Below are 50,807 nucleotides of genomic sequence, written 5' to 3' on the forward strand. Positions count from 1 at the left end.
CGCGGGCGCCGCGGCCGGTCAACCCTGCCGCGGCGCCCGCCGCCTGTTCACCCCGCGCCGGCCCGCCGTACTTCTCACTCTCCGCCAAGGGAAGGCAAAGCGCGCTCAAAGGGAAGTCCTCGACTGTCTGTGGTCATGGACCAGTTCATTCTCGTGGGCGCCGATCTGGCCGCCATCTCCGTGCTGACTTTCGGCGTCTACTTCCCGCGCCACCACCGTCGCGACCTCGTCACCGCCACGCCGGTTACCTCGCCGTCGACGGCGGCACCGTGAAGGTGACCAGCGAAGGCGACGGCGTCGACGCGGCCACCGATCTCGTGGTCACCGGTGGTGAGTTGAGTGTCAGCAGCACGGCCGCCGACGACTCCTCCGCGCACGGGCTGACGTCGGGAGTCATCACCGTCCTCGAGGGCGGCACCGTCGACGTCGACTCGTCTGCCGACGCCGTCCACAGCGATGCGGCCGTGCACGTCAGCGGTGCCGTCGTCACCGTCTCCGCCGGCGACGACGGCGTGCACGCCGAGGGCGATCTGGTCATCAGCAAGGGCTCGTTGAAGGTCACGAAGTCGAACGAGGGCCTGGAAGGGAAGGACATCCTCGTCAGCGGCGGCTCGGTGACGGTCACCGCCGGCGACGACGGCGTCAACGCGTCCGGCAGTACGACGTCGTCGAGTGACCAGGGCGGACAGGGCGGCGGTGGCGGTGGCGGCGGTGGTGGCGGGGAGTCGGTCGGCGACTACACGGCCAAGGTCACCGGCGGCACCCTCGTCATCAACGCCGACGGCGACGGCTTCGACTCCAATGGCACCGCTGAGATCACCGGCGGCACGGTCGTCGTCAACGGACCGGGGCGGAACGGCAACGGCGCCCTCGACGTCAACGGCAGCTTTACGATCAGCGGCGGCACCCTGCTGGCCGCCGGCAGCGCGGGCATGGCCGTTGCCCCGGACACCGAGTCCGGGCAGGGCTGGGTCTCGGCCACGCTCGACTCGGCCGTCGAGGCCGGCACGACCCTGCATGTCGTCGATTCCGACGGGAAGGTCGTGGCGTCGTTCGTCACCTCGAAGACGATCCAGAACGTCGTCTACTCCGGTGACGGCATCAAGAGCGGCGAGAAGTACGCGATCTACGTGGGCGGCGGCACCGGTTCGGGTTCGGGTTCCGACACCGGAGGCCTGGCGGCGGAGGCGGGCGACCTCGGGTCGGCGGAGGAGGTCGCCACGGTGACCGCCGGGGACGCGCCGGAGGGTGGCTTCGGCGGCGGGATGCGTTGAGGGGGATGCGGTAGGGACGGCCGGCCAACCCCCGTTCAGCTAGCCCAAGTTGTCGGCAACCTTTCCGATCTCCGCGACCACAGATGAGTCGGAAGCCCGGCCCGCACCGGGCTTCCGCGAACCACGTGCACTTTCCGCATCAGGTGCACCCGAACCCGTAAGGACTCATCCGTGGCAACCGTCACCCACCGTCGGTCCCTCCGCCGGCGGCGCACCATCCTCGTCTCCACCGCCGCTGTGGCGGCCGCGGGCCTCGGCGCCGTCCCCCTCGTCATGAACGCGAACGCAGCCGTCGACCTGTCGCGTCAGGCCCTGCCCGCCAAGGACGGCTGGGCGGCCTCCGGCTCCGGTACGACGGGCGGCGCGAAGGCGGACTCCGCGCACGTCTACACCGTCAGCACCCGCGCCCAGCTGGCGAAAGCGCTGGGCTCCGGCACCGACTCCACCCCGAAGATCGTCAAGATCAAGGGCACGATCGACGTCAACACCGACGACGCGGGCAAGAGGATGACCTGCGCCGACTACGCCTCCGGCACGGGTTACTCGCTGGCCGCCTACCTCAAGGCGTACGACCCGGCCACCTGGGGCAAGAAGGAGCCCTCGGGCGCGCAGGAGAAGGCCCGGGAAGCCGCCGCGAACAAGCAGAAGAAGAACATCGTCTTCAAGGTGCCGTCCAACACCAGCATCGTGGGCGTCCCGGGCACCAAAGCCGGGATCAAGGGCGGCAGTCTGCAGGTGCAGGACGTGAAGAACGTCATCATCCGCAACCTCACCTTCTCCGCCACCGAGGACTGCTTCCCGCAGTGGGACCCGACGGACGGCTCGAAGGGCGAGTGGAACTCGAACTACGACTCCGTCACCCTGCGCGGGGCGACCAACGTCTGGGCCGACCACAACACCTTCACCGACGCGCCGTTCTTCGACAGCGCGGAGAAGACGTACTTCGGCCGCAAGTACCAGATCCACGACGGCGCCCTCGACATCACCAACGGCTCCGACCTGGTGACCGTCGAGCGCAACCAGTTCACCAACCACGACAAGACGATGCTGATCGGCAGCAGCGACACCGACAGCGTCGGCAAGCTGCGGGTCTCCATCCACCACAACGTGTGGAAGGGCATCACCCAGCGCGCCCCGCTGGCCCGGATCGGCCAGATCCACCTCTACAACAACTACTACGACACGACGACCCTCAACGGGTACGGGCTCAAGTACAGCCTGGACTCGCGCGCCAAGGCCCAGGTGGTCGCCGAGCACAACTCCTGGAAGCTGCCGGCCGGTGCGAAGGTCGCGCAGCTGCTGAGCGGCGACGGCACGGGTTCGGTCGCGGGCGGCGGCAACTTCGTCAACGACAAGGCGACGGACATCGTCGCCGCGTACAACTCCGCGAACTCCAAGAAGCTGAAGACGACGGTGAACTGGAAGCCGACGCTCACCGCCGGCCTCCAGACCTCCGCGAAGAGCCTGGCGACGGAGCTGCTGAACACGACGGGCGCCGGGGTTCTGACCTCGTCCTGATCCCGAACAGAACTGAGTGGGGCCCGGGACTTCGCGTCCCGGGCCCCACTCGTGTGATCAGATCGCGTGATCAGACCGCGTGATCAGACGAGGTCGAACCGGTCGAGGTTCGCCACCTTGACCCACGCCGCGACGAAGTCGTTCACGAACTTCTCCTTCGCGTCATCGCTCGCGTAGACCTCCGCGAGCGCGCGCAGCTCGGAGTTCGAGCCGAAGACGAGGTCGGCACGGGTGCCGGTCCACTTGACCTCGCCGGTGGCGTCGTCGCGGCCCTCGAACGTGGTCTGGTCCTCGGACGTCGCCTTCCACGTCATGCCCAGGTCGAGCAGGTTGACGAAGAAGTCGTTGGTCAGCACCCCGGGGGTCGTGGTGAGGACGCCGAGCTTCGACTGCTGGTAGTTCGCGCCCAGGACGCGGAGGCCACCGACGAGAACCGTCAGCTCCGGGGCGCTCAGGGTCAGCAGGTTCGCCTTGTCGAGCAGCAGGTACTCGGCCGGCAGGCGGTTGCCCTTGCCGAGGTAGTTGCGGAACCCGTCGGCGGTCGGCTCGAGCGCGGCGAACGACTCCACGTCCGTCTGGTCCTGCGCGGCGTCCACACGGCCCGGCGTGAAGGGGACCTCGACGTCGAAGCCGGCGTCCTTGGCGGCCTGCTCGACGGCCGCGGCACCCGCGAGCACGATCACGTCGGCGAGCGAGATCTGCTTGCCGCCGGACTGGGCGGAGTTGAAGGACTGCTGGATGCCCTCCAGGGTGCGCAGCACCGTCGCCAGCTGGTCGGGCTCGTTGACCTCCCAGCCGCTCTGCGGCTCGAGGCGGATGCGGGCACCGTTGGCGCCGCCGCGCTTGTCGCTGCCGCGGAAGGACGAGGCCGACGCCCACGCGGTGGACACGAGCTGGGACACGGACAGGTCCGAGGCGAGGATCTGGCTCTTGAGGGAGGCGATGTCCCCGGCGTCGACGAGCTCGTGCGTCACCTCGGGCAGCGGGTCCTGCCACAGCAGGGTCTCGGACGGGACCTCCGAGCCGAGGTAGCGCACGATCGGGCCCATGTCGCGGTGGGTCAGCTTGTACCACGCGCGGGCGAAGGCGTCGGCGAACTCGTCGGGGTTCTCGAGGAAGCGTCGCGAGATCTGCTCGTAGGCCGGGTCGAACCGGAGCGAGAGGTCGGTGGTCAGCATCATCGGGGGCTTGCTCTTCGACGCGTCGTGGGCGTCGGGGATGGTGCCCGCCCCGGCACCGTCCTTCGCGACCCACTGGTTTGCGCCGGCGGGGCTCTGCGTCAGCTCCCACTCGTAGCCGAACAGGTTCTTGAAGAACTCGTTGCCCCACTGGGTCGGCGTGCTGGTCCAGGTGACCTCGAGGCCACTGGTGATCGCGTCGCCGCCCTTGCCGGTGCCGTACGTGCTCTTCCAGCCGAAGCCCTGGTCCTCGATCGGGGCGGCCTCGGGGTCGGCGCCGACGTGGTCCGCGGGGCCCGCGCCGTGGGTCTTGCCGAAGGTGTGGCCGCCCGCGATCAGGGCGACGGTCTCCTCGTCGTTCATCGCCATCCGGCGGAAGGTCTCACGGATGTCGCGGGCCGCGGCGATCGGGTCCGGGTTGCCGTTCGGGCCCTCCGGGTTGACGTAGATGAGGCCCATCTGCACCGCGCCGAGGGGGTTCTCCAGCTCACGGTCGCCGGTGTAGCGCTCGTCGCCGAGCCAGGTGGTCTCGGGACCCCAGTAGACGTCCTCCTCGGACTCCCAGACGTCCTCACGGCCGCCGGCGAAGCCGAAGGTCTTGAAGCCCATCGACTCCAGGGCGACGTTGCCGGCGAGGATCATGAGGTCGGCCCACGAGAGGCTCTGGCCGTACTTCTTCTTGACCGGCCACAGCAGACGGCGGGCCTTGTCGAGGTTGCCGTTGTCCGGCCAGCTGTTGAGGGGGGCGAAGCGCTGCTGTCCGGCGCCGGCGCCGCCGCGGCCGTCGCTGATCCGGTAGGTGCCGGCGCTGTGCCACGCCATCCGGATCATGAACGGGCCGTAGTGACCGAAGTCGGCCGGCCACCAGTCCTTCGAGTCCGTCAGCACCTCGGCGATGTCCCGCTTCACTGCCGGAAGGTCGAGGGACTTGAACGCGTCCGCGTAGTCGAACTCCTCGCCGAGCGGGTTGGCCACGGCGGGGTTCTTGGCGAGGATCTTCAGGTTCAGCCGCTCCGGCCACCACTGGCGGTTTCCGCCGCCCTGGGTCGGGTGAGGGGCGCGCCCATGCACGACCGGGCAGCCACCTCCGGCCTCCGTCTTCGCGTCTGTGACGATTGCTTCATGGTTCTCAGACATGGGAACCCTTCCGGACTAGGTGGATCACGGTGCTCAGGAAAAGCGGGCGGTGGAACGGCCGGGGCGCGGGCCCCGAGTGGATGACCTCGGCCTCGTCGGTCGAGAAGCTGTGGGCGTCGGACGCGGTCAGGCCCGGGGCCGTGCCGGCCGGGGCCTCGTGCACGGCTTGAACGGGGTGATGACCTTGCGATCGCGTATCCCCCGGAGGCGATCGCCTCGACGGCGTCACGTCTCTGTCTCCTGCCGTGCTGGTGTCTTGCTGTCCCTTGGCTATCGCCGGAAGCGATCCTACAATGGACAGAGTCCAAGTCAAGAAGGGCGTCAAACCCATATTCAATCGGAACCCGGACGCCCACTGATAAACTCGAGTATCCACCGAACCTGAATAGGTGAACCGACATGAGCGACCTGCTGGAGCGACTGCGCGGACGTGGCTGGCGAATGACCTCCCAGCGGCGCGTCGTTGCGGAGGTCCTCGACGGTGACCACGTCCATCTCACGGCCGACGACGTGCATGCCCGCGCGGCACAGCGGCTGCCCGAGATCTCCCGGGCGACCGTCTACAACACCCTGGGTGAGCTGGTCTCCCTCGGCGAGGTCATAGAGGTCTCCACCGACGGCCGTGCCAAGCGCTACGACCCCAACGCACACCGCCCGCACCAGCACCTGGTGTGCTCCAACTGCGGCACCATCCGCGATGTCCACCCGGCCGGCAACCCGCTGGCCGACCTCCCGGCGGAGGAACGGTTCGGCTTCGCGGTGTCCGAGGTCACGGTCACCTACCGCGGACTGTGCCCGTCCTGCGCCTAGCAGCCCTTCGGGCAAGGTCTCAGTGCCCCAGCCCGGCGCCTCCGTCGACCGGGATCACGGCACCGCGCACATAACCGGCCCGGACCAGGAACGCCACCGCGTCGGCGACCTCCTCGGGCCGGCCCGGGCGGCCGGCCGGGGTCTGCCGCAGGAGGTCCCGGCGCTGCTCGGCCGTCAGCCCGCGGCTCATGTCCGTCTCCGTCAGGCCGGGCGCGACCACGTTGCAGGTGATGTCCCGAGGACCGAGCTCGCGGGTCAGCGACCGTGCGAAGCCGACCAGCCCCGCCTTCGCCGCCGCGTAGTTGGTCTGCCCGGGGGCACCGTGCAGCGCCGAAGTGGAGGATATGAGCACGATCCGGCCGTGGCCTTCCCGGAGCATCCCGCGCAGCGCGCGCTGGGCGACCCGGAAGGCCCCGGTGAGGTTGGTGTCGATCACGGAGGTGAAGTCCGCCTCGCTCATCCGCACCAGCAGACGGTCGTGGACGGTGCCCGCGTTGGCGATCAGGACGGTGACCGGACCGTGGGCCGACTCCGCCTCCTTGAAGGCCTGGTCCACCTGCTGACTGTCGGTGACATCGCACCGTACGGCGAGAAAGCCCTCTGAGTCGGGCGGCTCCTCACCGCGGTAGGTCACCGCGACCCGGTCCCCCGCCGCCGCGAAGCTGCGGGCAATGGCCAGCCCGATCCCCCTGTTCCCTCCGGTCACGAACACCGACCGGGCCGTCGCCTGTGCCATCGTGCCTGCCCCCTCCTGTTCCTCTGCTCTTCTATGTCCTACGTGTCGCACGCCTTACGTGTCTCACGTCTTCCACTGGTTACGCGGTTTCCACATGGCCGTCCCGCGCCTCTCGAAGTTCTCCCGGCCCTTCCGGATCTTCCCGGAGGGGCTGCGGCCGTGCTCCCCGTGCACGCAGGCCCACCGCACACACGGCGAACCCGGCCAAGGCCAGTACGGCGGTCCAGAGCGTGGCCGCGTACATGGCGTCGAGGAAGGCGCGGTCGGCCGTGGCCGCCAGTTCCGGCAGGCGGAGCGAACCGGCCAGCGCGCGTGCCGCCTCCGCCGAGGTCCTGGCCTGTTCCTCGGCGCCGGGCGGCAGTTCCCGCGGACCGCCGGGCAGCGCGGCATCCGCCATCCGCTCCCGGTACACCCCGGAGAGGATCGAGCCGATCACCGCCACCCCGAGCGTCCCGCCCACCTGCCGGGTGACACTGTTGACGGCCGATCCGGCGCCCGCGAGATGCTGCGGCACCCCGCTCATCATCACGGCCGTGACCGGCGTACCGACCAGGCCCATGCCGAAGCCCTGGATCCACAGCAGTGCGGCGATGACCACGACGCTCGTCGCGCCGTCGAACCACAGATAGCCGACGTAAGTGGCCGCTGTGGCCAGAATTCCGGCCGCGACCGTCCACCGGGCCGACAGCAGCCGGCTCATCGCCGGAGAAGCCTGACTGCCCAGGACGATGCCGACCGCGGCGGCGATCATCACGGTTCCGGCGTCGGCGGGGGACAGCCCACGGGGCCCCTGGAGGTAGAAGGCCGCGTAGAAGAGGTGCCCGGCCAGCGCCATGAACGACAGCAGCAGCACCACACTCCCGGCCGCGAACCCGGGCTGCCGGAAGAGCCGCAGGTCCAGGCTGGGGGCGGAGGACCTGCGCTGACCCGCCACAAAGGCTGCGAGCAGTGCGCCGCCCAGCAGGAGCGGGAGCAGGACGTGCGGCCCGTACCAGGCCCGTCCGCTGCCGAGCTCGATGATCCCGTAGACCATGCCGCCCAGCCCGAGCACCGACAGGGCCAGCCCCGGCAGGTCGAGCTTCCGGCCGCGCGCACCGCCCAGTCCGGGTACGACGGCCGCCACTCCGGCCAGGCACAGGGCGACGATCGGCACATTGACCAGGAACACCGAACCCCACCAGAAGTGGCTGAGCAGCGCCCCGCCCACGACGGGGCCGACGGCCACGCCCAGACCGCTGGACGAGCTCCAGATCGCGATCGCCCGGGTGCGCTTCTCCTCCGGAGTGCTCCGCACGATGACGGACAGCGTCGCGGGCATCAGCAGCGCGCTGCCCGCGCCCATGAAGGCGCGCGCCACGATCAGCCAGGCCGGGTCAGCCGCGAACGCGCCGAGGCCGGACGCGGCGCCGAACAGCGCCAGACCGGCGAGCAGGGTGGTGCGGGGGCCGAACCGGTCGGCCAGCGCGCCGCCCGCGAAGAGAGCGCCGGCGAAGACCAGGGTGTAGGCGCCGGCCACCCACTCCAGTTCGGCGGGGCTCGCGCCCAGGCCCTGGGACGGGTCGGCCAGGGTGGTGACGGCGACGTTGAGGATCGAGGTGTCCAGCCAGATCAGCATCTGGGCACAGACCACGACCAGGATGACGGCCCACGGCCGGGACGGGGCGGCTCCCGCTGCCGCCCCGCTCGCTTTCGCGCCCTGCGAGCCGGGCCCGGTCATTCCTCGCCCAGCCCGTCGCGCCAGCTCGGCCGCAGCGGCTTCCAGCCCAGCGCCGTACGCGCCCGGTCGTTGGCCGCGCCGTGCGCCGCGGTGAGCTGATGGGCCATGAACCATCCGAGCAGCCGGGGCGCGAGCGCCGCCGGAATCGTTCGAGGGGACGGTCCGGCCAGCGTACGGGCGTAGTGCGGCAGCCACTGCGCGGCCGGGGCCGGGTCGTCGTCCGTCACGTGGAACACGCCGGTGACGTCGGACTCGACGGCCGCCACCGTCGCCCCCACGGCATCCTCCACATGCAGGAACGACGTGATCCCGGACCCGCCCTCGGGAAGCGGGAGCCGCCCGGCCAGCACCGCCTGTGTGGTCCCGCCGTTACGGGCGTACGCGGTCCGGGGGCCGTACAGCGTGCCGTACCGCAGCGCCACGCCCGCGAGATCCTCGCTGCCCAGGACCAGCCGCTCCAGCTCGGCGACGGCCCGTACGGTGGCGGCCCAGCCGGGGTCCGGGGCGTCCACGTACAGCGGCGCGTCCTCGTCGACGACCGGATTCCCGGCCGGATCCCCGGCCGGGGCGGCGGCGAAGGCGATGCTCTGCGCGACCAGCCGCCGTGCCCCCGCCGCACGGGCCGCCGCGACCAGGTTGGCCGTGCCCTCGGTGCGCAGGCGCGCGGTCAGCGCGAAGGCCCCCGCGGGGTCGTCGCGCAGCAGCCGCAACGCCGACATCTGATGGACGACCACCTCGGGCCGGGCGGCCGACACCGCCGACAACAGGGCCTGGCGGTCGAGGGCGTCGGCGACCATGACGTCATCCGCCTCCGGCGCACGGGCCCGGGACCCCTGACGTACCAGAGCGCTCACCTGGTGGCCCCGCGCCCGCAGCGCGCCCACCAGGGGATGTCCGACCACTCCGGTGGCTCCGGCGACAAGTACCCGCACGGCTCAGCCCTCCGCTTCCGCAGTGCCGACCCGCATCAGCAGACGGCAGGCCTTGTCGCCGTCCCGCAGACAGCTGGTGGCCCGGTTCTCCGACAGGGTCACGCCGAGCCCCTCGGACCAGCCCGCGTGGACGTCGGTGCACGGGCACTGGTAGCCCTCCAGCGAACCGGCCATCCGCACCATGGTGATGGCGAAGTTCCGCCGCAGCGTGAGCACGATCAGATCGTCTTCCTCCACCTCGGTGGAGGCGTTGCGCAGTTCCCGCGGGAACATCCGTTCGCCGCACTCGTCGTACCGGCGGCGCAGCTCCTCCAGGTCCTTGCCGGTGTCACCGGTGTCGGGGAGCGGGCCGAAGCGGCGGGCGACGCGCTGTCCGACCTGGAGGGCGACCTTGCGCATCGCCTCGGCGTTGATCTCGTTCGCGACCTGCTGCCCGAACCGGGCGGCCACGCCCTGGTACCAGTTGGCGTCGTGCTGCCACCACAGCCGGTACGCCTCCACCGTCTGGGCGCGGTGGTTGACGTCGTCGGCACCCGTTCCTGTGCCCGTGCCCGTACTCATGCCTGCTCCTTGGCCGCGAACCGGTCGCGCATCACTCGTTTGAGAACCTTGCCGGTGGCGCCCTTGGCCACGTCGTCGGGCTTCATCCGCAGGGCCCGGGCCACCGGGGGGAATCCGGCACCCGCCAGGGCGGCGTTGACGCGTCGGGTCCATGCCTCGTCGCCGTCGCCGTCACCGTCGCCGTCGCCGCTCTCCTCGTCGGCGAGCTGCAACAGCGCGTACGCCTCGGCTTCCCCGTCGCCGTCCCAGTCCGCCCGTACGCCCTCCGCGGCGACCCCCACGAGGGTGCAGTCGGCCAGTTCGGGCAGCTCCCGCAGCAGCAGTTCTTCGGTACGGGTGCTGAACAGGATCCCGTCGCGGGTCCGGATGGCGTCCGGCGCGCGGTCGAGGTGGTAGAAGTTGCCCTGCTCGTCCTGGTGGGCGAGGTCCCCGGTGAGCCAGTAGCCGCCCAGCCGCAGACGGTGGAAGGTCAGCGAGTCGTTCCAGTAACCGGGGGTGAGCGTCGGCGACTTCAGCCCCAGGCGGCCGATCTCGCCGGGCGGCAGCGGGGTGCCGTCCTCGGAGAGCACGGCGGCCTCGGCGAAGCTGATCGGCTTGCCGATGCAGCGCGAGTAGGCCGAGGTGTCCTTGGTGTGCCGGTTGTGGAAGACCGAGTAGCCGGCTTCCGAGGAGCCGAGCCCGTCCACGAAGACGGAGCCCTCGACCCGTCTGCGGCGCAGGTCACCGCCGTCCCTGGCGATCTCCTCGTGACCGCCGTGCCGCACCAGGGCCCGGATGTGCGCCTCGTGCGCGGCGTCACCGGTGTTGAACCACACCTGCACGCTGGACAGGTCACGGGCCGCCAGGTCCTCGGCTGCCATCTCGCCGAAGGTGGAGGCGAAGGCCAGCACCGTGGTGGGCCGGTACTCCTCGATGGCGTCGAGCACATCGGTGCCGCGCCGGCTGGAGAGCAGCTTGATGTCCGCGCGCAGCAGCAGGCAGTACAGCAGCGTCGCCACGGCCGCGTTGTGCGCGCCCGGCAGGCCCACCAGCGTGCGCTCCATGTCGGCGCCGGTGGAGTAGCGGAGCCGGTGCAGCTGCGCGTACATCAGCGTCCGGTGGGTGTGCGGCACCCCCTTGGGCATGCCGGTCGTGCCGGAGGAGTGGGAGATGATCACCGGGTCGGTCGGGTCGTGCCGGTACGGGTACGCCTTCGGCAGCAGCTCGCGGTGCTCGGGCCGGATCTCGGCCGCGGTCACACAGAAGCCGAGCCCCGACTCCTCCCCGGACAGCACCTCGTGGTGCTCCCGGTCGGTGAAGGCGCCCACCGCACCCTGTCTGCGTACGTACTCCCGGGCGATCTCCGGGGACAGGTTGCCGTTGACGAACGACGGGATGGCACCGAGGGCCGTGAGCGCCAGGAAGTTCACCGCGAATTCGGCGCTGGAGTGGCTGTGCACCGCGACCGGGTCGCGGGGCCCCACACCCTGGGCGGCGTACCAGCCCGCGTATGTCTCCACCACCTCGTGCAGCCGGCCCAGCGTCAGCGTCTCGGGGCGGCTGCCGTCGGGTGCCTGCCAACTGCCGTCCGTCCGCAGCACGGGCTCGTCGAGCGGGCGGCCGTATTCCTTCAGGCGGTGCAGGACGTTGCCGGCGCCGAGTTCGGTGTCGGAGCAGATCCGCGCCCGCTCCTGCCTACTGATGAGCATGGGTCTCCGTCTCGTTCCTTCCGGCGTGCGCGTCCGTCGGCGCCCGCAGCGGAGCTTGAGCTTCGGTGTCGGTGCTGAGGACGAAAGCGGCGGGGCCGCGCCGCGCGTCCGGCTCGGTCACCAGGAGGTGGCTGCCACCGTCCCGAAGCAGCCGCCGGTGGGCGGCGGCCAGGTCGAACAGGCCCTGGATGCTTCCCGGACGCGACTGGTCGGACTCCGGTGCTTCGGCTCGCCGGTCGGACACCGGCGCTTCGGCCGAACGCACGGACACCGGTGTCTCCGTGCCGGGACGGCCGAGCAGTACCGCCGCCGCCAGGCCCGAGGCCGGCGGGAGGGGCGGGGCGGGGCGGTCGCTGCCGGCGGCCAGTTCCCGGTGCGCGGCGGCCACCCTCTCGCCGCCGCCCAGTTCCACGCCCAGCACCAGGACCCGGTCCAGCTCCGGGTCCTCAAGGAGCAGATCCACCATGGCCAGCAGCTCGGTCACCGGGTCGTCGAGCGTGGAGAGGCTGAACATCTGCCCGGTGACGGAGAACTCCCGGCTCACATAGCCCAGTACGGAGTTGGCGGTGGCCTGCATGAACAGCAGCGGGTTGTGGACCTGCCCGGAGACCACGCGCGCGCTGGCCAGATCCGCGGTGGTGGTGTCCCCCATCAGACTGGCCAGCGCCACGGCGGTACGGGAGCCGTCCCCGGGCCGTTCGGTCAGGCACTGCCTGCTGACCTCGTACGCCAGCGGGCTGAAGGCCGACTCCACGAAGCCGGGCAGCCTCGGCAGCGGGATGTCCTCGTCCCGCCCGGTGCCGTGGGTCGCCGTGGCGGTCGCGAGGATGCCGAGGGGCGAGCGGAGTACCGGCTTCTCGGTCTTCTCCAACTTCTCGGTGGTCACGGCCGCTCCAGGACGAGTGCGGTATTGGCGCCCCCGAAGGCGGCGTTGATGGTGAGGGCCCGGCGCAGGTCGGCCTCACGTGGCTGGTTGGGCACGTAGTCCAGGTCGCACTCCGGGTCCGGCCGGCCGAATCCGGCCGTCGGCGGCAGTACGCCGTCCATCAGGGCCAGCATCGTGATCACGAACTCCACCACTCCCGCCGCCTCCAGGAGGTGGCCGGTGGTGCTCTTGGTGGAGCTGACCGGTATCGATTCGGCCCGCTCCGGGAACGCGGCCCGCAGCCCGCGGGTCTCGGCCCCGTCGTTGTACTTGGTGCCGGTCCCGTGGGCGTTGACATAGCCGAGGGCCGCCCCGTCCGGGTCCCCGGCGAGCCGCATCGCCTGCCGCGCCGCGCGTGCCAGCCCGACGCCCTCCGGGTGCGGCTGGGCGATGTGGTACGCGTCCGTGGCCGCGCCCCAGCCCACCACGGTCACCAGCGGCCGGGCACCGCGGCGCCGGGCGTGCTCGGCGGACTCCAGCACGACCGCCGCGACCCCGTCGCCGAGCAGCAGTCCGCTGCGGTCGGCGCTGAACGGGCGCACCATGCCGTCGCGTGACAGCGCCCGGCCGGAGTCGAACTTGCCGAACGTCTCCTCCTCCACCAGGTACCCGCCCGCGCAGACCGCCGCGTCGATCCTGCCGGAGGAGATCAGCCGGCAGGCGTGGATGATCGCGGCGGCGGAGGCGACACAGGCGTTGGTGAAGGTGAGCCGCGGCCCGGTCAGCCCGAGCCGCCCGGCCAGCAGCTCGGTGAGCCGCGCGGGTACGGCGTCCGCGGTCCGCGCGGGCACGGCGTCGGCGGGCCGCTCCGCCGCCGAGTCCGCTGCCGTGCCTGTTGCCGTGCCTGTTGCGTCCGCCGTGTCGGCGGCCCGCCAGTGGCGGGTGATGCTGGTGCTGTCGCCCGCTATGCCGAGCAGGACCGCCGTACCGCCGCCCGCCGTACCGCCGCCCTTCGTGTCCGAGGGCAGGCCGGCCATGTCGACGGCTTCCGCCCCGCACTGCGCGAGCGCGTGGCGCAGCGCCCAGTCCTCGACCGCGTCGGGCCCGTCTGGAGCGGCGGCCGCCATCGGCGTACGGTACGGGCCGGTGTCGAACCTCGTGGTGGCCGTGAACGAGGGGGTTCCGGTGAAGACCCCGCGCCGAAGGGCCCCGGCGCCCGTGCCGAAAGCGGTGCGTACACCGAATCCGGTCACCGTCACCTCACCGCTCATTGCCGGGGCCCCCTTCCGCCCGGTCCGCCTGGGCGGCGCGCAGGAACTCGGTGAGCCGCCGGAGCGAGGTCAGCCCGGCGATGTCCTCGTCGGTGGGCTCCACGACCAGGCCGTGGCGCTCTTCCAGCGTGTGCAGCAGCCACACCAACCCGAGGGAGTCCAGCACCAGTTCGGCGTCCTCGCCGAGGTCGTCGGGCACCCCCGGGAAGATCTTGCGGTCCGACAGCAGCTCGCGCACGGTGTCGGTGGTGAGGGGTGACGGTGCGGGAGTACGGCCGGCCTTGTCGCTCGCTGTGGCTCCCGTGCTCATGCCTTCGCACCGCGCCGGACCACCTCGGCGACGAGTCCGCCGAGGGTCAGGGAGGCCAGGGGCTCGATGTCGGTGTCCGGTATCTCCACGCCGAACCGTGTCTCCAGCCGCAGGGCGAGCTCGATCAGGCTCAGTGAGTCCAGCTCCAGCCCGCTGACGGTCACCGGGCTCTCGTCCGTGATGCCGTCACGGCTCATCAGGATGTTCATCTCGTCGATGACCGTGGTCAGGACGAACTCGCGAATCTCGTCTTCCAGGGTTGACGTACTCATGAAAAGAAATCTCCTGTGAAAGGGGCATGCGAAGGGGAGAGGAGAAGGGAGGGGGAAGGGAGGGGAGGTGGACCGTCCGTCCGGGCTACCGACCGCCCGTCGCGGCCGCTTGCACCGCGGCCGCCCGCGTCGCCGCCGCCCGCAGCGGGGCCGCCTGGCGCAGCAGCTTCCCGTTGGACGTGCGGGGCAGGGACTCCATCAGCCGGATCACCCGCGGCAGCTTGTAGTCGGCCAGCCGCTCCCGGCACCAGCGCAGCAGCTCCTCGGCGGACGGGCTCTCGCCCTCGGCGGCCACCACGACATACGCCTCGGTCACGTCCTCGTGGACCAGGACCGACTGCTCGACCGCGGGGTGCTCGCGCAGCACGTTCTCGACCTCGGTGAGATCCACCTTGAGGCCGCCGATCACGACGAGGGAGTCGGCGCGGCCGTGCACCCGGACCGCCCCGGTGTCGTCCACCGTGGCCCGGTCCCGGGTGTGCAGCCAGCCGTCCGCGTACTGGGTGCCGCCCGAGTCGAAGAGATACGGCGACTCCTCCAGCGCGACATCCAGTTCGCCCTTGTGCTCCCGTACGACCACTCCCGGTGCGGCCCGGCCGACCGACGGACGGAGCGTGCCGCCGGCGTCCATGGCGACCACACCGGTCTCCGTGGTCCCGTAGGACTCGCCGACCGGTACGCCGTACCGTTCGGCGAACCGCGCCGCGACATCCGGGGGCATCAGCTCGCCGCCCGACACCGCGACCCGCAGCTCGGGCAGGTCGGGGGGATCGATGGCGGCGGCGAGCAGTTCGTAGTGCATCGGCACCCCGAACAGGGCGGTGATCCGGTGGTCCACCGCCGTCCGCAGAATGTCGCGGGCGGAGACCCGGGGCGCGAAGACCACGGAGACACCGGCCGCCAGCGAGTGCAGCAGCCCGCCGATCAGACCGAAGCTGTGCGCCGTCGAACTGAGCAGCAGTACGCGGTCGCCCTCGCCGGGCATGCCGGGGATCCGGGTGAACCGCTCCACCTCGGCGGCGAGCGACCGGGCGGTCCTGCCGATCACCTTCGGCCGCCCCGTGGAGCCCGAGCTGAACTGGACCAGCCGGTGGTCGGTGGTGGCCGGGGCGCCGGTTCTGCGGCACTCGGTGACGACCTCGTACTCGGGCTGGAAACCGAACGCCGCCCGGACGTTGGAACCGGCCCGGACCATGAACCGCGGTCGGCAGGAGGCGCAGAGCGCCTCCACCTCGGCCGGTTTGAGCCGGAAGTCGAAGAGCATCACCTGGGCGCCGAGCCGCCACAGCGCGAGCAGCACCTCGACCTGGGTGAAGCTGGGCGGAGTGCGCAGGCCCACCGTGCTGCCCGGGCCGATGCCGAACCCGGCGAACACCTCGGCCTGCTTGCCGACACGCTCCCGCAACTCTCCCCGGGTGATGGTCTCCTGGCGATGCGTCAGATACGGCAGTCCGTCGTCCCGCCCGTCGAACAGCGCCTGGACCAGGGTGTCCATCAGACCTCCTTGCAGAACTCGCCGATCGGCAGGCCCACATGGCGCTTGTCCGTGGCCAGATAGCCCAGCAGCTCGTCGCCGGTCTGCAGTTCGGTGACGTTGAGGACCTTTCCGCCCGGGCCGAGCACGCGTACGTGCCAGTCGTCCTGCACGGTCAGACTGACCAGCTGTCCGTCCTCGGCGTGGGTGCGGATCTCAAGGAGCGGCCGGGACTCGAGTTTCGCCCGGCCGACCACGACCCGCCGGGTGCGGCCGTCGGCACCGACCGCCAGCAGGGGGGTTCCGGAGCCGACCTCGCTCAGGTAGCTGGTGCGGTTCTCGGGTCCGAGCGTGTACGAGTGCAGGGCACCGGCGTTGACCCGGAAGGGCCGGGTCGGCATGTACGGCAGCGGGTGGGTCTCGCTGCAGCAGAGTATGAACCCGGAGGAGTACGAGCCGACGAGGATGCCCTCGTCCTCCTCGAAGTGCGAGCAGGTGTCCACGCAGACCCGGTCGCCGAGCCCCACGTGCCGGATGCTCTCCACGGTCAGCGTGGACAGCTCCAGTTGGGGGGTGGTCGCTTCCAGCAGCCGGGCGAGCGCGAACACTTCGTCGGCGCTGCGGGGTGCGTACAGGATGCCGTCCGAGCCGCGCTCGAGCACGTCGAAGACGATGGCCGCCTCTTCCAGGTCCGCGACGACGGTCACCAGCTTGCCCTCGGCGGACTCGGCCGCGGCGAGCACGATCTCCAGAGGGATCTTGGTCGGGTCGGCGAAGTGGATGACGGTGTACGGCAGCACCATGGCGCCCCCGTACGACAGCCGCAGGGTGCGGTCGTCCCGTACGTCGATGAAACCGGCGGCGGGTGTGCCACCGGTGGCACGGTTGTCCGCGGCGAGGGCGTCCAGCTCCTCCTGGGCGGTGAACTTCCGCAGTAGCAGGTCGATTCCGGCTCCGGACGGGGACTTGGCGCCGGCCGCGGACTTGCCCTCCTTGGCCTCCTTGCTCTCCTTCGTCTCCTTGCCGCCCTGCGCTTCCTTGCTCTCCTTGTCGCCGGGCTTCTGCGCGGTGTCCGTGGCCGGGCCGCCGGGGGACGGGGCCAGTACCCGGGTGAGGGTCGGAGGCAGTGTCCCGAGCAACTCGGCATCGGTGGCCAGCACCCCGGCCATCCGGGTGTGGACAGCCGCGTCCACCACCGCCTGGAGCTGCGGCTTGGGGACTTCACGGAGATCGATCCATGCGAATCTCATGCGATACCTGCCACGATCGTCGAGTACTGAGCCATGTCATCGGTCATTCCGTTGGAGCTGTTGGAGCTGTTGGTGCTGTTGCCGCTCTTTCCGTGCACGACCTCGGAGAGCCGGGACACCACCGAGGCGGGTGAGGGGTCCGAGAAGATGCGGCGTCCGATGGCCAGCCCCCCACAGCCGGCGGACATCGCGGCGGTTCCGTACTCGATGAGGTCGGAGCCGTCGGGCGGGCCTCCGGCCGCCAGGATGGGGATGGGGCTGTGGGCCACCACCTCGGCCATACGCTCCAGTGGCAGGGCGACGGAGGTCTTCACCATGTCGGCGCCCAGGTCCGCGGCGACGTTGACCAGGTGCGCGAGGAGGGCGGGATCGTGGGGGTCCTCGATCCGGGGGCCCCGGGGGTAGACCATCGCGATCAGCGGCATGCCCCAGGCGTCGCAGGAGCGGGCCACCGCCCCCAGATCGGCGAGCTGTTGCCCCTCGGTGTCCGATCCGATGTTCACATGGACGCTGACCGCGTCCGCGCCGAGCCGCAGCGCCTCCTCGACGTCGCCGACGAGCACTTTGGCGTTGACATCGGCGGAGCAGGCGGTGCTGACGCTGAGGTGCACCACGAGGGCGCAGCTCTTGAGGGTGTCCGGTGCCAGGGCGCGGGCACGTCCCTTGTGGACGATGATCCCGTCGGCCCCGCCGGCCACGAGCGCTCGCACCAGATCGTCCCACTGGCCGGGCGGGACGATGGGGCCGTCCGAGACGCTGTGGTCGAGTGGCACGAGCAGGTGCCTGTCGTCACCCGCCAATGACAGTCGTCTCAAACGAAATAGCTTGCCAGTTTTCAGCATGGATAATGCGCCTTCCCAGCCCAAAGGGCTGCGTGGCAAAGGTCCGGCAGCGGCTTCTGGTGAGCATTTCGGAATGTCGAACAGCACCACCCCGTGTGGGTCCCCGTGTCCGAAAAACGATGGTCGTAGAACGTTCAAGTTCGTCTACGGTCAGCATTTCGTGCGTGATTACGGTTGGCAAGGCGTGATCACTCGCAAATTTTTATGCCAATCACCGCATGATTATTGACAGCGAATCGACAGGAATGACGGGGTTGACGGCGTCGAGGGGTGATGTTCGTGGGGGGTTATGCGGTAAATGGCGAGGTGGCGGGTGCAGTGCACTCTATGCGCATTGAGGTGATCTGTCCCTTTCCATAGCCGCATCAAGTGCTTTATTGCTGTTGCTCGTGTAACCAGGTGCTTATTGTTTCGCCGACCCGTGCGGCCGCGTTCGGTTTATCGGACGAGGTTTACCGACGCTTCTTCCTTGTCGAAATCGAATTTCCGGGTTTAGGGTGACAGGCGCACTCCGGTTCGTGTTACATGCGTGGCCGTCCCCAACTGGTCCCGGACCTGTTCGGTTCCGGGCGTACCGGAAGTGACCCCCCATGCCTGATTCACCGTCCAAGACCGTGCCCGAGACCGTCGGCCCCAGACCGGCCGCGTCACCGCCGCCGGAAGCGAAGAGCAAGGCGCCGCGGGTCGCCGTGGCGAGCCTGGTCGGCACCACGATCGAGTACTACGACTTCGCCGTGTACGGCACCGCCTCCGCGCTCGTCCTCGGCCCCGCCTTCTTCCCCTCCGGCAACGCCACCGTCTCCTCCCTGGCGGCGTTCCTCACCTTCGCCGCGGCCTTCCTGGCCCGGCCGCTCGGTGTCGTCCTGTTCGGGACGATCGGTGACCGGCTGGGCCGCCGGCAGGCCCTGGTGCTCTCCCTTTTACTCATGGGCGTGGCGACGGTGGGCGTCGGGCTGCTGCCGACGTACGAAACCGCCGGACTCCTCGCTCCCGTGCTGCTGGTGACGCTCCGTCTGCTGCAGGGTGTGAGCATGGGTGGCGAGTGGGGCGGGGCGGTGCTGCTCGCCACCGAGCACGCGCCGCCCGGACGCCGCGCGCTGTACGCGTCGATCCCGAACGCCGGCCCCTCGCTCGGCTTCCTTCTCTCCACCGCCGTCATCCTGCCCACCCTCAACATCGCGGGCCGGGACGGTTTCACGAACGGTGCCTGGCGGATCCCGTTCCTGCTCAGCGCCGTGCTCGTGGTGATCGGCCTGTGGGTGCGTGCGACGGTCTCAGAGTCGCCGGTGTTCAGCCCCGCGGCGCGGCGTACGGCACAGGCGCCGGTGTCCCGCTTTCCGCTCGGCACGCTGGTCAAGGAGTACCCGGGCCGGCTGCTGCTCGGCATCGGAGCGGCGATCGGCGGCTCGGCCGTCTACTACCTGACGATCGTCTACAGCATCTCGTACGCGCCCAAGGCGCTCGGGATCCCCCAGAACACGATGCTGACAGCGGCGAGCATCGGTGCGGCGGCCGGAATCGCGGTCACCCTCCCCGTCGCGCATCTGGCCGACCGGATCGGCCGCCGCCCGCTGATGCTGACGGGAGCTGCCGGCTCCGTCCTGTGGGCCGTACCCATGTACGCCTCCCTGAGCTCACGCAACGCCGTACTGATCACAGGGGCGTACACCGTCGGGCTCATGTTGCTCGCGCTCATGTTCTCCCCGGCGGCGGCCTTCCTCGCCGAGCTCTTCCCCGCCCGGCTGCGCTACACCGGTGCCTCCGCGGCGTTCATCCTGGCCAACACTCTCGGTGGCGGCTTCGCCCCGTCCATCGCCACCTGGCTGAACAGCCAGTGGGATTCACCTCTGGTCCTCGGCTTCTACACCGGCGGCCTCTGCTTGCTGAGCCTCCTGTGCCTGCTGGCCCTGCCGGAGACGCGCGACGACGAGTTCGACATCTGAGGGGTCGTGACCAGGCGGTTCGTGACCAGCAGGTCACGCGCCGGGTCGGCATCCCTACCGAGGTCCGTGGCTACTCGTCCGCGAAGATCTCGTCGGCGGAGGGGGCGGTGACGGCACGCCGGAGCCAGTGGCGCAGGGTCTCGGGGTCGCCGCAGCGGGTGATGCGTTCGCGGGCCTCCTCGGGGACGTCGATGCCACGCTCCACCAGGACGGCCAGGACGTCCTCAGCGGCTCGTCGCGCCTCGCCCTCCGCCCGGCCTTCGTCGCGGAGTTCTTCGGAAAGGGGCGACTTGTAGAAAGAGAGGTCCACGGCCACCAGTTTCCTCCACAGTTCTGCGGCTGGGTGCTTGCCCATGCCTTGTGCGATGAGCTCGATGATCGGGTTGGCGAGGGCCGCGGATGTGTCCCGCAGCACGTTGGTCATTGCTTTGAGTATGGCCTCGACGCTCGGATTCGTGGCGTGGGTGATTGCTGACAGTGTGGCGAGGGCGAGGTCCTTGTGGACCTCGGCTGGGTCGGTGATCACCGGCATGTTGTGCGGGCCCGCGACCAGCGGGCGCAGGGTGAGCAGAGGCCACTGGGGAGGGCCGAAGAGGACTGGTCGCGCTGCCCATTCGGCGGTCGCGCGGTCCTGGCAGACGACCAGCAGCATCGGCTGCAGCCGGTACTTCGTGAGCAGGTACGACGCGTAGTACGCCCAGCTCGCCGGCTTGTCCGGGTCCTTCTTGCCCTGGGCCTCGACGGCGAGGAGAAGCGGCTCGTCGTCCTCCGTCTCCAGCCGCAGCAGCGTGTCGACGCGGCGTTCGAGCGGGCGGGTCTCGGTGAGGTCGGTCGGCAGGATGGTGACCGAGGTGGGCCGGGCGAAGTCGACGCCCAGCGCCTCGGAGACCCGGGAGAAGAGGTCCGGGTAATCCTGGAAGATGCGGTGCATCGCCTCGTGGGGCGAGCTGACCATGTGGGTTCCTGTGAGGGTGAAGTAGTACGGAAAGGCATTGCCCCTGGCACATGCCAAAACGGATGTTGTGGTAAGCGTAGGGCGCAACACGGCCTGTTCGAGGCCCAGTTGACGACGTTCACCCGGATGGGTGAGCGCGGCGTGAGTCGGTCTCCCATGGACGCCGAGCCCCGGTCGGCTTCGTCAGGCAGTCGTGGTGCGGGGTTGCCGCAGCTCGCAGCAGTCGCGGCAGCGGCCGGGTTCGGGTGCGCGGAAGGCACGGTCGCAGCTGTCGCAGTTGCGGAGCGGGTGCCTGGCGGGTGGGGGGGGATTCGGGGGCCCGGTACGGCGGCAGGGGCGGGAGCTGGGCCGTGAGGCGGTGGGCCAGGAGGGCGGCCGGGCGGCGCAGGTCCTCGGGTGGCAGGTCGGTGGTCAGGGCGTGGCGTACGGCGGTGGGGGTGAGGTCGCGCTCCAGCCAGGCGGCGACTCCGGGGGCGAGGTGTTCCGCGTCGGTGGCGGAGAGGAGAAGGCGGGGGTCTTCGCGGCGGAGGCCCGCGAGGACGTCGATGGCCGTCTGGAGGAGGGCCGGGGAGGCGTACGCGGGCTTCGGTACGGCGGGAAGGGCGCGGCGTGAGGGCTTCTGCTGCGGTGTCGCTGCCCGGCGGGCCGCGGGTTTGGGAGCCTCTGCCGTGCTGCTGTGGCGGCCCGGCTGGTTGCAGGAGACGGTGCGGGTGACGATGCGGCCGCTCTCCGTGCGTTCGCGGGTGCGGCGCAGGTAGCCGTGGGTCTCCAGCTCGCGCAGGGCGGCGGCGATACGGGTCGGGCCCTCCGGGAAGCGGGCGGCAAGAGTCTTGATGTCGGCGCGGGCGCCGGTGGGGAGCGACTGGATGTGGACGGCGAGTCCGGTGGCCAGCCCGGACAGCTCCGGGTGCTGGGCGAGGTGGTTGCCGATCACTGTGAAGCGGGTGGTGTGGCGGGAGTTGTCGTGGGTGACGCCGCCCGGGTGGGTGTTCGCGTGAGCGTTCCGGCGCGGGTGGTTTTTGCCCGTGGGACGGGCCTGTGCGTGCGGGTGCACGCTAGGGTTCTGCGTATCCATCAGGAAGCGGCTTTCTTCCTTGGTGGTCAGGCCCTCGCATTGGGATTGCAGTCCCGGCGGGGGCCGTCGCATGTCTGCGGTTGTGTGGTGTCGCGCTGAGCGTAGAGCAGTCAACCTGTCCCGAAGCCAGCCGAGTTGGTGATGTTCACTCGCCCGAGTGAGCGGGCGCCGTGGGCGGGAGGGGTGGGGCTTGGTGAGGTTGCTTTCCCTCTCGTGGTTCTTTGGGAAGAGCGCCAGGCCCACCGGAACACACGGCGTCAGGCTCCGGTGAGTCCCCGCACCGGACCGGTTGTCCGACGCTGTTGGCCAATCCTCCTCTGCCAGGGCACCAGCCGCGAAAAGCGTGAACACTTTCCGGGAAAGTGTTCACGCTTCCGCAGACCCGCGTAAGGCGGCCCCCTGTCCTGGGCTTGGCTGAGTGTCAGGGTGTCGACCCCCACGCTGGGCGGGGTCCCCTCAATTCATGGAGTCATGCGGTCTCCCCGAGCGACTCGCGGTGCTGGTCGTTCAGGTTTTCGAGATCCCGTGGCAGGTCGAGTTCGGCCCAGATGGTTTTGCGGGGGACGGGGTCCCGTGTGACGCCCCAGCGGTCGGACAGGGCTTCTACGAGCACGAGGCCGCGTCCTGAGGTCGAGTCGGCGGACGGGAGTCGAAGGCGGGGGAGTTCGTCTCCGCGGGTGTCCGTGACCTCGATGCGGAGTACCTCGGTGGTGGCCTGGAGGGCGAGGAGGAAGTCCCGGCCGGGCAGGCGGCCGTGGGTGGCGGCGTTCGCCGTGAGTTCGGCCACCACGTGCGCGGCTCTGTCGGGGACGCCGTACGGGAGCTCCCAGGTGCGCAGCCATTCCGTGGAGAGGAGCCGGGCGAGACGGGCGCCGCGTGGCGTGGGCGACAGCAGGACGCTGAAGTGACGGGTGGCGGTGTCGAGTTGGGGGGACTCTTCCTTGTTCACATCACTGAGCGTGGCCGCGCGTGCTTACCGTGAACAGTGACGACGCCGATGCGTACGGTGACTGTCCGGAGCTTGTCCACTGCTGTCCGGGCTGTCGGAACCGGCCGTAGGGATACGGGCGTTGCGGCACGGAGGTACGACGGAGGGGTGCGGGATGTCGGTGGACGGCGAGGTACGACGGCTCAAGAGCGAGGCGGACGAGCCGGGTTGGGAGGTCGACCCGGACGACGACTGGGGCGTGGCGGTCGTCGCGACGGTCGGGCGACAGCTGAAGCTCCGGCGGGAGGCGGCCGGCATGCGCGCCGCCGAGTTCGGGGCGGCGGTGGGGTACGGGGAGGACCTCGTCTACAAGATCGAGGGAGGCAAGCGGATTCCCCGGGCCGAGTATCTGGACAACGCGGACGAGGTGTTGGGGGCGGGTGGGTTGCTCTCGGCGATGAAGGAGGATGTGGCGAAGGTCCGGTATCCGAAGAAGGTTCGGGATCTGGCGCAGATGGAGGCCAAGGCGGTCGAGATCGGCGTGTACGAGTGCATCAGCGTCAACGGCCTGTTGCAGACCCCTGAGCACGCGCGAGCTTTGTTCGAGGTGTGGCAGCCCGCGTATTCGCAGGACGACTTGGAGCGCGTATTGGCTGCTCGCATGGCCCGGCAGTCCGTCTTCGAGCGATCACCAGCGCCTTCGCTCAGCTTCGTACAGGAAGAGGCGACGCTACGACGCCGTGTTGGAGGCACAATGGTGTGGCGTCAGCAGCTCGAACGTCTGCTGGAGGTGGGCCGGTTGCGCAACGTCACGCTTCAGGTGATGCCGACGAGCGGCGGAGCTCATCCAGGACTCAGTGGAAGGATCGAGGTCCTCAAGTTCGCTGACGGAACGGCTGTGGGGCGATCCGAAGGCGCCTACAACGGCCGCCCCACTTCCGATCTTAAGCAGCTCCGCATCCTTGAGCTGCGGTATGGCACCATCCGGGCTCAGGCTCTTCCACCGGGGGAGTCACTGGCCCTCATTGAGCAACTGCTTGGAGAATCATGATCCGCAAGGCTTCTGCCGGAGACTCCTCCGAGCTGAAGTGGTTCAAGAGCAGCTACAGCAGCGGCCCTGACGGCGACTCCTGCATCGAAGTCGCCAGCGCCCCCGGTACCGTCCACGTCCGCGACTCCAAGAACATAGGCGGCCCTCAACTCGCTCTGACGCCGGAGGCGTGGGCGGACTTCGTGGCGTATTCCGTCAGGCCTTGGTGACCGGTGCCTGCAGTTCCGTGACCCAGTCCTCGCGGTTCTCGGGGCACTCCAGGTTGATCTCCCGGGGATAGCCGGCCGACCGGTAGCCGTGGCCGTCGATCCAGCGGGCCAGGGCCTGGGCCGTGGGCAGCACGGTGTCCATCGAGCCGCGGTGGACGATCGTCGCGGCCTGCTCGATGGAGGGTAGATCAAGTACGCGGACATCGCCGTCCTGGACAGGACGGACAGTGGCCGAGACCTGCACGGCGGCGTGGACACTGATGGCGCCGCCGCCTTCCGGGGCGTCCTCGTAGTAGGCCACCCCGGGGCCCGACGGGGTGATACCGGCCGCTTCGAGGCGGCGGAACAACTCCTGGTAGAGAGGTCCGATGACAGGTCCGATGTCCTCCGGCTCGTAACTGGCGGCGGTCGCGGTCAGTTCCGCCACCCGGACAGTCGGGACCTGCTTGATGACCACGTCGTTCGTGGGCATGCTGCCCTCGCTTTCGATCGACTGGAGCCTTGCCTCGACCCGGACCAGGCGCGCCGCCGCGGCGGCCATGGTGGCTTCCAGCTCGGCCCGCCGCAGCCGCAGCATGCCGCGCAGTTCCTCGGTGCCGACCCTCTCGTCCACGATGTCCTGCACCTGCTGGAGGGTGAAGCCGAGCTCTTTGAGCGCGATGACGCGGTTCAGGCGGGTGAGCTGAGCGGCCGAGTAGTACCGGTAGCCGGTCGTGGGGTCGACATGAGCCGGGCGCAGCAGTCCGGTCGCGTCATAGTGGCGCAGCATCCGGATCGAGACGCGACCGTGCCGGGCGAAGTCTCCGATGGTGAACATGACGTCTCCGAGTTCAGTGCCTGACACCGTGTGAGGGTCAAGGCATCGGCAACGACGCAGGGGGCCCGGTCACGTCGTACGACGTCACCGGGCCCCGTGCACTGAACGTTCGTGAGTTACTCCGCCTCGCCGCCGAAGCGCTCCTTGTAGGCCGCCAGGTCGTCGTCCGTGATCTTGGCGAAGAGGACCGGGGGCACGGTGAAGGGCGTGCCGGCCGGGACGGAGGACAGGGCGCGGGCCTCGTCCGCCGTGACCCAGGCCGCCGTGTCGTCCGTCAGCGTGAAGGCCGAGCGCATCGCCTTGGAGGAGGCCGGGATGAAGGGCTCCGACACCACCGAGTAGAGGTGGATCAGGTTCATCGCGGTGCGCAGGGTGAGGGCCGCGCCCTCGGGGTTCGTCTTGATCTCCAGCCAGGGGGCCTTCTCCTCCAGGTAGGAGTTGCCGGCCGACCACAGGGCGCGCAGCGCGGCAGCCGCCTTGCGGAACTGGATGGCCTCCATGTGCACCTCGTACTCGGCGAGGAGACGGGCGATCTCCGCGCCCAGCTTCGCCTCCGCATCGCCGGGCTCGCCGCCCGCCGGGACGTCGTCTCCGAAGCGCTTGCGCGAGAAGGACAGGACGCGGTTGACGAAGTTGCCGAGGGTGTCCGCCAGGTCCTTGTTGACCGTGGCGGTGAAGTGCTCCCAGGTGAAGGACGAGTCGTCGGACTCGGGGGCGTTGGCCATCATGAAGTAGCGCCAGTAGTCGGCGGGCAGGATCTCCAGCGCGTCGTGCGTGAAGACGCCGCGCTTCTGGGACGTGGAGAACTTGCCGCCGTAGTAGTTGAGCCAGTTGAAGGCCTTGATGACGTCGACCTTCTTCCACGGCGCCCGCGTGCCCAGCAGGGTCGCCGGGAACATCACGCTGTGGAAGGGCACGTTGTCCTTGCCCATGAACTGCGTGTAGTGGACGTCGGCGTCCGACTCCCACCACCACGAGCGCCAGTCCCGGTTCTCCGGGTCCTGGTCCGCCCACTCCTTCGTCGAGCCGATGTACTCGATCGGGGCGTCGAACCAGACGTAGAAGACCTTGCCCTCGGCGGCCAGTTCCGGCCAGGTGTCGGCCGGCACCGGGACGCCCCAGTCGAGGTCGCGGGTGATGGCGCGGTCGTGCAGGCCCTCGGTCAGCCACTTGCGGGCGATCGAGGACGCCAGCACCGGCCAGTTGTCGGCGCGCTCGTCGACCCACGACTCGACCTCGCCGGCCAGCGCGGACTGGAGGAGGAAGAGGTGCTTGGTCTCGCGGATCTCCAGGTCGCTGCTGCCGCTGATCGCCGAGCGCGCGTCGATCAGGTCCGTCGGGTCCAGGACGCGCGTGCAGTTCTCGCACTGGTCACCGCGGGCCTTGTCGTAGCCGCAGTGCGGGCACGTGCCGATGATGTAGCGGTCCGGCAGGAAGCGCCCGTCGGCGTTCGAGTACACCTGGCGGATGGCCCGCTCCTCGATGAACCCGTTGGCCTTGAGCTCGCGCGCGATCTCCTGCGTGATGTCGCGGTTCTGCGGGGACGAGCTGCGGCCGAAGTAGTCGAAGGCCAGCTCGAAGCCGTCGTACACCGCCTTCTGCGCGTCGTGCGCCTGGGCGCAGAACTCGTCGACCGGGAGCCCCTGCTCCTTCGCGCCCAGCTCGGCCGGGGTGCCGTGCTCGTCCGTCGCGCAGATGTAGAGGACGTCGTGGCCGCGCTGGCGGAGGTACCGGGAGTACACGTCCGCCGGGAGCATGGACCCCACCATGTTGCCCAGGTGCTTGATCCCGTTGATGTACGGAAGGGCGCTGGTGATGAGGTGTCGAGCCATCGCGGGCTGCTCCCAAGTCGCTACGCGGGGTGACGGTTCTCTGGTGCTTCGACCGTCTACGAACCTTGAAATCGTAGCCGACTGGTATGGGCCGCCCGCTCCCCGTTTTTCGGGGTGAGAAGCGGGCGGCCCGGGGTGGAGCGGGAGGTGCTCCTACAGGCGCCTACGGGCGCCAGGACGCCAGTACGCCCTCGTAGAACTCCTGGTCCGTCAGCTCGAGCGGGGTCGGGCCCGCGTGGAAGAAGGCCGTGTTCTCGGTCTTCAGCTTGCGGAGGTAGTCGAAGGCCTTGTTGTCGTGCTCTCCGAAGGCGACGAAGGAGAAGAAGATGCCGGGGTGGTTCTTCGCCGCGTCCGTGAGGGACTGGGTGGCCGGGGTCTTGGCGTCCGGGGCACCGTCCGTCTGGAAGATCACGAGGGCGGGGGCCGCCGGGTCCTCCGACTTCTGCTGTTGCGCGATCACTTCCTGCACGGCCGCGTGGTAGCTCGTACGGCCCATGCGGCCGAGGGAGGCGTGCAGCTCGTCGATCTTGTTCTCGTGGTCGGTGAGGGTGAGCTCGCCGGTGCCGTCCAGCTCCGTGGAGAAGAAGACGACGTGGACGGTCGCCTTGGGGTCGAGGTGGGCGGCGAGCGCGAGGGACTGTTCGCCGATGGCCTGGGCGGAGCCGTCCTTGTAGTACGGGCGCATGGAGGCGGAGCGGTCCAGGACGAGGTAGACCCTGGCGCGGGCCTTGGTGAGGTCGTGCTTCTTGAGGGCCGTGCCGGCGGCGTTGTACGCCGTGGCGAGGGCGGGGGGCAGGTCGGGTCCGGCCACGGCCTCGGCGCCGTCGGCGGCCGCCGGCTCGTCCGCCTGCGCGGCGACGGGCTCGGGCGCGGGCTCGGGGGCGGGTTCCGGAGTCACCTCGGCGGCGACCGGCTCCGGCTCGGGCTTCGGCTCCGGTTCGGGGGTGACGTCAGCTGCGGGCTCGGGGGCCGTGACCTCGGCGGCGGCGGGCTCGGGCTCCACTACGGGCTCAGGCTCCACCACCGGCTCCGGCTTCGGCTCGGGCTCCGGCTTCGGCTCAGCGGCCGGGGCCTCGGCGGCGACCGGTTCGGGCTCCACGACCGGCGCGGGCTCCGGCTCCACGACCGGCTCAGGCTCCGGCTCAGGGGCCACCTCGGCCACAGGCTCGGCCTCGGGTTCCGGCTTCGCCTCCGGCTCGGGCTCCGGCTCGGGCTCCGGCTCAGGGGCCACCTCGGCCACAGGCTCGGCCTCCGGCTCCGGCTGCGCCTCGGGCTTCGCCTCCGGCTCAGGTGCCGCAGGCGTGCGCTCGGCCGCCTCCGCAGGCTTCGCCTCGGGCTCCGGCTCGGATTCCTGCTGCTCCGCCGGAGGCGTCTGCTTCGGGACCGACACGTTGTCGAACGCCGCCGATACCAGGTCGTCCAGGTCGGACGCCTTGGTCTCGGACGCCTTGGTCTCGGCCGCCGGGGTCGAGGCCGAGGCGTCGGCCTCGCGGACATCGGTCTCGGGGGCCGTGGCGGTCGGTGCGGTCGCTGCCGCGGGTGCCGCCGGTGCCGGTTCGGCGGCCGGTTCCGGTGCCGTCTCCTGACGTGCCTCCGGCACGACGGGCTCGGCACCCTCGGACGGACGCCCCTTGCGTGACTTTCCGAACGCGTTTCGCAGGAGGTCGAGAATGCCCATTGCGCAACCCTTCGCATGAGTTGGTTCCGTCAATCCCTGGCCAGGACGGATACGTAAGGTTAGCCGCCACATTTGAAGATCTTCGTCAGGCCCGGACCTGGGACAGCATCCGGCGTCGGCGCCGATACCAACTCCCCGTCGGATCCCTTGCGTTCACTCCTCGTTCACTCTGCGGCTGTGTCCCGGAGCACGTGTGCCCCTAGCGTCACGCTCGATCCAGAAATGTGGGAGGGACCGTGCGCAACCTGTTGCCCCTGATCGGCTCGACCGGCTCACACCCGGGCGGCCGTTCCGCGATGACCTGTCGATTCCGCTGTGGTGACGCCTGCTTTCACGAGGTGCCCAACACCAGCACCAACGAGTACGTCGGCGACGTCATCGCCGGTGCGCTCAGCCGCCGCTCCATGATGCGGGCCGCCGCCGTGGTGACGGTCACCGCCGCGGCAGGTGGTGCGGCCGTCGGCTCCGCCGCCGCGCAGGCCCCCGCACAGACGACCGACGCGGTTCCGGAGACGTACACGAGTGGCAAGGGAGCGCGCGGTCTGCGGTTCACGCCGGTCGCGCCGAACACGACCGATGCCGTGACCGTTCCCGAGGGCTACGGCCAGAACGTGGTCATCCGCTGGGGCGAGCCCATCCTCCGCGGCGCCCCGGCCTTCGACCCGGACAAGCAGACCGCCAAGGCACAGGCGGGCCAGTTCGGCTACAACAACGACTTCCTCGCCCTGCTCCCCCTGCCGGGCGAGCGCGGCCGCCAGCTGCTCGTGGCGAACCACGAGTACACGGACGAGATCCTGATGTTCAAGGGATACGACGCCGCCAACCCGACCCGCGAGCAGGCCGAGATCGCCTGGGCGGCCCACGGCCTGTCCGTCGTCGTGGTGGAGGGGGAGCAGAAGAGCGGCAAGCTCACCGCCGTCCCGCGCCACCCCCTCAACCGTCGCGTCACCGCGACCACCGAGTTCAGGATCACCGGTCCGGCCGCCGGGTCCGACCTGCTCAAGACCTCCGCCGACCCGACCGGCACCAAGGTCCTCGGCACGCTCAACAACTGCGCGGGCGGCGAGACCCCCTGGGGCACCACGCTGCACGGCGAGGAGAACTTCAACCAGTACTTCGCCAACAGCAGCCGGGCGACGGACAAGCGGTACGGCATCGGCACCGGCGCCTCCGAGCGCAAGTGGGAGCGTTTCGACAAGCGGTTCGACGTGGCCCAGGAGCCGAACGAGGCCCACCGCTTCGGCTACGTCGTCGAGCTCGACCCGTACGACCCCACCTCCACGCCCCGCAAGCACACCGCTCTCGGCCGCTTCAAGCACGAGGGCGCGACCATCCGCCTCACGGACGACGGCCGTCCGGTCGCCTACACGGGTGACGACGAGCGCTTCGACTACTTCTACAAGTTCGTCGGCAGCAAGCGGATGCAGAAGGGCACCTCACGGGCCGTACGCGAGCACAACCTCTCCCTCCTCGACGAGGGCACGCTGTACGTCGCCAAGCTGACGGGAGACTCTCCGGCCGCCGAGATCGACGGCACCGGGAAGCTTCCGTCCGACGGCGAGTTCGACGGCGGCGGCGAGTGGATTCCGCTGGCCACGGCCACCGCCGACGGCGCCGTCTCGCATGTGGACGGTATGACGGCGGAGGAGGTCTTCGTCTTCACGCGGCTCGCCGGTGACAAGGTGGGCGCGACCAAGATGGACCGGCCCGAGGACATCCAGCCCTCCCCGTACACCGGCAAGGTCTACGTCGCCCTGACCAACAACTCGAACCGCGGTGTCGGTACGAACGCCAAGGCGGACGAGGCCAACCCGCGCAACGCCAACAAGCACGGCCACATCCTGGAGCTCACCGAGCGCCGGGGCCGCGCCGACAGCAAGACCTTCGGCTGGTCGCTGTTCCTCGTCGCGGGCGACCCCGCCGACCCGGCCACGTACTTCGCGGGCTTCCCGAAGGACAAGGTCAGCCCGATCTCCTGCCCGGACAACGTGACCTTCGACTCGTACGGCAACCTGTGGATCTCCACCGACGGCGCCCAGCTCGGCTCGCACGACGGTCTCTTCGGCGTCGCTACGCGCGGTGAGCGGCGCGGTGAGCTGAAGCAGTTCCTGACGATGCCGAAGGGCGCCGAGACCTGCGGCCCGATCGTCCAGGACCGCCGTGTCGTGGTCTCGGTCCAGCACCCGGGTGAGATCGACGGCGCGACCGTCGAGAAGCCCGCGAGCGCCTGGCCCGACGGCGCGGGCAAGATGGTCCGCCCGTCCGTGGTCGCGGTGTGGCGCAAGAACGGGTCCGACGTGGGCGTGTGAGGAGCGAGGCTCAAGAGGCGTAAGCCGTACGTCATGTGCTGACGTGTACGTACATGGGGGCGTCCCTCTCCGGAGGGGCGCCTCTCTTCTTCAGCCACTCCCGATAGCCGGGCGACTGCCGTGCCGTCTCCCAGTACGCCTCCTCCAGGTCCGGGTAGACGGAGTCCAGGTCCGCCTGCATACGCGCCGCGAGCAGCAGGCGTACGCCGAGGGGGTCACCCTGGATGCGGCGTACCGCCATCTCGGAACGGGACAGACAGGTCGGCTGGCAGACCGTGACGACCTCGCCGGTGGCGACGAGTGAGGCGGCGGTGTGGTAGTCGCCGTGCAGGATGCGGGGGCTGAGGCCGGCCGAGCGGAGCATCCGGTGGACGGCGTCCCACTCGCCGTCGACGGTCGGGTCGACCATCCAGCGGTCATGGGCCAGCTCGGCGAGGCGGACCACGGGGCGGGCAGCCGCCGGGTGGTCCGTCGGCAGTGAGACGAACTGGGGCTCCCGCTCGACCAGGACGCGCAGCCGTAACCCGTCCGGGATGCGCAGCGGGCTGCCCTCCACCTCGTGCACGAAGGCGATGTCGAGCTGTCCGTCGGCGAGCATGCGGAGCAGCGCGTTCGCGGAGACGTCCATCTGGAGGATCGGTTCCTGGCTGCGGGCGCGCAGGCGGCGCAGCCAGCCCGCGAGGGCCCGGCTCGCGGTGGAGCCGATGCGCAGCTGGGGGCCGTCCGCGGCGGCGGCCCTGGCCTCGGCCACCAGGGAGCGCATCTCGGCCACCAGGGGGCGGGCCCGGCCGAGGACGACGCGGCCGAGCGCGGTCGGGCGGCAGCCGGTGCGTTCACGGGTGAACAGCGCCCCGCCCAGCTCCTGTTCGATCCTGCGCAGCTGGGTGCTCAACGAGGGCTGGGCGACGCCGAGTTGGCGTGCGGCGCGGTGCAGGCTGCCGGTGTCGGCTATGGCGCACAGCGCACGGAGGTGCCTGACCTCAAGCTCCATGCGGTGAGCCTAGGGCGGCCCGCCCGGCCACACCAGACGCATAAATCCCATCCGAAGTGGGCGAGTTGGTGCACAGGAGCGGCCGATTCCGACTGACCGGTAACCACACAGGGGCGGAGTGGTGCCCGACTGATGAGGGAGCTGTGCCCGAGTGATAGCCCCGTCCTATCGCCGGTTGCCATCATCACAGCCGCCGCACAGGCGTCGACACTCACCGATGACGACTTCACCCCCCACACGAGGAGTCATCATGCGACTGTCCCTGCCCAAGTCCAGGGCTGTGGTGTCGACCGCGATAGGTCTCGGCCTCGCGGTCGGCGCCTTCGGCGCGGTGCCGGCCTCGGCCGCCCCAGCGGCTCCGGCCGCCGCCCCGGTGGCCGGCTACCACGGCTCGTCCGAGGAGGCCAAGGCCAACAAGGCGTTCTTCGAGGCCGTGCTGAAGTCCGTGGCCGAGAAGCGGGCCGCGAACCCGGGGGCCGCCGCGGTCACCGTCACCTACGACGCGTCCGACGCGCCCACCTTCAGCGCCCAGATAGAGCGTTCCACCGAGATCTGGAACGGCGCGGTGGCGAACGTGCAGCTCCAGTCGGGCTCCAACGCGGACTTCGAGTACCGCGAGGGCAACGACGCGCGCGGCTCGTACGCCTCCACGGACGGCCATGGCGGCGGCTTCATCTTCCTCGACTACGCGCAGAACAAGGAGTACGACTCCAACCGCGTGACCGCCCACGAGACCGGCCATGTACTCGGTCTGCCGGACCACTACGAGGGCCCGTGCAGCGAGCTCATGTCGGGCGGCGGCCCCGGCCCGTCCTGCACCAACGCGAACCCCGACGCGAACGAGCGCGCCGAGGTCGAGCGGCTGTGGGCCAACGGTCTGGCGAAGGCCCTGCAGAAGGTGAACCAGGCCGGGTAGTTCCCGAAGTCCGAAGCCCGCCACCCCCCACTGACGTGGGCCGTCCCTCCTGCACAGGGGCGGCCCACGTCGCGTTCTCAGGCGCGTTCGTGGAGCGTCAGGTCCACGACCAGGGAGCGGTGGTCCGTGTTATCGAGGTCCAGGAAGCGGGCGCTGTTGGCCGAGAAGTCCCGCGAGACGAGGACGTGGTCGATCTGGGCGCCCAGGGCCGGGGCCGTTCTGGCCGGCCAGCTCGGTGTGCGGGGGTGTCCGGCGAGGCGGGCGCCGTCGCGCAGGCCCGTGTCCAGGATGCGGCGGAACGCGGCGTGGTCCTGGGAGGCGTTGAAGTCGCCCGCGAGGATGGTGGGGCGGGTCCGGTCGGCGGCCGCGTAGTCGCGCAGCGCGCCGAGTTCTTCGCGCCAGTCGTCCAGGTGGGCCGGGAGCGGGGGCATGGGGTGGGCGAGTTGGACGCGGATCTCTTTGCCCTTCACATCGGCTGTCGCGCCCGGCATCCCCATGGCGCCCGGGATCCCGGCGGCGGGCTTGAGGGGGTACCGGCTGAGGATGACGGACCCGTCGGAGCCGTTGCCCGGTACGGCCTGCCGGTAGGGGTACGTGTCCTGCGCGTTCTCCGTGCCCTGCGCGTCCTGCGTGTCCTTCCGTCCGAAGGCCTGCCTCAGCTTGTCCTCGCAGAGTGCCTCGCACTCCTCGACGAAGACGAGGTCCGGGCGTTCGCTCCGGACGGCCTTGATCAGCTCGTCGGTGGCCTGTCCGAACTCCACGTTCGACGTGAGCACGCGCAGTTCCACGAGTGGCGTGCCCTTCGCGTCGGCCGTCTTGCCGTACGGCTCGATGAACCAGGCGATCGTCGCCAGTGCGGCCACGCCCCAGACGAGTCCGAGGCGCCAGCGGGTGAGGGCGGCGAGGAGGAGGGCGGCTGCGGTGGGGGCGAGCAGCCAGGGCAGGAACGCGAGGAGTTGGGGTACGGGGGTGATGCCGTCGGTGTCGGCGATCCGGCACCCCACGACCGTGCTCACGCCGAGCAGCAGGAGCCCGGCGAGCCAGGCTCCTCCCCTCTGGCCGGGGCGCCGTGTCGCCGGGTCGTCGTCGATCCACTCGTACGTCTCTGCCGTAGCACTGCCCAAAGTCCATGCCTTCCGTTCACCCGGATCCTCTCTCAAAGACGGGGCGGGCGGTGGGACGGTTGCCGATCGACGGCGCCGACGAGAGCCTCGGCTCGGCTCGGATCGGCTTGGCACCGCTCTCAAGCGGACGAATCGGCCTGCTTCAAGAACGCGGCCAGCGCCTCGTTGAACTCGTCCGGGCGTTCCAGGTTCGGCATATGGGCTGCGCGGGCGATGATGTGGAGCGTGGAGCCGGGAAGGGCCTCGTGCATGGCCTGTGCGTCCGACGCCGGGGTGTAGGCGTCGTCCTCGCCGACCACGACCAGGGAAGGGACCCTGACCCGGGTCAGGAGGTCGCGGTAGTCGGGGCGTTCCGCGCGGCCGCGGAGGGCGGCGGCCGCGCCCTCGGGGGGTGTGCCGGTCATCATGCGGTGGACGTGTGCGGCCACGTCGGCGTCGGCGTACGGCGCGACCATCTTGTGGAGTACCTCGTCCGCGTACCCCCGCATGCCTTCCCGAAGGAGCCGGTCCGCCATCTCGCCCCGTGACTTCTTGCCGGCCGGGGTCTCCGGGGCGGGGAAGGTGTCGGCCAGGATCATGCCGTGGATGCGCTCCGGGAACTGGCGGTAGCACTCCATGACGATCTGGCCGCCCATCGACAGCCCGCCGAGGACGAAGCCGTCCACCCCCAGACTGTCCAGGAGGGCCGCGATGTCCTCGGCGAACGTGGCGAGCGGGGTGACCCCCGGGACGACCGGCGACGCGCCGTAGCCGCGCAGGTCGGGGGTGATCACCCGGCGGCCCGGGGAGAAGGCGGCCATCTGGGGCGCCCACATCGTGTGGTCGAAGGGATGGCCATGGATGAGAACAAGAGGCAGTGGCGTTGAGGCTTTCGTGCCTTTGTCCTCGTATGCGAGGAAGGGTGCCATGAGTGGACACTAAAGCGGCCCGGCTCCTCGGTGCAATAAAATCTTTGCCCTCGGTGCAATGCAAGGAGAGATGTTCGCGTGGAGGACTATCGGCGGATCGCCGACCGGCTGGCCGAGGAGATCCTCTCCGGGCGGCTCAAGCCCGGTGAACGCCTGCCGCCGCAGCGCGCGTTCGCGCGACAGCGCCGTATCGCCGGGTCCACGGCCGGGCGCGTGTACGCGGAGTTGGTGCGGCGCGGGCTGGTGGTCGGCGAGGTCGGGCGGGGGACATTCGTACGGGCGTCGCCCGCGCCGTCGGGGCGGGCCCTGGCGGAGGCGAGGGCCGAAGGCGAAGGAGAAGCAGAGGGCGAGGACGGGCAAGCCGAGGCCCGTATCAATCTGGAGCTCAACTACCCCGTCGCGGAGGGGCAGTCCGAACTGCTCGCCGCGGGGCTCGCGCCACTGCTGCGGCCCGATGTGCTGGCGGAGGCCACGCGTACGGCTCCCGCCACCGGCACGGCCGCCGCGCGCGAGGCGGTCGCCGGGCTGCTGGGCGGTCCGGGGTGGCGGCCCGCCCCGGAGCGGCTTCTCTTCGCGGGCAACGCACGCCAGGCCATCGCCGGCGCGCTCGCCGCGATCGTACGGCCGGGAGGCCGCGTGGGAGTCGAGGCGCTGACGTATCCGCTGGTCAAGGAGATCGCACGGCGGATCGGGGTCACACTCGTACCGCTCCCGATGGATGGGGAGGGGGTGCGACCCTCTGCCGTGGTCGCCGCCCATCGAGCGGCGCCGCTGTCCGCCGTGTACGTCCAGCCGACCCTCCACAATCCCACCTCCGTGACCATGGGGGACGGGAGACGGCGCGAACTGGCGGGGGTGGTACGGGCGTTGGACCTGCCCGTCGTAGAGGACCGGATCTGGTCCTTTCTGCGGGACGGCAAGGAGGGCCCCACTCCCTTCGCGTCCTACGCCCCCGAGCGCACGTTTCTCGTCGACGGCCTGTCCAAGCGCGTCGCCCCCGGGCTCACCGTCGGCTTCCTCGTCGTGCCGAAGGGGCGGGTGGACGCGGTCGCCGAGGCCCTGCGCTCCGGAGGGTGGACCGCGGGGCGATTCGCGTTGGAGGCCGCCGTGCGGTGGATCGGGGACGGGACCGTCGAGACGCTTGTCGCGGCCAAGCGGGCGGACGCGTACGCGCGGCAGCGGGTCGTCGAGGAATGGCTGGGCGAGTTCGCGGTACGGGCCGATCCGTACGCGTATTACGTCTGGTGGGAGCTGCCGCAGCCGTGGCGCGCGGACACGTTCGCGGCGGCGGCCGCGGCGCGCGGGGTCGCGGTCACGCCGGGTCCGGCGTTCGCCGTGGAACCGAGGCGCAGGGCGGGCTCGGGAAGAAGCTGCCCGCCCTTGTCACCGCCCCTGTCTCCGCCCATCTCCCCGCCCCTGTCCCCGCGCACGGCGTCCCCCGAAGACCGCCGGCCCTTGTCGTCCCCGCGCACGGCGACCCCGGGAGACCGCCCCTCCGTGTCCCCGGCGGATGCCGTCAGGCTTGGGCTCGCGTCTGTTCCGGTGCCGGAGCTGAGGGCCGCCCTGCGGACCCTCCGCGATGTCGCACGAAGCGGCCCATGAGCCAGGTCGTCGCCGCCACCGTGAGGCCCAGCGCGAGGATGACCCAGGTCGCCGTACGGAGCGTGGACGTGAGGGCGTCGTAGACCGCGCCCGCCGCGGTGCGGGAGACGTGCGGCGGGAGGTCGCCGAGGGCCAGCTCGCGGCCGACCGCGGTCGCCAGCGCGAGCAGCGCGGCGCCCAGGGCCAGGCCGAGCGCCGTCGCCATGACCGCCCGGCGGCGGCGTACCGCGAGAAGGATGCCGCCGACGGCCAGCGCTACCGCCGCGAGCGGGAGCCAGAAACCCGTGATCTCCAGCACGTCGAACCCTTTCCGCAGCGCGGCCACTTCCCGGGCCTCGATGACCGTGATCTTGGCGTGCGCGACGGGGATGCTGTGCGCCAGCGGCACGTGGTCGTCGGCCAGCCGGTCCTTGAGCCGCTCGGTGAGGGGTGCCAGGTCGAGGGTGACGGCGGTGTCGCGATCGCCGCGCAGGGCGCGCAGTACGGCGTCGTGGGTGGCGCGGTTCGCCGAGTCCCAGGCGGTACGGAAGGCCGGCGTGCCGGTGAAGGACCCCACCGCCTTGCGCACGAAGACGCGGATTTCGTCCTCGAGGGGCCCGGCCTCGACCTCCGACATGATCCCGTCGGTGACCGTGTCCGTGACCGCGCGCCGCACGTCGGGCCCGGCGGCGAGCGGTCCCATCGTGGCGACGTACCGCCCGGTGTCGCCGATCTCGTACGTCGCCCACGCCGAGAGCCCGCCGAGCGGCAGGAGGAGGCAACCGAGGACGATCAGCACCGCCGAGAGGACTTTCCGCACCCTTCAAGCAAGAACCCCGGCCGTGGCCTCCGCCAGCGGAGGACGGCCGGGGTGACTGCATCCGGACGTGGATTGCGTTCTTCCGGGGGGGCCGGGCAGGCGGTGCGGAGCCGCACCGCCTGGCGCCTACTTGCGGTTGTAGAGCCGCATCGTCACCGGGCCGAAGACCGCCACGAACAGCCCGGCCCAGCCCAGCGACCACGCGATCCCCTCGCCCGGCCAGGAGCCGGCCATCAGGTCGCGGACCGCCGAGGCGACATGCGTGACCGGGTTGTTGTTGACGAAGGCCTGGAGCCAGCCCGGCATCGTCTCGGGGCGGACGAAGATGTCGCTGAGGAAGGTCAGCGGGAACAGCACCATCATGCTGACGCTCATCACGGCCTTCTCCGTGCGCAGCAGCAGACCGAACATCGTCCACACCCAGGAGAAGGCGAAGCAGAAGACGATCAGCAGCGCCACGCCCGCCACGACTCCCGAGAAGCCGCCGTCCGGACGGAAGCCCATGATCAGGCCGACCGTGAGCATCACGATCGACGCGATCGTGTAGCGCAGGGCGTCACCGAGCAGATAGCCGACCATCGTCGACGGGCGCCAGATGGGCAGGGAGCGGAAGCGGTCGAAGACGCCCTTCTCGATGTCGATGTTGACCGCGAGGCCCGTGTACATCGTGATCATGGTGACGGACATGACGAGGATGCCGGGCAGCAGGTACTGGATGTACTCGCTCGGCGAGCCCGCGAGGGCGCCGCCGAACAGGTACGTGTACATCAGCACCATCATGATTGGGAACGCCGTCACATCGAAGAGCTGTTCGGGTACGTGCTTGATCTTGAGCATCGCCCGCCAGCCGAACGTCAGGGACGTCCGCAGCGCGTTCGGGCGGGGCGGCCGCTCCCGGGAGACGAGCAGTTCGGCCAGGCTTTCGGTGCGGACCGGGGCGAGCTCGCCGGTCTCCTTGGTCTCCGTGGTCGGCGTCGCGGTGCTCATGCCGTGGCCTCCTTAGCCTGCTCCTGCTCGGTCGTGCTACCGGTGAGGGCCAGGAACACCTCGTCCAGACTCGGCTGGCCCAGCGAGAAGTTGTCGACGGTGATGCCCGCGTGGGCCAGTTCGGCGAGAGCGCGGGAGGCCTTCTCGGAGGCTCCGTGCCCGTTGGCCACCCCATTGCCGACCCGGGCCGTGAGTGCCACCGGGTCCGCTTCCAGCTGTACGTCCGCGTCCAGGGTCTGCCGGAGCAGCCGCTCGGCCTCGGGGCGCCGGTGCGCGTCCCGCAACCGTACGTGCACGGCGCCCGCGCCGACCGAGGCCTTCAGCTCGCCCTTGGTGCCCTCGGCGATGACCTTGCCCTTGTCGATGACGGCGATCCGGGACGCCAACTGGTCGGCCTCGTCGAGGTACTGGGTGGTCAGCAGGACCGTCGTGCCCTGGGCGACGACCGCTCGTACGATCTCCCAGACCTGGTTGCGGCTGCGGGGGTCCAGTCCCGTCGTCGGCTCGTCCAGGAACAGCAGGTCCGGGGTGTTGAGGATGGACGCGGCGATGTCGATACGGCGCCGCATACCGCCGGAGTAGTTCTTCACCTGGCGGCCCGCCGCGTCCGACAGGCCGAAGGCGTCGAGGAGCTGGGCCGCGCGGTCGTACGAGGCCTTCTTGCTGTGGCCCGTCAGGCGGGCCAGCAGGACGAGGTTCTCGGTGCCGGTGAGGTCCTCGTCGACCGAGGCGTACTGCCCGGTGAGGCTGACCCGGCTGCGGACCGCGTCCGCCTCGCGCACGACGTCGTGGCCGAAGACGTGCGCCTCGCCGCCGTCGGGGCGCAGCAGGGTCGCCAGCATGCGCACGGTGGTGGTCTTGCCCGCGCCGTTCGGCCCGAGCAGGCCGTACACCGTGCCGGCCTCGATCCGCAGGTCCACGCCGTCGACGGCGCGGTTGTCGCCGAAGGTTTTCACCAGGCCGGCGGTCTCGATGGCCGGTCCGGCCAGATGTTCGCTCTTCATGTCCGCCCCATCCAGTCTTACGAATGCTTGTGCGACTCGCTGTGCACCGGCTCCGATTCGGTGCGAGCTGGCTGAGATGTAGACCCCGGCCGGGCAGCAAACTCATCGTAGGTTTCGGCAGCGGTTGCGTCCTGGGCTTTTTGTCCTAGTCCTGTGGTCGCTCCGGCTGCGGCTCCCGCCTCCGGTGGAGGGTTCACCCGAACGGGTGTTTCCTGGTTCTGGGGGCACAGAGCGATCATCCGGGGAGGGAGCGGGCCGGCCCGGATGGGGAACCGTGGGTGAACCGGGTCGCCCGCACGGACCTGAGGCCCCGGCTTGGGAGAGCCGGGGCCTCAGGCATGCCGGGCGGGCGCCGCTCGGCGCTCGCCCCGGCGTGGTCAGTCCTCCGTCGTGTAGAGCCGGTAGAACACCATCACGAACACCACCGCCGCGACCACGCACGCGATGACCGAGGACTTCAGGACGCTCTCGCCGGTGAGGCTGTAGAGGAAGCCGAGGGCGACGCCCGCGAACGCCGCCCACGCGCAGGCGCGCAGCTCACGGTGCAGGCGCGGGCCGATCACGCGCAGACCGAGGTAGACCGCGATGAAGGCGAGCCCCGACACCACGCCCAGCAGGACGTTCCAGCCGGTGATGGGTCCCGAGTCGCGTCCGATCGCACAGGCCCACAGCCCGTAGACGATGCCGCCGAGTACGGGGGCCGCGAGCCGCAGGGGGCTGACGTGCGGCCGTCCGGTGCTCGGTCGCGGGGCGCGGGGGAGTTCGCGTCGTGCGGGTGCCGCGTGAGCCATGAGAGCACTCCTGTCTCCTCGCCCCTGCCTCCAGGGCACACCTGGGGGCCCCGGCCGGCAAGTCGGGGTGCGGGCCGGGCCTGCCCGGGGTGCGTCCCCGGGCAGGCCGGCGGTCGCGGCGGTCGCGGCGGCCGTCGCGCTGCGTGCCGTGTGTCTCAGCAGTCGCCGGAGCTCATGGCGCGCTCGCGGAACACCGGGCTCTCGCCGTACGTGTTGTCGGGGTCGACGCCGGTCATCGTCACGTCGTTGACGTACCAGATGTAGTGGCCGTAGAAGCGCTCGCCGAAGTTGAGCTGGTAGTAGCCGTGCGCCTTGACCTTGTGCGCCCGGTGGGTGAGCCAGCCCTTCTTGCGCGGGGCGATCCACAGGCTCTCGGTGCGCGACTCGGTGTGGGACTTCTCCCAGGTCTTGCCGGTGGCGCTGCTGAATCCGGCGGTGAAGGCCTCGAAGGCCCCGCCGAACTCTATGGTCTGCGTCGTCGAGGTGCCGGTCGTCGTGGTGTCCGACCACGTCTTGGAGATGTTCTGGTCGACGCTGGTGCAGTTGAAGGCGTCGGAGGTGACGCGCTTCTCGGGGCCCAGATACTTGTCGACCGACTCGACGTGGAACTCGCACCGGTCCGTGCCGTTGTTGCACTTCTCGAGGAGCTGGGCGACGGTCGGACTCTCCTCGGCCATGGCGGTGCCGGGGGTGGCGACGACGGCGGCGGCCAGGACGACCGCGGAGCCGAAAACGGCGGCGACTTTGTTCCGTAGGGACGACATGCGGCTCAGTAAATCGAGCGCGGATCCGGAATCGATCCGTACAACATCAGGATTTCCTCAGGATTCGGCAGAGGGCGTCAGGTTCCTCAGAGGGCGTCAGGTTCCTCAGGGCGCCGCGGGCAACCGGACCCTGAACCAGGCTCCGCCGACGGAGTGTTCGAGGGCCGCCGTGCCGCCGTGGGCGGCGGCGACCGTCGCGACCACACTGAGCCCGAGCCCGACGCCGCTGCCGGGCGTGGCGGCGCCCGCGTCCCCTCGGACGAACGGTTCGAAGATCCGGGCGCGCAACTCGGGCGGCACTCCCGGCCCGTCGTCCGTGACCTCGACGACCCGGTAGCCGTCCTCCGTGCCCACGGCCAGCGTGGTCGAGGTGCCCTCGGGCGTGTGACGGCGGGCGTTGGCCAGCAGGTTGGCGACCACTTGATGGAGCCGCAGCGGGTCACCGCGGACGATGTGCTCGCCGGGCGCGACGAGCAGCCGTACCGGGTACGCGGGATGGCAGTCACGGGCGGCCGCGGCCGCCTCGCGGCACAGCTCGGCCAGGTCCACCCGCCGGCGCCGCAGCTCCCGGCCGAGGTCGTGGCGGGAGAGCAGGACCAACTCGTCGATGAGCGAGTCCATGCGCTCGATCTCGTCGTGCACCCGCCCGAGCGCCTCGGTGCGCACGCGCTCCTGCGACCGGTCGCCGACGAAGGCGAGTTGGGCGTAGCCGGAGATGGTGGTCAGCGGGTTGCGCAGCTCGTGTCCCGCGGTGAGCAGGAACTCCCGCAGCCGCCGCTCCGACTCCGCCCACCGCCGTGCCTCCCGCCGGCGCACCCATCGCACCACGGCCGGCACGGCGGCGAGCAGCAGCACCGCGACACCGAGCTCGGCCTGGAGGAGCCAGGCGAGGGCATCGGGGCCGACCGCCGCGGTGTACACGGTCTTTTCTACGGGGGTGGCGTCGACGGTGTTCAGTCCGCGCACAGCAGATAGCCCACACCGCGGACGGTCCGTATGAGCGACTGGCCCCGGTCGTCCAGCTTCCGCCGCAGGTAGTAGACGCAGGTGTCCACGATGCCCGAGCCCTCGGCACGGTGGTTCCAGACGCGTTCCTGGATCTGGGCACGGGACAGCACCCGGCCGGAGTTCTCCATCAGATAGCGCAGCAGGGCGAACTCGGTCGGGGTGAGCCGGACGGGCTTCCCGTCCGCCCAGACCTGGTGCGCGTCGGGGTCGAGCAGTATGTGCCCGGCGCTCAAGTGGCGGCGCCGCGCGGGCCGTTCGGCGGTGCGGCGCAGCAGGGCGCGGACCCGGGCCGCCACCTCCTTCAGCTCGAACGGCTTGGTGACGAAGTCGTCGCCGCCCAGATCGAGTCCGCGCACCCGGTCGTCGACGTCGCTGCGGCCGGTGATGAACAGCACCGGCACGGTGAGGCCCCGTTGGCGCAGGGTCCGGCAGACCTCGAAGCCGTCGACGTCGGGGAGGTTGACGTCGAGCAGTACGAGATCGGGGGCGCGGCGCGTGACGGCCCGGAGGGCCTGCCGGCCGGTGGCGGCGCAGGTCACCTCGAAGCCGAGGAATTCCATGGCCATCGTGAGCATGCCGCGGACCCCGTCTTCGTCGTCCACCACGAGGAGATGGGCGGCTGAGGGGGTGGTGTCGGTGGTGGGGGCGTCGGCAGCGTTGGCGGGGGTGTGGGGGACAGGGTGGGTCATGTCCTGTTCCTTTGCTGACCTTCTGATACCTCAAGTACCTCATGCGTCACAGGCACACCCATGGTCACACGTACCGATAGGTAGGGGGCGTCCTTCCGGGGGCTTCGTTCGCACGCCCGGGGGCATCCCGTGCCCCCGCTTTGCACGCGCAGCGGTTACGGTGCTGCAGTGGCGAACGATGGGGAGGGGGCGGGAACGATGCCTGGAACCGTGCTGTTGCTCGCGGCTTCGCCGGTGGGCAAGGGATGTCTCGTGGACGCGGCATCGGTGCTTCCCGTGCTCGCGGCGGTGGCGCCCGCCGTGCTCTCCGGGGCGGACACCGCGAACGTGGTCGAACTGGCGGACCCGTTGGAGCCCCAGGCGGTCCTGACCCGGCTGCGTGCCGCGGCGACGGCTCCCGGCCCGCTCACGGTCTTCCTCACCGGGCAGCTCCAACTCGACCGCCGCCAGCGGCTTCCGCACCTGGCGCTGGCCCGTACGACCCCGTCGACCGTCCGCTACACCGGTTTCCCCTGGCACTGGATCCGCGAGGAGCTGCGGCTGCGCGCGCCGGGTGGCACGACGTTGTTCGTCGACCTGCACGCCGACGCGGAGACTTGGCAGTACCTGGGCACCCAGCCGCTCGACGTCGGGCCGGGGGTCCGGCTGTACGGCCGGATCGCACCGCCTCCGCCGAGACGTACGGTCGCGACACCGACGTATATGAAGTCCCTCGCCACGATCCTGCGCAGCGGCCACCGTCCGCCGCCGGCGCAGCTTCATCAGCAGGCGCTCACACGGGCGATCGGTGAGGAACCGCGGAGCGTACAGCGGGACTTGGTGCTGGCGGTCGATCCGGTCGCGCCCGCGCCCGCCGACCCCCACGCCGGGATCACCGCCGCCGTCCAGGCCGGGCGGCACGACGAGGCGTCCGCGCTGGCCGCGCAGTGGGAACAGGCCGCGTTGCGTACGTTCGGGCCGGGCAGTGACGAGGTCATCCACTGGATGGAAGTACGAGCGGATCTGGCCATGTTCGCCGGCGACGCCGTACGCAGCTGCCGGACCTGGCTGACCGTGGCCGACGTACGGCTCGGCGCGGGCCAGGCACCCGACGCCCCCGGCGTCGAGGCGGCCGTCGACCGGGCCCACCACCAGTGGGGCCGCGTCACCGACGCGGGCCTGGCCCGCGAACTGGGCTCCACGCTGGCCGAGTTGCGCCACCGCGTGCCGGGCCGCCGCGCGGGCGCGCTCCAGGACGTCCACACGCGGCTGGCGCGGCTGGCGGGATCCGTCAGTCCCGTTGGTCCAGGAATTTCTTGAACTCGGCCAGTGACTGCTCCAGATCCGTTCGCCCCGCGTCGTCGGCCGGGAGCTCGCTCAGGTGGGTCCGCGCGAATTCCTCGGCGGCGTCGAAGACGGCCGCGGCGACCTCTTCGGCGGACGACCGGTGCACGAGCGATCCCTGGTGGCTCGTGGCGATCGTCCCGCGCTTCTCGCGCCTGAAGTCCAGCGAGAACGACGAGTCGACGGCCGAGGACGCGTAGGTGCGGGCCCGACCGGAGAGAAACCGCCGCAGGCCGTCCAGGAGCAAGGTCACGGACAGGTAGATCATCATGGCCTGGTCGGGGGTGTGGTCCCGGGAGCTCGCCTGCCCCTCGCTGCCCGAGACGTCCATGTGCCCCAGGTCGAAACCGGACGGCGGCGGAAGTTCGTTCGCGTCACCGCACCGACAGCATCTCCAGCGCACCGGAGACCAGCGTGCGCACCCCCGGCCCCACTGTTGCCAAGTCGGGGGCGAACTGGGGGCTGTGATTGCTGGGCACCGCCGCGAGTTGTTGCATCAGGTCGCCGCCGGCGGCCGCGTCCCATACCTCGGCCGGGGTGCTCGTCACGAACCAGTACGAGTAAGGGAGGCCGCCCTCGGCGAGGAAGGGGAAGTCCTCGCTGCCCATCACCGGGCCGAAGTCGAGGACCGCGCCCGCGCCGAAGACCTCGCCGTGGACGGCGGCGACGCGGCGGTCGGTGTCCATGTCGTTCACGGTGACCGGGAAGCTGCTGCCCACGGTGACCGTGGGCTCGCGGGGGCAGCCCGCCGCCGTGCACTCGCCCGCGGCGATACGGCGGATCGCGGCGAGCATCCGGTCGCGTACGTCGGCGGACTGCGTACGGAGGTTGATGGCGATGTGCGCCTCGGACGGGATGATGTTGTGCCGGGTGCCCGCCTCGATCTTCCCGACCGTCAGCACGGCGGGCTCGCGGGCCGCCAACTCCCGTGAGACGACGGTCTGCAGGCGCGTCACGATGTACGCGGCCGTCACCACCGGGTCGACCGTCGCCTCCGGCCGGGACCCGTGGCCGCCCACCCCGTGCACGACGATGTCGACGTCCGTCGAGGCGGACATGATCAGGCCCGGCGAGTGGGCGTACAGCCCGGTCGGACCGGGCGCCGCGTGCTGGGCGAGCAGGACGTCCGGGCGCGGGAAACGCTCGTACAGCCCGTCGTTGACCATCGCGGCCGCGCCCTCGCCGGTCTCCTCGGCGGGCTGGCCCACGACGAGCAGCGTGCCGGACCAGCTGTCGCGGCCGGCGGCCAGCGCGGAGGCCGCGCCGGTCAGCCAGGTGACGTGCAGGTCGTGACCGCAGGCGTGCATGACGCCGGGCGTCTCGGAGGCGTACGGCAGCCCGGTCTCCTCGGCGACCGGCAACGCGTCCATGTCGCCGCGCAGCAGCACGGTCGGCCCCTCGCCGTTGCGCAGCACACCGACCACACCCGTGCCGCCGACGCCCTCGGCCGTCTCGTACCCGGCCGCGTGCAGGCCCTCGGCGAGCTTCGCGGCCGTGCGGTACTCGCTCTTGGACAGCTCCGGGTGGCGGTGCAGATCCCGGTAGAAGTCCTCCAGCGCGGGGAGCGGGAGATCGGCGGTGAGGTCCAGCGCGGTGCGGGCGGCGGAAGAGGTCACGGGTCGCAGCGTACGGGGTGGTTCCAGGATGGGTGCCGGAGCGGCGTCACTCGCCGGGGCCGTCCATCATGTCGGGGAGCGTGCGGGCCGCCGACGGGTACGCCGGTCTTCAGGATCGGCCCTCCGGCGGGACGAGGTCTACGCGTCGGCCCCGTACGTCCCGTACTCCGGCAGGCCCGCCGATTCGTAGATGTGCACCGCCAGTCCGCCCGGCGTCGTCTCGTTGCTCAGGAGCCGCAGGCCCGCCGGGGCGCCGCCGTCCGGGAACAGGCGTCGGCCATGGCCCACGACCACCGGGGCGATCACCAGGCGCAACGTGTCGATCAGACCGGCGGCCAGGAGCGACTGGGCCAGTTGGGCGCTGCCGTGGATCTGCAGCTCCCGTCCGGGCTGTCGCTTCAGTTCGGCGACCTGGGCGGGGACGTCCTGGGACAGGATCGTGGTCGGGTTCCAGTCCGCCTTGGTCAGGCTGTGGGAGGCCACGTACTTCGGCAGTCCGTTCAGGATGCCGGCGAACGGGTCGTCCGGGTCGGTGATCTTCGGCCAGTCCCGTGCGAAGTTCACGTAGGTGCGGCGGCCGAACAGGAACGCGTCCGCCTCGCCGAGCCAGGTGGCGGCCAGCCGCACGAACTCCTCGTCCAGGTGCGGCACGAACCAGCCTCCCCGGGTGAACCCGTCGCTGGTGTCCTCTTCTGGGGAGCCGGGGCCCTGGGAGACACCGTCCAGCGTCAGGAACTCCGTCAGGGTCAGCTTCATCGCGCACCACTTTCTCTTCGGTGGACTGGGGGACGTGGCCGTCCCATCCCCTGGAGACACCATGGCGCTCGGAAACTCATCGGTGCGCGTGCCACCCGATCGCCGCCGATCGTGTCGGGGACATTCGCCCACTCGCCCCTGTTCACCACCGTCAGGGATGCGGTCCCGCCGCCCCCGCGCTGATCAGTGCCGCGCAAGCGATGACCGCGGCGCACAGGGCCGTGACGTAGCGGGCTGTGGGGTGGCGGGCCGTGAGGGGGCGGGGCGAGAGGTAGCGCGCGGAAATACGTCGGAACACGGCGACACCTCGCATCGTCAGCGTCGTATTAAGTGTGCGTAATCGTAGGTTTAACGCGCCGCTTAACGTAGGGCGTCTCGCGCGCCGGGGCAAGGGGGGTGGCGGCTCGTGGAAGGTTTCTTCCAGGTGTGAACTGCCCCGTTGTCAAAGGAAGTTGGATAGGGCACGGAAGCAGGTCGACTTGCTGGCATGCTGGGGCCATGGCCGAGCGTGACGACCCGGGAATCATCGGGCGCAGGGTGCAGCAGTTGCGTACGGAACGCGGGCTGACGCAGAAGCAGTTGGCGGAAGGCGCGTACACCCCCGCGTACGTCTCCACGCTCGAGGCGGGACGCGTACGGCCCTCGGAGGAGGCGTTGCGGCACATCGCGGCGCGGCTCGGTGTGGCGTACGAGGAGCTGGCCACCGGGCGGCCCGCGCACCTCGCCACGGATCTGCGGCTGAGGCTCACCGACGCGCAGCGCACGCTCGCGACGGGCGGGGCGGAGGCGGCGGCCGAGCAGTACGCCGTGCTGCTCGCGGAGGCGGAGGCGCACGGACTCGACGACGAGTGTGCGACCGCGTTGCTGGGGCTGGGTGAATGCGCCCTGGAGTCCGGGGACCTGGTGGCCGGGCGGCTGCGGTTCGAGCAGGCGGAGAAACGGCTCGCGGACAAGCCGCTGCCGAGTCGGGTACCGGCCCTGAGGGGGCGGGCGGTCGCACACTACCTGGCGGGTGAACTCCGTTACGCCTGCTACCTGTTGGAGTCCGCCCTCGACGAGCTCAACCGGACCGGGCTGCACGATCCGAGCGCTCTGGTGCTTCTCTACGGGAGCGTGATCGGGCCGTACATGGACATGGGGGCGCATGCGCGGGCCGCCCAGGCCGCGGAGTTCGCCCTCGCGCTGGCTCCGCAGGTGCAGGATCCGGCGCTGGTGGCCCGTATGCACCGGTCCGTCGCCCGGACGCTGCTGGCCGAGGGGCGGGTCGCGGAGGCGGACGCGTCCCTGGGGAAGGCGGCGGAGCTGTACCGGCAGCTTCAGATCAGTACGGAGCTGGCCAACTGCCACTGGATGCGCGGCTATTTGCACGCCCAGAACGGCGAACTGGAGCGGGCCGAGAACGAGTTGCGCGAGGCCCAGGCGATCCTGGTCGACAAGCGGGCGACGCTCTACACCAGTCAGGTCGTGGTGGAGCTGGCGGACGTTCTGCACCGGCGGGGAAAGTCGGAGGAGGCCGCGGGGCTGCTCCATGACGTGCTCGAGGACCTGAGTTCGGAGCGGGGGGCCGTTCACTCGGCGGCGGCTCACCGGCTGCTCGGGATCATCGCCGAGGACGCGCGGGACACGGAGACGGCCGAGGAGCACTACGTCCGGGCGATGAGTTTGCTGGAGCGGGCCGGGGCGGCGGGCGATCTGGCCGACCTGTGCCGCATGCTCGGCGATCTGCTGCGGCGGACGGGGCGGGTGGAGGCGGCGTTGAACGCGTACCGCACGGGTCTGGGGCATCGGACGACTCCGGGAACCACGACACTGGGCCCCGCGCCGGCGCATCCGCCGTTGTGAGGGGTGGGGTTCCTCGCCCCCGCCGCCCCTGCCCGTCCCATCCCGTTCCCGGGGGCCAGCCCCCGGACCCCCGCTCCTCAAACGCCGGAGGGGCTGACATACCCAGCCCGTCATGGGGGTCCCCCCTGCTCGAGCGAAGCCGAGAGCTTGGGGGAGTTTGAGGACGAGGCCGTTCAGGCCGATACGGGGGTCTGGGGGCGCAGCCCCCAGGATGAGGATGGGACGGGTAGGGGCGGCGGGGGCGAAAAACCGCCGTGGCCGTCGCCCGCCGGTTAGCCTGCGGGGAGCAGTGGGGTGGGCGAGGCGGGAAGCAGCACGTGGAGAANAAAACCGCCGTGGCCGTCGCCCGCCGGTTAGCCTGCGGGGAGCAGTGGGGTGGGCGAGGCGGGAAGCAGCACGTGGAGAACCGAGGAAGTCTGGCCGACGGGGCGCGGTGGGTCGCCCGCACGTCGGTGTACGTAGTGGTAGGCGGCATCGCCCTGATCGCCATCGCCACCGTCGCCTCCGTCCTCGGCCCGATGCTCGCGATCGACGTCGCGACGCCCGCGATGGGCGCGTGGTGGACGGTGTTCACGGCGGTCGCGGTGCAGGGCATCCCCTTTCTGCTGCTGGGAACGGTGGTGTCGGCGGCCATCGGGGCGTTCGTACCGGAGCGGGTCTTCAGCCGCGTACTGCCCCGCCGGCCGGCGCTCGCCGTCCCCGTGGCGGGGGCGGCAGGGGTCGTGCTGCCGGGGTGCGAGTGCGCCTCCGTGCCCGTGGCCGACAGCCTGATGCGGCGCGGCGTCGCGCCGGCGGCCGCGCTGGCCTTTCTGCTGTCCGCACCCGCCATCAATCCCGTCGTACTCGTCGCCACCTCCATCGCCTTCCCGGGGAACCCGGCCATGGTCGGCGCCCGGCTCGTCGCCTCGCTCGCCACCGCCGTGGTGATGGGGTGGCTGTGGGTCCGGTTCGGGAAGGAGGAGTGGCTGCCCCGGCGGCGTACGGGCGGCAAGGGGGGCTCCCCGAGAGGGTGGGGCGGGTTCAGGGACGGACTCCAACACGACTTCCTGCACGCCGGCGGCTTTCTCGTGCTGGGCGCGGCCGCCGCGGCGACGTTCAACATCCTCGTCCCCCGGTCCGTGCTCGACGTCTTCACCGGGTCGCCCTGGATGTCGGTGCTGCTGCTGGCCGTACTCGCCGTCGTGCTGTGCGTCTGCTCCGAGGCCGACGCATTTGTCGCGGCCTCGCTGACGGGCTTCTCCCCCACCGCGCGGCTCGCCTTCATGGTGGTCGGGCCGATGGTGGACCTGAAACTCTTCGCACTTCAGACGGGAACCTTCGGCCGTGCCTTCGCCGTACGGTTCTCGTCCGTGACCTGGGTGGTGGCCGTGACGAGCAGTGTGCTGACGGGATGGTGGCTCCTGTGAGGCAGCCCGTGCGACGGCGACTGCGACCGCGTCTGCGCATGCAGGAGGTGCTGCTGCTCCTCTGCGGGGCGGCGCTCCTGAGGATCTCGCTCTTCAGCGAGCTGTATCTGCGGTACGTGAAGGAAGGGCTGCGGCCGTATCTGATCACCTCGGGGGTACTGCTGATCGTGCTCGGAATGCTGAGCATGGCCAGGCGTGTGGACCCCGAAGACAGGGACCCCGAAGACAAGGACCCAGAGGACGAGGGCACCGAAGACGAGGACACCGAAGATCACGGCCACGATCACACCCGAGGCCCCCGCATCGCCTGGCTCCTCGCGGCCCCCGCCCTCGCCCTCCTTCTCTTCCCTCCCCCCGCCCTGGGCTCGTACAGCGCCGACCGAGAGGAGGCGAAGGTCGCGGCACAGGGCGTCGGCACCTTCCCCGAACTCCCGCCCGGCCCGGCCGAGGACCCCGTCGACCTCACCCTGGGCTCTTTCGCGTCCCGCGCCCAGTGGGACAGCGGCGCGTCCATGAAAGGGCGAACCCTCCGGCTCACCGGTTTCGTGACGCGGCACAGCAACGGCGACGGAGACGACGGCGGCAACGGCAACGGCAACGGCAACGGCACCTGGTACGTCGCCCGCCTGCTCGTCTCCTGCTGCGCGGCCGACGCCCAAGCCCTGAAAGTCCAGATCCGCGGCGCCGAAGCCCCCGCGGCCGACACCTGGGTGACCGTCACCGGCACCTGGCACCCCACCGGCAAACCCGGCTCGAACGAGGCCCGCCCGGTCCTCGACGCCACCTCGGTCCGACACGTGAAGCAGCCGTCGAACCCGTACGAGAAGCGCTGAGCGTCCCGCATCAGTAGGTACGGGCCAGCAGGGTTGGAGAGGGCGTGGAGGCCGCCGTCATGCCTCCGCCCCTGTGAATGCCGGGCCTTTAAACCCCGTCCTCATGGGTGGCCCACGGTCTTGTGCTTCGATGTACGCGACGTACAGGACCAGTACGCATGGCGGAGGTGCCCGGGTGGCACGGGCTTCCGCGGACTCCGGCGGGGGGCATGACCGAGGAAGAGTTCGACGCGTTCTACGCTGCCGCGTTCCCGCGGCTGACCGGGCAGCTCTACGCCTTCACCGGGGACCACGGTGAGGCGCAGGACGTCGTCCAGGAAGCGTTCGTACGCGCCTGGGACCGGCGGCGTGAGTTCCTGGCCGACGGGGCTCCCGAGGCGTGGATCCGCACCGTGGCGATGCGGCTCGCGGTGAGCCGCTGGCGGCGGGCGCGGCGTTGGCTGGAACTCGTGCGCCGCAATCCGCCGCCGGAGCACATGCCCGGACCGGGCCCGGAGCGCACCGCGCTCGTCGAGGGGCTGCGCACGCTGCCCGAGACACAGCGCAGGGCTGTCGTTCTGCACCATCTGTGCGACCTGAGTGTTGAGCAGGTAGCCTCCGAGACCGGTGCGCCCGTGGGCACGGTCAAGGCCCGCCTGTCCCGTGGCCGGGCCGCGCTGGCGCGGTGGCTGAGCGCGGACGACGAACTGGGTGAGAGGGAGGACGACTGTGTCCGATGAACCCACACCCGGGTCCCAGTCCCAGCCAGCCACCCCCGGGTCCTTGCCCGACGAGCCCACCCCCCACCCCCAGCCCGACGAGCCCCCGCCCAGCGAG

The 50,807-nt window shown here is 70.6% G+C and carries 47 protein-coding genes and 1 pseudogene; 15 read left to right on the forward strand and 33 right to left on the reverse strand.

Going from position 1 to position 50,807, the window contains the following annotated elements; all coding sequences use genetic code 11:
- Positions 1-135: 135 nt before the first annotated feature.
- From FGD71_RS48800 to FGD71_RS13595, 3 genes are all read left to right on the forward strand, one after another.
- The gene (locus tag FGD71_RS48800; RefSeq protein WP_240436570.1) at positions 136-273 is read left to right on the forward strand and encodes a DUF4956 domain-containing protein; all 138 of its coding nucleotides are present in this window, start codon (positions 136-138) and stop codon (positions 271-273) included.
- Complete coding sequence (locus FGD71_RS13590) at positions 270-1,274, forward strand: carbohydrate-binding domain-containing protein (RefSeq protein WP_240436571.1); 1,005 nt, start codon at positions 270-272, stop codon at positions 1,272-1,274. The genes FGD71_RS48800 and FGD71_RS13590 overlap by 4 nt, the downstream gene beginning before the upstream one ends.
- A gap of 171 nt (positions 1,275-1,445) precedes the next feature.
- Positions 1,446-2,792, forward strand: coding sequence for a pectate lyase family protein (locus tag FGD71_RS13595; RefSeq protein ID WP_119100690.1), 1,347 nt, complete (start codon positions 1,446-1,448; stop codon positions 2,790-2,792).
- A gap of 83 nt (positions 2,793-2,875) precedes the next feature.
- Here the strand turns inward: FGD71_RS13595 and katG are convergent, their stop codons facing one another.
- Positions 2,876-5,107 carry a catalase/peroxidase HPI gene (gene katG / locus FGD71_RS13600; RefSeq protein WP_119100691.1) on the reverse strand — a complete coding sequence of 744 codons (2,232 nt, stop codon included), beginning with the start codon at positions 5,105-5,107 and terminating at the stop codon, positions 2,876-2,878.
- Between the two features lie 399 nt (positions 5,108-5,506).
- Here katG and FGD71_RS13605 point away from each other — a divergent pair, with 399 nt between their 5' ends.
- Complete coding sequence (locus FGD71_RS13605; RefSeq protein ID WP_119100692.1) at positions 5,507-5,917, forward strand: Fur family transcriptional regulator; 411 nt, start codon at positions 5,507-5,509, stop codon at positions 5,915-5,917.
- 19 nt (positions 5,918-5,936) lie between these two features.
- Here the strand turns inward: FGD71_RS13605 and fabG are convergent, their stop codons facing one another.
- The 12 genes from fabG to FGD71_RS13665 form a co-directional block, all read right to left on the reverse strand.
- The gene (fabG, locus tag FGD71_RS13610; RefSeq protein WP_119100693.1) at positions 5,937-6,653 is read right to left on the reverse strand and encodes a 3-oxoacyl-ACP reductase FabG; all 717 of its coding nucleotides are present in this window, start codon (positions 6,651-6,653) and stop codon (positions 5,937-5,939) included.
- A gap of 79 nt (positions 6,654-6,732) precedes the next feature.
- Positions 6,733-8,370 (reverse strand): MFS transporter, encoded by a 1,638-nt coding sequence (locus FGD71_RS13615; RefSeq protein WP_119100694.1) that lies wholly within the window; start codon positions 8,368-8,370, stop codon positions 6,733-6,735.
- The gene (locus FGD71_RS13620) at positions 8,367-9,302 is read right to left on the reverse strand and encodes an NAD-dependent epimerase/dehydratase family protein (RefSeq protein ID WP_119100695.1); all 936 of its coding nucleotides are present in this window, start codon (positions 9,300-9,302) and stop codon (positions 8,367-8,369) included. The genes FGD71_RS13615 and FGD71_RS13620 overlap by 4 nt, the downstream gene beginning before the upstream one ends.
- 3 nt (positions 9,303-9,305) lie before the next feature.
- Positions 9,306-9,863 carry a hypothetical protein gene (locus FGD71_RS13625; protein ID WP_119100696.1) on the reverse strand — a complete coding sequence of 186 codons (558 nt, stop codon included), beginning with the start codon at positions 9,861-9,863 and terminating at the stop codon, positions 9,306-9,308.
- Complete coding sequence (locus tag FGD71_RS13630) at positions 9,860-11,551, reverse strand: class I adenylate-forming enzyme family protein (protein ID WP_119100697.1); 1,692 nt, start codon at positions 11,549-11,551, stop codon at positions 9,860-9,862. Before FGD71_RS13630 ends, FGD71_RS13625 begins: the two co-directional genes overlap by 4 nt.
- Positions 11,538-12,437 carry a hypothetical protein gene (locus tag FGD71_RS13635; RefSeq protein WP_240436572.1) on the reverse strand — a complete coding sequence of 300 codons (900 nt, stop codon included), beginning with the start codon at positions 12,435-12,437 and terminating at the stop codon, positions 11,538-11,540. Before FGD71_RS13635 ends, FGD71_RS13630 begins: the two co-directional genes overlap by 14 nt.
- Positions 12,434-13,687, reverse strand: coding sequence for a beta-ketoacyl-[acyl-carrier-protein] synthase family protein (locus FGD71_RS13640; protein WP_119100698.1), 1,254 nt, complete (start codon positions 13,685-13,687; stop codon positions 12,434-12,436). The genes FGD71_RS13635 and FGD71_RS13640 overlap by 4 nt, the downstream gene beginning before the upstream one ends.
- Entirely contained in the window at positions 13,677-13,997 is a 321-nt protein-coding gene (locus FGD71_RS13645) for an acyl carrier protein (protein WP_119100699.1), read from the reverse strand. The genes FGD71_RS13640 and FGD71_RS13645 overlap by 11 nt, the downstream gene beginning before the upstream one ends.
- Complete coding sequence (locus FGD71_RS13650; RefSeq protein ID WP_119100700.1) at positions 13,994-14,269, reverse strand: acyl carrier protein; 276 nt, start codon at positions 14,267-14,269, stop codon at positions 13,994-13,996. The genes FGD71_RS13645 and FGD71_RS13650 overlap by 4 nt, the downstream gene beginning before the upstream one ends.
- An 85-nt stretch (positions 14,270-14,354) precedes the next feature.
- Positions 14,355-15,764 (reverse strand): class I adenylate-forming enzyme family protein, encoded by a 1,410-nt coding sequence (locus tag FGD71_RS13655; RefSeq protein WP_119100701.1) that lies wholly within the window; start codon positions 15,762-15,764, stop codon positions 14,355-14,357.
- A complete protein-coding gene (locus FGD71_RS13660) occupies positions 15,764-16,993 on the reverse strand; it encodes a 3-dehydroquinate synthase II family protein (protein WP_119100702.1) in 1,230 nt (409 codons plus the stop codon). The genes FGD71_RS13655 and FGD71_RS13660 overlap by 1 nt, the downstream gene beginning before the upstream one ends.
- Complete coding sequence (locus FGD71_RS13665; protein WP_420878285.1) at positions 16,990-17,808, reverse strand: 2-amino-3,7-dideoxy-D-threo-hept-6-ulosonate synthase; 819 nt, start codon at positions 17,806-17,808, stop codon at positions 16,990-16,992. The genes FGD71_RS13660 and FGD71_RS13665 overlap by 4 nt, the downstream gene beginning before the upstream one ends.
- A gap of 617 nt (positions 17,809-18,425) precedes the next feature.
- Between FGD71_RS13665 and FGD71_RS13670 the strand changes: the two genes are divergently transcribed.
- Positions 18,426-19,778 (forward strand): MFS transporter, encoded by a 1,353-nt coding sequence (locus FGD71_RS13670; protein WP_119100704.1) that lies wholly within the window; start codon positions 18,426-18,428, stop codon positions 19,776-19,778.
- Between the two features lie 70 nt (positions 19,779-19,848).
- Here the strand turns inward: FGD71_RS13670 and FGD71_RS13675 are convergent, their stop codons facing one another.
- The 3 genes and pseudogenes from FGD71_RS13675 to FGD71_RS13685 all read right to left on the reverse strand — a co-directional run bounded on the left by FGD71_RS13675 (position 19,849) and on the right by FGD71_RS13685 (position 22,757).
- Positions 19,849-20,733, reverse strand: coding sequence for an RpnC/YadD family protein (locus tag FGD71_RS13675; RefSeq protein ID WP_181359192.1), 885 nt, complete (start codon positions 20,731-20,733; stop codon positions 19,849-19,851).
- A gap of 183 nt (positions 20,734-20,916) precedes the next feature.
- Positions 20,917-21,808 (reverse strand): annotated as a pseudogene (locus tag FGD71_RS13680) (helix-turn-helix domain-containing protein).
- 469 nt (positions 21,809-22,277) lie between these two features.
- Positions 22,278-22,757, reverse strand: coding sequence for an ATP-binding protein (locus FGD71_RS13685; RefSeq protein ID WP_119100705.1), 480 nt, complete (start codon positions 22,755-22,757; stop codon positions 22,278-22,280).
- 154 nt (positions 22,758-22,911) lie between these two features.
- On the opposite strand from FGD71_RS13685, the gene FGD71_RS13690 reads away from it, so the two are divergent.
- Both FGD71_RS13690 and FGD71_RS13695 read left to right on the forward strand, forming a co-directional pair.
- The gene (locus FGD71_RS13690; RefSeq protein WP_119100706.1) at positions 22,912-23,787 is read left to right on the forward strand and encodes a helix-turn-helix domain-containing protein; all 876 of its coding nucleotides are present in this window, start codon (positions 22,912-22,914) and stop codon (positions 23,785-23,787) included.
- Positions 23,784-23,996, forward strand: coding sequence for a DUF397 domain-containing protein (locus FGD71_RS13695; RefSeq protein WP_119100707.1), 213 nt, complete (start codon positions 23,784-23,786; stop codon positions 23,994-23,996). Before FGD71_RS13690 ends, FGD71_RS13695 begins: the two co-directional genes overlap by 4 nt.
- Here FGD71_RS13695 and FGD71_RS13700 read toward each other — a convergent pair.
- The 3 genes from FGD71_RS13700 to FGD71_RS13710 all read right to left on the reverse strand — a co-directional run bounded on the left by FGD71_RS13700 (position 23,983) and on the right by FGD71_RS13710 (position 28,323).
- Positions 23,983-24,813 carry a MerR family transcriptional regulator gene (locus FGD71_RS13700; RefSeq protein WP_119100708.1) on the reverse strand — a complete coding sequence of 277 codons (831 nt, stop codon included), beginning with the start codon at positions 24,811-24,813 and terminating at the stop codon, positions 23,983-23,985. The two genes, FGD71_RS13695 and FGD71_RS13700, sit on opposite strands and share 14 nt — an antisense overlap.
- A 116-nt stretch (positions 24,814-24,929) precedes the next feature.
- The gene (gene metG / locus FGD71_RS13705) at positions 24,930-26,645 is read right to left on the reverse strand and encodes a methionine--tRNA ligase (protein ID WP_119100709.1); all 1,716 of its coding nucleotides are present in this window, start codon (positions 26,643-26,645) and stop codon (positions 24,930-24,932) included.
- Positions 26,646-26,808: 163 nt separating this feature from the next.
- On the reverse strand, positions 26,809-28,323 hold the full coding sequence (locus tag FGD71_RS13710; protein ID WP_119100710.1) for a VWA domain-containing protein: 1,515 nt from the start codon (positions 28,321-28,323) through the stop codon (positions 26,809-26,811).
- Positions 28,324-28,559: 236 nt separating this feature from the next.
- Here FGD71_RS13710 and FGD71_RS13715 point away from each other — a divergent pair, with 236 nt between their 5' ends.
- Complete coding sequence (locus tag FGD71_RS13715) at positions 28,560-30,632, forward strand: PhoX family protein (protein WP_119100711.1); 2,073 nt, start codon at positions 28,560-28,562, stop codon at positions 30,630-30,632.
- Between the two features lie 31 nt (positions 30,633-30,663).
- Here FGD71_RS13715 and FGD71_RS13720 read toward each other — a convergent pair whose 3' ends face one another.
- Positions 30,664-31,623 carry a LysR family transcriptional regulator gene (locus FGD71_RS13720; RefSeq protein ID WP_119100712.1) on the reverse strand — a complete coding sequence of 320 codons (960 nt, stop codon included), beginning with the start codon at positions 31,621-31,623 and terminating at the stop codon, positions 30,664-30,666.
- Between the two features lie 250 nt (positions 31,624-31,873).
- Between FGD71_RS13720 and snpA the strand changes: the two genes are divergently transcribed.
- Positions 31,874-32,539, forward strand: a complete 666-nt coding sequence (snpA, locus tag FGD71_RS13725) for a snapalysin (RefSeq protein ID WP_119100713.1) — start codon at positions 31,874-31,876, stop codon at positions 32,537-32,539.
- A gap of 77 nt (positions 32,540-32,616) precedes the next feature.
- On the opposite strand, the gene FGD71_RS13730 is transcribed toward snpA, so the two are convergent.
- Both FGD71_RS13730 and FGD71_RS13735 read right to left on the reverse strand, forming a co-directional pair.
- On the reverse strand, positions 32,617-33,663 hold the full coding sequence (locus FGD71_RS13730) for an endonuclease/exonuclease/phosphatase family protein (protein WP_119100714.1): 1,047 nt from the start codon (positions 33,661-33,663) through the stop codon (positions 32,617-32,619).
- Between the two features lie 119 nt (positions 33,664-33,782).
- Positions 33,783-34,571: an alpha/beta fold hydrolase gene (locus FGD71_RS13735; RefSeq protein ID WP_119100715.1), complete on the reverse strand. Its 789-nt coding sequence runs from the start codon at positions 34,569-34,571 to the stop codon at positions 33,783-33,785.
- A 78-nt stretch (positions 34,572-34,649) separates the two neighbouring features.
- Between FGD71_RS13735 and FGD71_RS13740 the strand changes: the two genes are divergently transcribed.
- Positions 34,650-36,173: an aminotransferase-like domain-containing protein gene (locus tag FGD71_RS13740; protein WP_181359193.1), complete on the forward strand. Its 1,524-nt coding sequence runs from the start codon at positions 34,650-34,652 to the stop codon at positions 36,171-36,173.
- On the opposite strand, the gene FGD71_RS13745 is transcribed toward FGD71_RS13740, so the two are convergent.
- The 7 genes from FGD71_RS13745 to FGD71_RS13775 all read right to left on the reverse strand — a co-directional run bounded on the left by FGD71_RS13745 (position 36,088) and on the right by FGD71_RS13775 (position 42,215).
- The gene (locus FGD71_RS13745; protein WP_240436573.1) at positions 36,088-36,972 is read right to left on the reverse strand and encodes a hypothetical protein; all 885 of its coding nucleotides are present in this window, start codon (positions 36,970-36,972) and stop codon (positions 36,088-36,090) included. The genes FGD71_RS13740 and FGD71_RS13745 overlap by 86 nt on opposite strands.
- 126 nt (positions 36,973-37,098) lie before the next feature.
- Positions 37,099-37,959 (reverse strand): ABC transporter permease, encoded by an 861-nt coding sequence (locus FGD71_RS13750; RefSeq protein WP_119100716.1) that lies wholly within the window; start codon positions 37,957-37,959, stop codon positions 37,099-37,101.
- Entirely contained in the window at positions 37,956-38,963 is a 1,008-nt protein-coding gene (locus FGD71_RS13755) for an ATP-binding cassette domain-containing protein (RefSeq protein WP_119100717.1), read from the reverse strand. Before FGD71_RS13755 ends, FGD71_RS13750 begins: the two co-directional genes overlap by 4 nt.
- A gap of 377 nt (positions 38,964-39,340) precedes the next feature.
- Positions 39,341-39,754 carry a hypothetical protein gene (locus FGD71_RS13760; protein ID WP_119100718.1) on the reverse strand — a complete coding sequence of 138 codons (414 nt, stop codon included), beginning with the start codon at positions 39,752-39,754 and terminating at the stop codon, positions 39,341-39,343.
- A gap of 155 nt (positions 39,755-39,909) precedes the next feature.
- On the reverse strand, positions 39,910-40,518 hold the full coding sequence (locus tag FGD71_RS13765) for a hypothetical protein (protein ID WP_119100719.1): 609 nt from the start codon (positions 40,516-40,518) through the stop codon (positions 39,910-39,912).
- 105 nt (positions 40,519-40,623) lie between these two features.
- Positions 40,624-41,484 carry a sensor histidine kinase gene (locus tag FGD71_RS13770; protein WP_240436574.1) on the reverse strand — a complete coding sequence of 287 codons (861 nt, stop codon included), beginning with the start codon at positions 41,482-41,484 and terminating at the stop codon, positions 40,624-40,626.
- Entirely contained in the window at positions 41,472-42,215 is a 744-nt protein-coding gene (locus FGD71_RS13775) for a response regulator transcription factor (RefSeq protein WP_181359194.1), read from the reverse strand. The genes FGD71_RS13770 and FGD71_RS13775 overlap by 13 nt, the downstream gene beginning before the upstream one ends.
- Positions 42,216-42,413: 198 nt before the next feature.
- On the opposite strand from FGD71_RS13775, the gene FGD71_RS13780 reads away from it, so the two are divergent.
- Positions 42,414-43,514 (forward strand): hypothetical protein, encoded by a 1,101-nt coding sequence (locus tag FGD71_RS13780; RefSeq protein ID WP_119100720.1) that lies wholly within the window; start codon positions 42,414-42,416, stop codon positions 43,512-43,514.
- Here the strand turns inward: FGD71_RS13780 and FGD71_RS13785 are convergent.
- From FGD71_RS13785 to FGD71_RS47375, 4 genes are all read right to left on the reverse strand, one after another.
- Positions 43,486-43,869, reverse strand: a complete 384-nt coding sequence (locus FGD71_RS13785; protein ID WP_240436575.1) for a hypothetical protein — start codon at positions 43,867-43,869, stop codon at positions 43,486-43,488. The two genes, FGD71_RS13780 and FGD71_RS13785, sit on opposite strands and share 29 nt — an antisense overlap.
- A 43-nt stretch (positions 43,870-43,912) precedes the next feature.
- The gene (locus FGD71_RS13790) at positions 43,913-45,154 is read right to left on the reverse strand and encodes an amidohydrolase (protein ID WP_119100722.1); all 1,242 of its coding nucleotides are present in this window, start codon (positions 45,152-45,154) and stop codon (positions 43,913-43,915) included.
- Between the two features lie 138 nt (positions 45,155-45,292).
- Complete coding sequence (locus tag FGD71_RS13795; RefSeq protein WP_119100723.1) at positions 45,293-45,910, reverse strand: dihydrofolate reductase family protein; 618 nt, start codon at positions 45,908-45,910, stop codon at positions 45,293-45,295.
- Positions 45,911-46,061: 151 nt separating this feature from the next.
- Complete coding sequence (locus FGD71_RS47375; RefSeq protein ID WP_162931119.1) at positions 46,062-46,208, reverse strand: hypothetical protein; 147 nt, start codon at positions 46,206-46,208, stop codon at positions 46,062-46,064.
- A gap of 200 nt (positions 46,209-46,408) precedes the next feature.
- Between FGD71_RS47375 and FGD71_RS13800 the strand changes: the two genes are divergently transcribed.
- The 4 genes from FGD71_RS13800 (at position 46,409) to FGD71_RS13815 (ending at position 50,710) form a co-directional block, all read left to right on the forward strand.
- Positions 46,409-47,752, forward strand: a complete 1,344-nt coding sequence (locus FGD71_RS13800) for a helix-turn-helix domain-containing protein (protein ID WP_119100724.1) — start codon at positions 46,409-46,411, stop codon at positions 47,750-47,752.
- Between the two features lie 398 nt (positions 47,753-48,150).
- Positions 48,151-49,158, forward strand: coding sequence for a permease (locus FGD71_RS13805; protein WP_119100725.1), 1,008 nt, complete (start codon positions 48,151-48,153; stop codon positions 49,156-49,158).
- A 38-nt stretch (positions 49,159-49,196) separates the two neighbouring features.
- Positions 49,197-49,991, forward strand: a complete 795-nt coding sequence (locus tag FGD71_RS13810; RefSeq protein ID WP_119100726.1) for a TIGR03943 family putative permease subunit — start codon at positions 49,197-49,199, stop codon at positions 49,989-49,991.
- Between the two features lie 209 nt (positions 49,992-50,200).
- On the forward strand, positions 50,201-50,710 hold the full coding sequence (locus FGD71_RS13815; protein ID WP_119100732.1) for a SigE family RNA polymerase sigma factor: 510 nt from the start codon (positions 50,201-50,203) through the stop codon (positions 50,708-50,710).
- Positions 50,711-50,807 lie beyond the last annotated feature (97 nt).

The organism is Streptomyces sporangiiformans (assembly GCF_005768555.2).
Taxonomy (GTDB): domain Bacteria; phylum Actinomycetota; class Actinomycetes; order Streptomycetales; family Streptomycetaceae; genus Streptomyces; species Streptomyces sporangiiformans.

Coding starts and splice junctions, on each gene's coding strand:
- FGD71_RS13780 (WP_119100720.1), top strand. CDS start 42,414: ATGCCTGGAACCGTGCTGTTGCTCGCGGCTTCGCCGGTGGGCAAGGGA.
- FGD71_RS13710 (WP_119100710.1), bottom strand. CDS start 28,323: ATGGGCATTCTCGACCTCCTGCGAAACGCGTTCGGAAAGTCACGCAAG.
- FGD71_RS13630 (WP_119100697.1), bottom strand. CDS start 11,551: ATGCTCATCAGTAGGCAGGAGCGGGCGCGGATCTGCTCCGACACCGAA.
- FGD71_RS13645 (WP_119100699.1), bottom strand. CDS start 13,997: ATGAGCACGGGAGCCACAGCGAGCGACAAGGCCGGCCGTACTCCCGCA.
- FGD71_RS13640 (WP_119100698.1), bottom strand. CDS start 13,687: ATGAGCGGTGAGGTGACGGTGACCGGATTCGGTGTACGCACCGCTTTC.
- FGD71_RS13795 (WP_119100723.1), bottom strand. CDS start 45,910: ATGAAGCTGACCCTGACGGAGTTCCTGACGCTGGACGGTGTCTCCCAG.
- FGD71_RS13775 (WP_181359194.1), bottom strand. CDS start 42,215: ATGACCCACCCTGTCCCCCACACCCCCGCCAACGCTGCCGACGCCCCC.
- FGD71_RS13700 (WP_119100708.1), bottom strand. CDS start 24,813: ATGTTCACCATCGGAGACTTCGCCCGGCACGGTCGCGTCTCGATCCGG.
- FGD71_RS13760 (WP_119100718.1), bottom strand. CDS start 39,754: ATGGCTCACGCGGCACCCGCACGACGCGAACTCCCCCGCGCCCCGCGA.
- FGD71_RS13655 (WP_119100701.1), bottom strand. CDS start 15,764: ATGGACACCCTGGTCCAGGCGCTGTTCGACGGGCGGGACGACGGACTG.
- katG (WP_119100691.1), bottom strand. CDS start 5,107: ATGTCTGAGAACCATGAAGCAATCGTCACAGACGCGAAGACGGAGGCC.
- FGD71_RS13735 (WP_119100715.1), bottom strand. CDS start 34,571: ATGGCACCCTTCCTCGCATACGAGGACAAAGGCACGAAAGCCTCAACG.
- FGD71_RS13675 (WP_181359192.1), bottom strand. CDS start 20,733: ATGGTCAGCTCGCCCCACGAGGCGATGCACCGCATCTTCCAGGATTAC.
- FGD71_RS13815 (WP_119100732.1), top strand. CDS start 50,201: ATGACCGAGGAAGAGTTCGACGCGTTCTACGCTGCCGCGTTCCCGCGG.
- FGD71_RS13765 (WP_119100719.1), bottom strand. CDS start 40,518: ATGTCGTCCCTACGGAACAAAGTCGCCGCCGTTTTCGGCTCCGCGGTC.
- snpA (WP_119100713.1), top strand. CDS start 31,874: ATGCGACTGTCCCTGCCCAAGTCCAGGGCTGTGGTGTCGACCGCGATA.
- metG (WP_119100709.1), bottom strand. CDS start 26,645: ATGGCTCGACACCTCATCACCAGCGCCCTTCCGTACATCAACGGGATC.
- FGD71_RS13615 (WP_119100694.1), bottom strand. CDS start 8,370: ATGACCGGGCCCGGCTCGCAGGGCGCGAAAGCGAGCGGGGCGGCAGCG.
- FGD71_RS48800 (WP_240436570.1), top strand. CDS start 136: ATGGACCAGTTCATTCTCGTGGGCGCCGATCTGGCCGCCATCTCCGTG.
- FGD71_RS13660 (WP_119100702.1), bottom strand. CDS start 16,993: ATGAGATTCGCATGGATCGATCTCCGTGAAGTCCCCAAGCCGCAGCTC.
- FGD71_RS13785 (WP_240436575.1), bottom strand. CDS start 43,869: ATGGACGTCTCGGGCAGCGAGGGGCAGGCGAGCTCCCGGGACCACACC.
- FGD71_RS13605 (WP_119100692.1), top strand. CDS start 5,507: ATGAGCGACCTGCTGGAGCGACTGCGCGGACGTGGCTGGCGAATGACC.
- FGD71_RS13755 (WP_119100717.1), bottom strand. CDS start 38,963: ATGAAGAGCGAACATCTGGCCGGACCGGCCATCGAGACCGCCGGCCTG.
- FGD71_RS13800 (WP_119100724.1), top strand. CDS start 46,409: ATGGCCGAGCGTGACGACCCGGGAATCATCGGGCGCAGGGTGCAGCAG.
- FGD71_RS13690 (WP_119100706.1), top strand. CDS start 22,912: ATGTCGGTGGACGGCGAGGTACGACGGCTCAAGAGCGAGGCGGACGAG.
- FGD71_RS13750 (WP_119100716.1), bottom strand. CDS start 37,959: ATGAGCACCGCGACGCCGACCACGGAGACCAAGGAGACCGGCGAGCTC.
- FGD71_RS13650 (WP_119100700.1), bottom strand. CDS start 14,269: ATGAGTACGTCAACCCTGGAAGACGAGATTCGCGAGTTCGTCCTGACC.
- FGD71_RS13670 (WP_119100704.1), top strand. CDS start 18,426: ATGCCTGATTCACCGTCCAAGACCGTGCCCGAGACCGTCGGCCCCAGA.
- FGD71_RS13720 (WP_119100712.1), bottom strand. CDS start 31,623: ATGGAGCTTGAGGTCAGGCACCTCCGTGCGCTGTGCGCCATAGCCGAC.
- FGD71_RS13625 (WP_119100696.1), bottom strand. CDS start 9,863: ATGAGTACGGGCACGGGCACAGGAACGGGTGCCGACGACGTCAACCAC.
- FGD71_RS13695 (WP_119100707.1), top strand. CDS start 23,784: ATGATCCGCAAGGCTTCTGCCGGAGACTCCTCCGAGCTGAAGTGGTTC.
- fabG (WP_119100693.1), bottom strand. CDS start 6,653: ATGGCACAGGCGACGGCCCGGTCGGTGTTCGTGACCGGAGGGAACAGG.
- FGD71_RS13810 (WP_119100726.1), top strand. CDS start 49,197: ATGCAGGAGGTGCTGCTGCTCCTCTGCGGGGCGGCGCTCCTGAGGATC.